Raw genomic sequence first — 55554 nt, 5'->3', positions numbered from 1 at the left:
GAACGGGGCTGCCGACGCCCAGCGGTACGGGGCGACGCTGCTCGAGGGGGAGCGTGTCCGGTTCCGCGCCCTCGAGGGCGGTGACCTCCCCGACCTGGCCCGATGGTGGCGCGACCCCGCGTGGGCGGTCCTGCAGCAGCTCGTCGTCCGGCCGCGTCCCGCTGCGTCGGTCGAGGAGCTGTTCCGCGGCTGGAGCGCGAACGAGCAGGGCGGTGGCGTCGGGTTCAGCGTGCTCGACCGCGCTTCGGACGTGCTCGTCGGGCACGTCACGCTGTTCGGAGCGTCGCTGCCCGCCCGTGCGGCGAGCCTGGCCGTGATGGTCGGCAGCGAGCACGTCGGCCGCGGGTACGGGACCGACGCCGTCCGGCTGCTCACGGCGTACGGGTTCCGGGAGATGGGTCTCAACCGCATCGAGATCCGGGTGCACGCGTTCAACGACCGGGCGCGAGCCGTGTACCGCCGCGTGGGGTACCGGGAAGAGGGTGTGCGGCGTGACGCCGTCTTCCACGACGGTCGGTTCCACGACGAGGTCGTCATGGCTGCGCTCGCCCGGGAGTGGCCGAACGGCTCCTAGTGCGCGTTGCCCCGGAGCCAGCCGTCGAGGTCGTCGCTCCGGAGCGCAGCGCTCAGGGTCTGCACCGCCCCCGTGTTCACGACGACGTACGACTGACCGTCGGATGCCGTCCCGCCACCAGCGGTCGGCATCGTGAACGTGTGCAGGTCCGACGGCCGGAGGTCGCGGAGGCTCCAGCCGAGACCCGCGAGGGTCGGGAAGTCCAGGCCGGGGTCGACCGACAGGTACCTGCTCGTCGCGGCGACGAAGTCCTGGATGCGCCCGGGGTCCGTCAGGGTGTCCCTGCTGAGGGCGCCCTCGACGACGCCGCGCATGAACGCCTGCTGGTTCCGGACGCGGGTGTGGTCGGCATCGGCGAACGCGTGCCGTTCGCGCACGAAGGCGAGCGCCGCGTCGCCGTCGACCCGGTTCGGGCCCGCGACGAAGTGGTGTCCGCCGGCGGTGAACGCCTCTGGTGCCCGGACGGTCACCCCGCCGAGCGCGTCCGTCATGCCGGCGAACCCCGCGAAGTCGATCTCGGCGACGTGGTCGATCCTGATGTCGAGCAGCTGCTCGACGGTCTGCACCGTGAGGGGGACGCCGCCCCACGAGGACGCCGCGTTGATCTTGGCGCTGCCGTGTCCGGGGACGTCGACCCAGGAGTCGCGCATGATCGACATCAGGTACACCGCCCGTCGGTCGGCGGGGACGTGCGCGAGCATGAGCGTGTCCGACCGCCCGGACCGCCCCGCGGGGTGCCTGGTGTCCGAACCGATGAGCAGGACGTCCTCGGCGTCCGCCGACGGTGCCGGGCGATGGCCGCTCGGGAAGGCGTCGGCGATGGTGTCGGTGCTCCGGTCGTAGCTGCGGGCGAGGCCGCCGATGAAGACGCTCGCGACGACGGCGACCACCGTCGCGATGCCGACGAGGGAGCCGACCGTCGCGACGACGGCGACGAGGATGGGTCGGCGGCGGCGAGGGGCAGAGCGGCGTCCGGTCATGCCGGCCAGGATAGGACACCTGATGTACCAGATGCCAGCAGTTCAGTGGTGGAGGATGCGGAGGAGTGCCGCACGGAGCGACGGGTCCTCCGGCAGGACCTCGCGCTCGATGTGCCGCGCGGTGTCCCAGGCCTCGCGGCCGTGGTCGGTGACCGTGACGAGCCGGCGGCGTCCGTCCTCCGGATGGGGCTGCCGTACGACGAGCCCGTCGCGCTCCATCCGCTCGAGGGTGCGGGACATCGTCTGCGGCTGGACCCGCGCAGCGCGCGCCAGGGCGTCGGCGCCGATCGGGCCGCTCCTGATGAGGATGTCCAGGGCGATCACGGCCGCGTGCGGCAGGCCGATCGCGCGGAGGCGTTCGTCCCACGTGCGCTCCACGGTCCGAGCGGCGGCGGCGAGCAGCCGGCCGAGCGGCCACTCGGCGGGGGCGTTCTCCATGGTCGGAGTCTACGGTCCGGGTCCTCGGCCTCCGCGCGTGATGGTCGTCGGGAGCCGGACGACGGGGAAGTGATGCGGGACGATCCGCCGACATGTGACACGCTGGAGGCATGCCAGTTCCGTCGACGCAGCCCGCAGCCGAGCGCAAGCTCCTCCGTGACACCGTGCAGGACAAGATCCGCGACGCGATCATGGACGGCACGCTGGAGCCCGGGGAACGGCTCAACGACGACGACCTGATCGCCTGGCTCGGTGTCTCCCGCACCCCGATCCGCGAAGCGCTCGCCGAACTCGCCCGGTCCGGCCTCATCGAGATGGCCCCGAACCGGTACACCCGGGTGGCCGCTCCGACCAGGGACGAGCTCTTGGACGCCTACCAGACCCTCGGCGTCATCTACGGCGGCGTCGTCCGGCTCGCGGTGCCCCGCTTCACGGACGCCGAGCGCAAGAAGGTCGTGAAGACCCTCGGCGACGTGATCTCCCGCATCGGTAAGGACCAGCAGGCGGAGGTCGCGCACGACGGTGCCGACGTCTACGCGATGTGGGCCGACGCGTGCGGGAACCCCTCGCTCGAGCAGCTCTGCCGGTCGACCACCGACGGGCTGGCGTTCAAGCTCCGGGTCGCCGAGCTCGCCGAGGTGCTCCCGAAGGACGCCATCCTCCCCGAGCTCGAGAAGCTCCGCGAGGCCGTCGTCGCGAAGGACCCGATCGCCGCCGAGCTCGCCATGGAGGCCGTGCACCTGCTGCCGTCGCGCGGCTGAGCCGGAGCCGGCGCGACCACCGGTCCGGGCGCGGTGCCCACCGGGCGCGACCCGTGCCTCCCGACCGGCCTCTCCCGACCGATCTGCAGGGTGGGCTCACGTCGGGCGCACGCGGTCCGGGTATCGTGCCCCCGTGAGTTCGCTTCCCGAAGAGACGACCGACCGCCGCAGCCGCGGCGCCGTGCCGCCCCGGCACGGGCGCCAGAAGCGCGGACTGGGCGTGGTGTTCCCGGCTGTGGCCGGCGTGCTCACCATGGCCCTCCTGCTCAGCGGGGGGTACGCGGCGTACGCGTACAACCGCCTCGCCTCGAGCGTCACGAAGGTCGACGCGATCACCGGCTCCACCGAGCAGCAGCAGGACGACGTCGACGGCAAGGCGATGAACATCCTGCTGGTCGGCGACGACCACCGTCCGGACAACGCGACGCCGGAGCAGCTCGCCGAGCTCAGCACGGAGTCGGACGGCGGGGCGACGAACACCGACACGATGATCGTGTTGCACATCTCCGCGGACGGCAAGGACGCGACGATGATCTCGTTCCCGCGTGACTCCTACGTCCCGATCCCCGGTGTCGGCAAGGGCAAGCTCAACAGTGCCTTCTACTACGGCACGCTCAACGGCGGCGGTGCCGCCGGCGGGGCGCAGCTGCTCATCAAGACGATCCAGGACCTCAGCGGCCTGTCGATCGACCACTACGTCCGCGTCTCGCTGCTCGGGTTCTACGAGATCGTGAAACAGCTCGGACCGGTGTCGGTCTGCCTCAAGGAGCCCGCGCAGGACACGTACTCCGGGGTCGACCTGCCCGCCGGGAAGTCCGACCTCGACGCGAAGCAGGCGCTGTCCTTCGTCCGGCAGCGACACGGGCTGCCGAACGGCGACCTCGACCGGCAGGTGCGCCAGCAGTACTTCCTGTCCCAGGAGGCGCGGAAGATCCTGTCGGCGGGGACGCTGCTCAACCCGGTGAAGACGACGAACATCATCGACGCGATCGGCGGCTCCGTCGAGACCGACCAGGGGCTCGACCTGCTCTCGCTCGCGACCCAGCTGCGGAACCTCCGACCGGGGAACATCAAGTCGGCGACGATCCCGATCCTCGGGACCCCGACCATCTACGTCCGCGGCTCGGCCCTGTCGATCGTCGAGGTGGACACCGCCGGCATGCCCGCGTTCGTCCAGGGGCTGGTCGGGCAGCCGGAGGCGTACACGACGGCGACCGCCGCGGACCCTGCGAGCGTCGCCGTGACCGTCCTCAACGGCAGTGGAGTGACCGGCGCCGCCGGTGCTGCGGGGACGGTGCTGGCGGGACGGGCGTTCCAGGTCGGCGCGCCCGGGTCGTCCTCGACGACCGCCACGACGATGGTGCAGTACCCGGCGGGCATGGAGGCGCAGGCGAAGGCCGTCGTCGACGCCGTCCCCGGTGCGGTGGCGGTGCAGACCGCGTCCGTGCAGGGTGTGACGCTCGTCCTGGGGACCGACGGGAAGACGGCGGTCCCGGCCGCGCAGCCCGGCGACGCCGCCTCCGGTGGGACGGACACCGGGTCCGCCGATGCCGGTTCCGCGGACGGCGGCGCTCCGGCGTCGGACGAGCCGAGCCCGTCGTCCACGGCCGTGCACGCCTACGGGTCGGACGAAGCCTGCATCTACTAGGTTCGAAGGCATGGGCAACGCCGCGCGTCCGATCACGCTGATGACCTACAACATCAAGAACCCGAAACCACAGCACGACTGGCCCTCCCGGCTCCCCGTCCTCCTCGACATCGTGCGACGCCACGACCCGGACGTCCTCTGCGTGCAGGAGGCGTTCGACCACCAGATGGACGACCTGCGCCAAGGGCTCCCGGAACACGCGGACGTCGGCCAGGGGCGCGAGGGCGGCACGGCCGGCGAACACGCGGCCGTCTTCTTCCGACGCGACCGTCTCCGGCCGATGGACGAGGGCTCGTTCTGGCTGTCGGACACCCCCGACGAGCCGGTGTCGAACACGTGGGGGAGCCTGTTCCCCCGCATCGCCAACCACGTGCGCTTCCTCGACGCCGAGGGCGAGGCCTTCACCCTGTTGACGACGCACCTCGACCACGAGCCGAACGCCCACGGTGACGAGGTCCGCGGCAAGAGCGCGGCGCTCATCGTCGAGCGGCTCGCGGGTGTCGACGGCCCGGTCGTCTTCGCGGGGGACTGCAACGAGCCAGCCGGCACCGGTGCGGCGTCGCGGGTGTTCGCGGACGCCGGGTACGCCGATGCGTGGACCGTCGCGGGCGACCCGTCCGACCTGACGGCGACCTACAACGACTGGGAGCCGCCCGTGGCGTCGGGGGAGCGCATCGACTGGGTGCTCACCAAGGGCGTCGCCGGCGTGGACCGCGTGCTGATCGACCACGACGGTCCGGAGACCTGGTTCGCGAGCGACCACTTCCCGGTGGTCGCTCAGATCCGGATCTGACCGACGGGCGCCGGACGCCGACGCGATCGGGACGGAGGCTCGGTGCCGGCCCGGCAGGGCGGTTCCGGACCGCGTCCGCGCGGCTCAGCAGCCGTTCGTCGCGTTCACCGGCATCGGCGACCCGATCACGGTGACCGTGGTGCCGTCGGTGAGGGCGGAGACGCCGTTCGTCCCCGAGCCTGGCTCGTCCGACGGCCACCCCTCGGCGAGCAGGACCTGCCACGCCGGCGCGTCCCCTGACCCCAGCGAGTCGCGGTCGCTCGGCTTGCTGTCGGCGATGCGTGCGGCCACGTCGTCACCGACCTGGACGTCGTCGGGACCGCTCAGCTCGACGATGCCGCCGGTGCGCGACCGGACCTCGTCCCGCAGGATGCGGACCTCGAGCGAGTTGCCGAGGTCCGACGGCTGGGCGAGGGCGGCGACCCGGATCGCGCCACCCCAGGTGTAGGTCGTGCCGGCCGGGAAGCAGCGCCCGCCCTCGCCCTCCGCCGTCGTCGTGCGCGAGGGGGTGCCGAACAGGCGGTCGAGCAGCTCGACGGTCGCGGCGCCGTACCGCATCGAGGCGACCGCCACGGTGCGCTCACCGCGGCGCAGCGTGATCGACTCCGAGTCGAGCTCGACGCCGTCCACGCGGCGGAGCTTGGCGTTCGTGATCTCGGGTGACGGCCCGGACGGGACGATCTCGGCCGCGTTCGCCCGGCCGTCGCCGGCGCGGTCGGTCACCAGGTCGGCGGTCGTCGTGCCGACCACGAGGGCGAGCACGGCGGTCCCGACGGTGAGCAGGGTCCGAGGAGTCACCGTTCGACGGTAGGGCCCGCGGCGTCGATGCACGACGGGTGTTACCGAATCGGAGCCGGGCCGAAACACGACCGTGACCTTCTCGACGTCGTCACAGCACTCCCGTCATGGACTGGACAGGTCCTGTACATGTACGATCGGATCCGTGCCCGTCTCATCGAAGCGACGCCTCGTCGCCGACGCCCTCCGCGACGCGATCGCGACGGGCCGCTACGTCCCCGGCGACCGGCTCCCCGGGGAGCACGACCTCGCCGAGCGCTACGCCGTCAGTCGTGGCACGGTGCGTGCCGCACTCGCCGACCTCGCCGACGACGAGTACATCGCGACCCGCGGCGGCATCGGCTCCGTCGTCACGTTCGACGGCGCGGCGCTCGACCCGCGCGCCGGGTGGGCGCGGTCGATCGCCGCGAGCGGCACCGACGTCCGGGCGACGACCCTCCGGATCGAGCGGGTGACGGACCCGGAGCTGGGGACCCTGGTCGACGCGGACCCCGCCCTCGTCGCGGTGGACCGGGTCCGCTCCGTCGTCGACGGCCCGCACGTCTCGTACGAACGCGCTCTCGTGCCCCGCATCGGCCGGCTCGACCGCGCCGTGCAGGACGGCCTCGTGGACGGGTCGCTCAGCGCGACGATCACCGCTGCTGGTCTGGTGCCGGCCCGGGCGGAGCAGTGGGTCGACGTCCGCCCGCTCGACGACGCCGAAGCCGCGGTGCTCGGCCGAGCAGCCGGGACGCCGTTCCTGCGCAGCCGCCGCGTCTCGCACACCGCCGACGGGCGCTTCGTCGAGGCCGTCGACAGTCTGCTCGACCCCGAACGCTTCCGGATCCACATGCGCTTCGGGCGCACGACAGAGCAGGGAACCCTCCGATGACGACCACGACGACCACCGCCGACCACGCCCTCGCCGCCCTGCACGGACTCGCGATCGGCGACGCCCTGGGCATGCCGACGCAGTCGATGTCCCTCCCCGAGATCCGCGAGGACCACGGGCGCATCACGGGCTTCGTCGACGCCGGACCCCGGCAGCGCATCGCCCACGGCATGTCGGCGGGGAGCGTCACCGACGACACCGAGCAGGCCGTGCTCGTCGCCCGGCTGCTCGTCGAGGGCGGCGGCCGCCTCGACCCGACCCGCTTCGCCGAGGCGCTCATCGCGTGGGAACGGCAGATGGCGGCGAAGGGCTCGCTCGACCTGCTCGGCCCGAGCACGAAGACCGCGGTGCAGCGGATCCTCGACGGCGTCCCCGCGGCCGAGGCCGGCTCGACCGGGACGACGAACGGCGCCGCGATGCGGATCACCCCGGTCGGCATCGCGACCGACGCCGCGGACCTCGACGCGCTCGTCGACGCGGTGCAGGACGCCTCGCGCGTGACCCACGACACCGGGATCGGCATCGGCGGTGCCGCGGCGATCGCGGCGGCCGTCAGCGCGGGCATCGACGGGGCGTCCAGGACCGAGGCGCTCGACGTCGCCGTCGCCGCCGCTCGGATCGGCGAGCAGCGCGGGCACTGGATCGCCGGCGCCTCCGTCGCGGCCAAGACCGCCTGGGCGCGCGACTGGCTGCCCACGGTCCCCGGAGCCGAGCGGGTCGCCGCGATCGACGGGGTGATCGGCACGAGCGTCGCCAGCCAGGAGTCCGTCGTCGCCGCACTCGCGCTCGTGGCACTCGACCTGGACCCGTGGGAGACGCTCTGCACGGCCGCGAGCATCGGCGGCGACACGGACACGATCGCCGCGATGGCGGGTGCCGTGCTCGGCGCCGTGCACGGTGCTGCGGCGTGGTCACCGGACGCGGTGGCGCAGGTCGAGCGCGTCAACGACATCCGGTTCGCGGAGGTCGTGACGCACCTGCTCGCACTCCGCACCCGCGAACGCTGACGCCGACCCGGACCACACCACGACCCGGACCACCCCACGACCCGGACCACACCACGACCCGGACCACCCCGGGACCCCCTGACCGACGAACACCCTTCCGACGACGTAAGAGGCACCATGGCAGACACCCCGACCTCGGGAACCCTCACCACCATCGAGCAGCGCGGCATCGAGCCCGTGCCCCGCGCCGAGCGCACCGGGAACGCCGGCGCCCTCTTCTGGGTCTGGTTCGCCGCGAACATCTCCATCCTCGGGCTGCCCCTCGGCGCGACCCTGGTGGCGTTCCAGCACCTGAACGTCTGGCAGGCGCTGGCGGTCGCGGTGATCGGCGCCGCGGGGTCCTTCGCGCTGGTCGGCGTCATCTCGATCGCCGGTCGCCGTGGTGGCGCTCCCGGTCTGACCCTCAGCCGTGCCGTCTTCGGCGTGCGCGGGAACGTCGGTCCGACGTTCGTGTCGCTGCTGTCGCGCCTCGGCTGGGAGACCGTGAACACCACGACCGCGGCGTTCGTCCTGCTGTCCCTCTTCACGATCCTGTTCGGGACGGACGGCAACGCCAAGCACACGCCGGTCCTGACGATCGTCGCGATCCTGGTGTTCGTCGTCGCGACCGTGCTCATCTCGGGCCTCGGCCACGCCTTCATCGTCGCCGTGCAGAAGTGGGCGACCTGGGTGTTCGGCGCGCTCAACGTGTTCGTCGCGGTGTTCCTGGTCGTCCGCGTCGACTGGGACGTCGTCGGGAGCGCCCCGGCCGGCCCGTTCGCCGCGATGGCGATCGGCATCGGCACGATCGCCGCCGGCACCGGCATCGGCTGGGCCACCGCCGGTGCCGACATCGCCCGCTACTCGAAGACCAGCGTCCGGGCGGCGAAGCTCGTCGGCGCGAGCGCAGCGGGCGCCGGCATCCCGCTCGTCGTCCTGGTCGGCCTCGGCGCGCTCGTGTCCGCCGGCGACCCGACGCTCGCGCAGGCCGGCGACCCGGTCGCGGCGATCCGCGACCTGCTCCCGGGCTGGATGGCCGTGCCGTACCTCATCGCGGCGTTCGGCGGGCTGCTGCTGTCGAACCACCTCTCCGTCTACTCGGCGAGCCTCACGACGCTGACCCTCGGCGTGCAGGTGCCCCGGGTCTGGGCGGTCACGGTGGACGTCGTGGTGACGTTCCTCGGCGCCGTGTACTTCATGCTCGTCGCCGACGGCTTCTACGCGCCCTTCATCACGTTCATCTCGGTGCTCGCGGTCCCGATCACCGCCTGGCTCGGGGTCTTCATCGCCGACATCGTGCGCCGCACCTGGTACGACCCCGAGGCGCTCCTCGACCTCCGCCCCGGCGGTCGGTACTGGTACTCCGGCGGTGTCGCCTGGCGCGCCGTGATCGCCTGGGCCGTCGCCATCGTGGTGGGCTTCCTGTTCACGAGCGTGCAGGTCGGGGACGCCGACCCGGTGTTCGTCGGCGCCTTCTCCGGCACGTGGATCGGCGCCAACGGGCTCGGCTGGATCGTCACGTTCGTCGTCGCCGCGGCGGTGTACGTCCTCACCGGCGGTCCGCGGGGCGTCCTGCACGCCCCGGTCGACGAGTCGGCGCCGCTCCCCGCGACGGAGCTCGCCTGATGCCGCGGCTCGTCTCGGTCGGCAACGTCGTCGTCGACGTCGTGATGCGCATCGGCGCCCTCCCGGAGCCGGGCGGCGACGTCATCGCGTCGTCGTCCGACATCACCGCCGGGGGCGGGCTGAACACGATGGTGGCGGCCCGGCGGGACGGCCTCGACGTCGTGTTCGCCGGCCAGTACGGCACCGGGCCGTTCGGTGACGTCGTCCGTCGTGCCCTGGCCGACGCGGACGTCGAGGTCCTGCAGCCCGGGGTCGACGACCAGGACAGCGGGTACTGCGTCGCCCTGGTCGACGCGTCCACCGAGCGCACCTTCGTCACGAGCGTCGGCGCCGAGGGGCGGCTCGGCACCCGGGAGCTCGAGCGGATCCACCTCCGCGACGACGACACGCTGTTCGTCTCCGGCTACGGACTCGCACACCCGGTGAACGGCCCGGCGATCGCGTCGTGGATCGCGACCGTGCCGCCGTCGGTGCGGGTCGTGCTCGACCCGTCGCCGCTGGTCGCGACGCTGGACCCGGCGGTCCTCGGCCCCGTCACGGCGCGCGCGGACGTCCTGTCCACGAACGCCCGGGAGGCGCGGCTCATGTCGCCGGGACCGACCGACCTCCGCAGCGTGGTCACCGCCATGGCCGCGGCAGCCCCAGGGACGGTCCTCGTCCGCGACGGCGGGGCCGGGTGCTGGGTGGCCGACCGGTCGCTGCCGGACGGGCCCGTCCTGGTGCCGGGCTTCCCGGTCGCCGCCGTCGACACCAACGGTGCGGGGGACGCGCACGGCGGGGTGCTCGTCGCGGCGCTCACCCGCGGGGAGCCGCTCCTCGACGCGGTGCGGCGCGCGAACGCCGCCGCGGCGATCGCGGTCTCGCGACCCGGACCGGCGACCGCGCCGACCCGTGCCGAGACGGATGCGTTGCTGGCCGCGCACCCGGCGTAGGCCGAGCGGCGGGGCGACGCCGAGCCTCCAGACCGGGACGCGCCCGCACGCGCACGTCGCGCCCCGCCGGACCGGGGCGCACCGTGCGCATGCGGGTGCGGCGCGCGAGCCGGCCGCCCTGCGCGTCGGGGGACAGCAGCCTCCACGGCGTCGGAGGGGTGCTGCGTACCGTCGAGGACATGACGGACCAGTACACGATGCAGGACCCGACCGCGATGTACGCGGACAAGAAGCCCGACGAGCAGTACCTGCCCGGCGCGGGCACCGACGAGGAGATGGCGCAGAACGTCCCGGCCGACCACGGCGAGGACACCTACCGCGGCTCCGGACGACTCGAGGGCCGCAAGGCGCTCGTCACCGGTGGTGACTCCGGGATCGGCGCAGCCGTCGCGATCGCCTACGCCCGCGAGGGCGCCGACGTCGCGATCGTCTACCTGCCCGAGGAGCAGGAGGACGCCGACAAGATCATCGCCCTCATCGAGGCGGCCGGACGCAAGGCCGTCGCGATCCCCGGCGACATCACGTCCCGCGAGTTCTGCGAGCAGCTCGTCGAGCAGGCCGTCCAGGAGCTCGGTGGCCTCGACATCCTGGTGAACAACGCCGGCAAGCAGCAGAACGTCGACGACATCACGAAGATCTCCGACGAGGAGTTCGACGAGACGTTCAAGACGAACGCCTACGCGACGTTCCGCATCACGAAGGCCGCCGTGCCGCACCTCAAGCCGGGCTCGACGATCATCAACACCACCTCGATCCAGGCGTACGCGCCGTCACCGCACCTGGTGCACTACGCGGCGACGAAGGCGACCGTGAACAACCTCGCGAAGGGCCTCGCGGCGCAGCTCGCGCCGAAGGGCATCCGCGTCAACGCCGTCGCACCCGGCCCGATCTGGACGCCGCTGCAGCCCGCGGGTGGCCAGCCGCCGGAGGCGCTGCCGTCCGCTGGCGAGCAGACCTACCTCGGCCGCTGGGGTCAGCCCGCCGAGCTCGCGCCGGCGTTCGTGTTCCTCGCCAGCGGCGAGTCGTCCTACGTGGTCGGCGAGACGCTGCACGTCGACGGCGGCATGCCGACGCCGTAGCGGCTCCCGGCGGGCGGGGGTCGTCCGCCGCAGCACCCCGGAACGGACACAGCACCGCGGAGATCCGCGGTGCTGTGTCCGTTCTGCGGTGCTGTGCCGCGTGCCGCGTGCCGCCGGCGCCGAGCCGCGCGCCGCCGGCGCCGCGGCGCCCGCGCTCAGCCCGCGACGCCGCAGGTGCGCGCCATGCGCTCGAGCAGCTCCCGCGCGGACAGCGCGGCGGCCAGCTCGACCTCGACGGAGTTGATGCCGAACGCCCGCTCGAGCCGGCGCCGGCGGGCCTGGTCGGCGACGGGCACCTCCGGGCGCTGGGGCAGGTGCGCGATGGCCTGCGCCGCCGCCTCGAACGCCCCGTGCGGCCGCCCGAGCTGCTCCCACATCGTGTGGACGTCGTGCGCGACCTGCTCCGGGTCGCCGCCGAACTCGAAGCCGGCGGACGCCATGGTGGCCAGTCCCTGGGCGGTGGGGTCGTTCGGGGTCATGGCGGCATCGTCACACACGCCGCCGGGAACGCGCCAGGAACACCCGTGTCCCCCTTCCTGCCGACCCCCGGACCGGGGATGTGTCGACGCCGTCGGATCCACTTGGATGGACTCGCGGACAGGACGTCCGCAGACGGAGGGCATGATGCTCGAGGACACCAGCGCGGACACGCACGCGGCAGCGGCAGCGGCGGCGACACTGCACCTGCGGATCACGATCGTGGGGGCGACGGTGGACCTGCTCCGCGACGTCCCCTTCCACGAGGCACGACCGGAGGCCGTCGCGGAACGCCTCGACATCTCCGTCCTCGAGCTCCGGCAGCACTTCCCGTCGTGGGACGGTCTCGTCCTCGCGGCACTCGACCGCTGGAACGGCGGCCGCATGGACGAGGTCACGCGCGAGGTCGGCGACGGCAGCACGATCGACCTCCTGCGGGCCATCGTCGCCTCGAACGCCGAGGACCCGGCCCTGGCGCGGCTGCTCGTCGCACTGCTGTCGGTCGCCGGCAACCCCGCACACCCGATGTCGACGTACCTCCGCTCGCGCTACCAGCTCTTCACGGCGCAGGTCCGGCGCGGTCTCGAGCACGACGTCGCAGTCGGGCGCGCCCCGCACACGATGGACCCCCGCCGCGGCGCCGAGCAACTCATCGCCCTGTACGAGGGGCTGCAGCTCCAGGCGCTCCTCCGCGACGACCTCGACCTGGTGCCGGCGTTCGACCGCGCGGTGGCCCGGCTCGAGCGCGGCTGGATGGAACGCTACGAGCCGCAGGCCCAGCGCCGACTGTCCACGTGGACGGACGGCGGCTGGGACCTGTAGCCGGAGAACGCGACACTGGAGGCTCGTCGAGCGCCCGTCGCGTAGTCGTGGTGGTCCACCGAACGAGGAGACACCATGGCCACCCCGAACCCGATCCAGATCCAGAAGTACCTGAGCGGCATCGACTACCCGGCCTCGAAGGACGACATCGTGTCGACCGCCGAGCAGCAGGGTGCCGACGGCGACGTCCTCGATGCGCTCAAGGGCATCCCGGACGGCGAGTACGACGCCCCCACCGCCGTGTCGAAGGCCGTCTCGGACGAGGACTGAGGTCCGCGCGGTCCCCTCGGGCGCTCAGGACGTCCGAGGGAGCCGCGGCACCGTCCCGTTCTCCGGGTCGTAGCCGCTGTCCCGGATGACCCGCAGCGCCGTCGTGTCGTTGTGCACCGAGTGGACGACGACCCGCCGCGACCGACGCAGGGCCCGCCGGGCACCCGGCGTGGCGAAGAGCCCGCCGAGCACGAGCCCGGCGCCGATCCCCAGCGCGACCGACACCGCGGCGACGAAGTCGAGGGCAGCGCTGGAGGTCCCCGACATGAAGTTCAGCAGCGCGTTCGACACCGCGACACCGGGCAGGAGCGCCCCGCAGAACGCCGGCACCGAGATCGCCGACGCCGCCGTCCGCATCCGGACCGCCGCGTACGTGGAGAGGACGCCGAGCAACACCGCCGCCAGGAACGTCGCTCCGAGCAGCGGGAGCCCGAGCTGCCGGAGGCCCCAGAGGGACGCCCCGGCAGTGACGGAGAACACCACCGCGACCGGGATCACGCGGGCGCTGGCCTGCTGCACGAAGCAGTTCGCCGCGGCCGACACGACGGTCAGCGACAGCGACGCCCACAGCGGCAGGGTCTGGGTGACGATGCCCGACGGGTCGACCTCGAGGTGCAGCCACCGCGTCAGCGCGATCCCCGCCGGGACCCCGACCACGATCGCGGCGATCACCAGGCCGATGTAGAACGCGCGGGCGACGGCCATCGCCCGGAACCCGGAGATCGCGTCCTGCGCCCAGGTGACGAGGGACACGTGGGGCAGCAGCAGCACGACGAGGGCCGCGACCATCGTCGCGGCACCCGCCGGCTGGAGCACACCGGCGCCGATGGCGAGCGTGCCGATCACGGAGGCGACCGCGCCCTGCGCGCCGGAGACGAAGAACTGCGGGTAGCCCCGACCGGTGAGCCAGCGGCCGGACAGGATGATCCCGAGCATGAGGACGAAGGCGCCGATGCCGGCGCGCCAGCCTCCGCCGGCCTGCATCGCGATCGAGGTGCCGAGCACCGACAGCCCCACGTCGGCGACCCACGTCGGCCACCGCGACGGCATCCGCAGGACCGCGACCAGGGCGCTGACCGCCGACGTCATGTCACGCTCGTCGTGGATGACGTCGTCGACGATCTGGTTCGCCCACGCCAGCCGGTTCAGGTCCGAGCCGTCGGAGCGCACCGTCCGCATCTTCACGAGCGTCGGGCCGTCCGCCGGGGCGTACTGGATCGTCACCGAACTGCCCGTGAAGTCGAGCTCGAGCGGTGCGAGGTTCCACTTCGTGGCAACGGCGACCAGGGCGACCTCGACGCTGCGGGTGTCGGCGCCGGAGGCGAGCATGACCTCGGCCACGTCGAGGCAGAAGTCGACGATCTGCACCGCGGTGTACTGCGCGGCCGCCTGACGGTCCGGCTCGACGTGCTCGTAGATGGAGCCACGGAGTCGGGCACGGATGTCCCGCAGGTCGTGCTGGGCGACGCTGCGGGCCCGGGGACGGTGCGGAGGACGAGGGGGACGACCCGTCCGGGAACCAGGGTGGAGCGGGTCGGCCATCCCGCCATCGTGCCAGGCGTCGGCGCGCGAGTCCGGGTGCCGGCTGGACGCGGGCCTCAGTCGGGTCGGCGGACGCTGAGCCGACCGGCGGCGAAGGCCGTCGCGAGTGCGCCGACGACCGCGACGGCGACTCCGGTCAGCAGGCGCCAGTTCGTGGGCGGGTCGGCGATGACCGGACGGTCCGACAGCGGTGCGTACGCGAACCACCCCACCGACACCGGCGGTGCCGTGACCGCGACGACGACGCCGACCACGAGCGTCACGGCGCCGAGCACCAGCACCAGATGCGTCCAGGAGGGGAACAGGCGGGTCACGTCACGAGGGTACCCGGCCCGACGACGGACGGGAGGCGCGGTGCCCGCCGGCACCGCGCCTCCCGTCCGTCACGTCGGTGACGACTACTGCTCGAACGTCGCCTTCAGGGAGATGTCGACACCGGTGAGCGCCTTGCTGACGGGGCAGGTCGCCTTGGCGTCCTCGGCGGCCTTGAGGAAGGTCGCCTCGTCGATGCCGGAGACCTCGCCGTTGACGGTGAGGACGATGCCGGTGAGCTTGAACCCGCCCGCGCTGTCCGGGCCGAGCGAGACGTCGGCCTTGACGTCGAGCGCCTCGACGGTGCCGCCGGCCTCGCCGAGCACGGCGGAGAACTGCATCGCGTAGCACGCGGAGTGCGCCGCGGCGATCAGTTCCTCGGGGCTGGTCGTGCCGCCCGCGTCGTCCGCGGCGCGCTTCGGGAACGAGACGTCGTAGGTGCCGACCTTGGAGCTGGAGAGTTCGACCTGGCCGGAGCCGTCGTTCAGGCCGCCGTTCCAGGCGGTGCGTGCGGTGCGCGTGGGCATGGCCGCTCCTTTCGTGTGGGGGTTCGGCACCGAGTGGCGCCGTCGCAGCCGAGTCAATCGGAGAACGCTCGTTCTCGCAAGCCGTTCACGGTGAAGACGCAGGATGCCGTTCCCGCCCGAGTTAGGCGACAGGTGTAGTCTGGATCACCGGATCGACCCGATCCGACCGCGCCGCCGCACCCCTCCCCGACGCCCGTCGAGTCGAGTCGACCGACCACGAGTCATCGAGAAGGAGAGGTCGCCATGCGCGCCGTCGTGTTCGAGCAGTTCCAGACGTTCCCGTCCCTGCGAGAGGTCGAGAAGCCCACGCCGGGTCCGGGGGAGGTGCTGCTCAAGGTCGCCGGTGCCGGTGCGTGCCACTCGGACGTCGCCGTCTACCGCGAGTTCCAGGAGGGCCAGCCGGGAGCGCAGGCACCCGCCTTCGTCCTCGGGCACGAGAACTCCGGCTGGGTCGAGGCCGTCGGCGACGGCGTCACCGGGTTCACGCCGGGCGACGCCCACCTGGTGTACGGCCCGGTCGGCTGCGGGCACTGCGCGTCCTGCTCCAAGGGGCAGGACACGTACTGCGAGAACGCCGCCACGAACCCGTACGCCGGGATCGGCCTCGGTCGCGACGGCGGCATGGCCGAGTACCTCACGGTGCCGGCGCGCAACCTCGTGCCGCTCGGCGACGCCGACCCGATCGCCGCCGCTCCCCTCAGCGACGCGGCCCTGACGCCGTACCACGCGATCAAGAACGCGCTGCCGAACCTGGCGGGCGGCGGACGGTTCGCGCTCGTCGTCGGTCTCGGCGGCCTCGGGCAGATCGCCGTGCAGATCCTCACCGCGCTCACCGGGGCGACCGTCATCGCGACGGACATGAAGGAGGACGCGATGGCCCGCGCGGCCGCGCGAGGCGCCGTCACGGTCCCCGGTGGTCCCGACCAGGTCGAGCGGATCCGCGCGATCACGGGTGGGAAGGGCGTCGACGCCGCGTTCGACTTCGTCGGGGCCACGCCGACGATCCGGACGGCGCAGGCGTCGATGGCGATCGGCGGGCGGTTCACCGTCGTCGGGATCGCCGGTGGGACCACGGAGTGGAACTTCTTCGCGACGCCGTATGAGTCGACGATCACGAACACGTACTGGGGCACGATCGAGGACCTGCACGAGGTCGTCGCGATGTACCGCGCCGGGCAGATCGTGCCGGACGTCGAGCGCTACGCGATGGACGACGCGCTCGAGGCGTACCGGAAGCTCGAGGCCGGGGAGCTCTCCGGGCGTGCGGTGGTCGTCCCGATGATGTAGCCCGGGGCGACGGCAGGCCGACGCGTCGCCCCGGTCAGGCCGACGGTCCGACCTCGCGCAGCGCGGCGGCCTGCTCCGACGACGAGCGGGCGGCGTAGCCGATGCGGCTTTCCCGGACGTGCCAGCCCATGCGCTCCGCCGCCGCCTCGACGTCCCCGGCGTCGATCGCGGCGAGGATGCGGCGGTGGTCCGGCCAGAGTCGCTTGCCGCGCGAGAACGTGTCGAGCGCGTAGAGCCACTCGATCTTCCGGGAGAGCTGCCGCAGCAGGGTCGCGAGGGTGGCGCTGCCCGAGAGCTCGGCGATGCACAGGTGGAACCGCTCGTTGAGCTCCACGAGCAGGTCGAGCTCGTCCCGCTCGACCGCGGCGTCACCCGCGTCGAGGACCTCGCCGAGCTCGCGGCGGAGACGCCACCAGTCCTCGGGCGGGGCGTCCGCGGCGAACAGGGTCCGCGCGCGGGTGGCCGCGCGCCGGGCCGTGGCGATCTCGAGGGCCTCCCGCACGGCGAACAGGTCGTCGGCCTCGTCGAAGGGGATGTCCGCGATGCGGGACCCGGCGTTCGGACGGGACACCACGAAGCCCTCGCCCTCGAGGCCGCGGAGGGCCTCACGAACCGGCACCCGGGAGACGCCGTGGCGCTCCGCGAGGAACGCCTCCGTGACCCGGGTGCCCGGTTGGAGCGCACCGGACACGATGTCGCGGCGGATGGCGTCGATGACGCTGGCGTTCAGCACGGTGCCCAGCGTCTCATGCTGCTGCCTCGGCGAGCCGCCTCCCGGCGTGGGTGGCGCAGTGCGTCGAGCAGGTCGGTCACGCCGACGCCTCGGCCAGCCGCCTCCCGGGGATCGCCTCGAGCAGGTCTCGCGTGTACTGCTCCTGCGGGTCGTCGAACACCGCCGCCACCGTGCCCCGCTCGACGACCGCACCCCGGCGCATCACCACGACGTCGTCCGCGATCCGACGGACCACCCCGAGGTCGTGGGTGATGAACAGGTAGCTCAGGCCGAGCCGGTCCTGCAGGTCGTCGAGCAGGGTCAGGATCTGCTCCTGCACGAGGACGTCGAGCGCGGAGACCGCCTCGTCCAGGATGATGAGCTCCGGTTCCAGGGCCAGCGCGCGGGCGATCGCGACACGCTGCCGCTGCCCGCCGGACAGCTCGTTCGGCCGGAGCTGCGCGACCGACCGGGGGAGGGCGACCTGGTCGAGGAGCGTGGCCACCCGCTCCGTCCGCGATGCCCGGTCCCCGATGCCGAACACCCGGAGCGGCTCGTCGATGATCCGTTCGACGGTGGACGTCGGGTCGAGCGACCCGTACGGGTCCTGGAACACGGGCTGCACCCGGCGACGGACCTCGCGGCGTTCGGCCCCGCGTGCCGTCCCGATCGACTTCCCGTCCACGAGCGCACTGCCGGAGGTCGTCGTCTCGAGCCCGAGCACGATCCGGGCGACCGTGGTCTTGCCGGACCCGGACTCGCCGACGACCGCGGTCGTGGTGCCGCGACGGACCGCGAACGACACCCCGTCTGCGGCGCGCAGGGTGCCGGCACCGCGGCCGCGGAGGCGGTACTCCTTCACCAGGTCGGTGACGACGAGGATCGGCTCGCCCGCCGCGACCGGCTCCGGAGCGACCCCGGACAGCGCGGGCGCCGCCGCGATGAGGCGCTTCGTGTACTCGTGCTGCGGGTCGCGGAGGATCGCCTCCGGTGCGCCCTGCTCGACGACCTCGCCGTCGAGCATCACGACGATGCGGTCGGTCCGGTCCGCGGCGACGCCGAGGTCGTGCGTCACGAACAGCAGGGTCGTGCCGTGCTGGTCCACCAGGGTCTGCAGGTGGTCGAGGATCTGCCGCTGCACCGTCACGTCGAGCGCGCTGGTCGGCTCGTCCGCGATGAGGAGCTCCGGCTGCCGCGCGAGTGCCACGGCGATGAGGATGCGCTGCCGCATGCCGCCGGAGAACTCGTGCGGGTACTGATCGGCTCGCCGCGCGGCCTCCGGGATCCCTGCTTCGGTCATGAGCTCCACGACCCGACGACGCACCGCCGCGCGACCACGCAGACCGCCGGCCCGCAGGGCATCGGCGATCTGCGCCCCGACCCGCATCGACGGGTTGAGGTTCGTCGACGGGTCCTGCGGCACGAGTCCGATCCGGCCGCCGCGGACCCGGCGCATCCGCCGCTCGTCGGCGTGCGTGAGGTCGTCGTCGCCGAGCCGGACGGCTCCGCCGGTGATGTGTCCGGCTCCCGGCAGGAGCCGCAGGAGCGCCGCGATGAGCGTCGACTTCCCCGACCCGGACTGCCCGACGATCGCCACGCGCTCGCCCCGACGGACCTCGAGGTCGATGCCGTGCAGCACCTCGCGGTCGCCGAACGCGACCCGCAGGTCGCGCACCGACAGCAGGGGGCCGGTTCCGACCGCTGCCGGGAGGCTCGGCTCGCCTCCGGTGGTCATGGTCATGTCCTCAGCGTCCTGCGGCATAGCCCTGTGCTCCTCTCGGGTTGGCGGCGGCGCCCAGGACGCCGGTGTCGGGGTCGCGGGTCACGCAGGAGATCCGGCCGAGCGACCAGTCGCCGGCGCGGGTCACGACGTGTCCGCGTGCTTCGAGTCCGGCGATGACGTCGTCGCCGAGGCGGTCCTCGACGACCAGGCCGCCGGGTGTCCAGGTGCGCGGCCAGAACGACCCGGGGAACGAGGTCGTGTGGAGCGCGGGGGCGTCGATCGCCTGCTGCGGGGTGTACCCGCCGACGATCGTGCGGAGCAGCCAGAGCAGCTGCCACTGGTCCTGCTGGTCGCCGCCGGGGGAGCCGAGGGCCACGACCGGCTCGCCGTCACGGAGGACGAGCGTCGGCGTGAGCGTCGTGCGGGGTCGGGCGCCGGGTCGGAGCGTCGACGCGGTGCCCTCCTCGAGCCAGGTCATCTGCATCCGGGTGCCGAGGCAGAACCCGAGCTCCGGGATGGTCGGCGACGACTGCAGCCAGCCGCCGGACGGGGTCGCGCTGACGATGTTGCCCCAGCGGTCGACCACGTCGATGTGGCACGTGTCGCCGCGCGTCTCGCCGGTCTCCATGACGATCGGCTCGCCGCGGTCCTCGTGCACCCGGTCGTCCTCCGCGGGCACGGCGACGCCCTCACCGCGGGCGCCGGGCACCGTGGGCTCACCGACGCCCGCGATCGCCTCGCCGCCCGGGGTGTAGGTCTCGCGGAGCGGGGGGAGCACCCCGCCGGGGACGGACACGGCTCCGGGGCGCAGCTCGTGCGACGCCCGGTCGCCGATCAGGGTGCGACGGGCGTCCGAGTACGCGTCCGAGAGCAGTTCGGCCATCGGGACCGCTCGGTCGCCGTAGTACGTCTCGCGGTCGGCGAGTGCGAGCTTCTGCGCCTCGGCGATCGTGTGCGCGCCGATCACGGTCGAGGGGTCGAGCAGCGCGTCGTCGAGCGGTTCCAGCAGCCGCAGGGTCTGCAGCAGTGCCGGTCCCTGTCCCCACGGGCCGGTCTTCGCGATCGTGTGGCCCCGGAACTCGGCCGTCGTCGCCGGTTCGGTCGTCGCCCGGAACGCCGCGAGGTCCTCCGCCCGGATGACCCCGGCGTGGTCGGTGCCCGAGGCGTGGCGGTGGGGTTCGCGGACGAAGGCGTCGATCGCCCGGGCGACGAAGCCCTCTGACCACTCGGTCCTGGCCGCCTCGATGCGCGCGACGCGTGCGTCGGTCTCGGCTGCCGCGTCGACACCGGACCCGGCCTGCACGAGCCGCTCCAGCACGGCGGCCCACGTTGCGTTGCGGACGAGGGTCCCGGGGACCGGCACTGAGCCTCCCGGCAGCCACCGGTCGGCGGAGGACGGCCAGTGGTCGCGGAAGAGGTCCTGGACGGTCGCGATCGTGGCGACCACGCGCGGAGCGACGGGGTGGCCGTCGCGCGCGTAGCCGACGGCGGGGGCGAGCACGTCGGCGAGCTCCCACGTGCCGTGCTCCGCCAGGAGCAGCAGCCAGGCGTCGACGGCACCGGGGACGGCGGCGGCCAGCGCGCCGGCGCCGGGGACCAGGTCGAGGCCCTCGGCCCGGAAGTGTTCCGGCGTCGCACCGGCCGGAGCCGGGCCCTGGCCCATCAGGACGGTGGGGGTCCTGTCCGCGGCGGTGGCGAAGACGGCCGTCACGTCACCGCCGGGGCCGTTCAGGTGCGGCTCGACGACGTGCAGGACGAACGCGCCCGCGACCGCGGCGTCGAAGGCGTTGCCGCCGCGCTCCAGGACCGACTGCGCCGTCGCGGTCGCGATCCAGTGCGTCGAGGCGGCCATGCCGAAGGTGCCCTGCAGGTCCGGCCGGGTGGTCTCGGCGGGCGGCCTGGTGAAGGCGGGGTTGGTGCTCATGGGTCACTTCCGGGTCGATGCGGTGGGGTCGAGGGCGTCGCGCAGGGCGTCCCCGAAGAGGTTGAAGCCGAGGCAGATGACGGCGATCGCGATGCCGGGGACGACCGCCGCCCACGGTGCCTGGCCGAGGTACTGCTGGGCGTCGGAGAGCATGATGCCGAGACTCGGCGTCGGCGGCTGGATGCCGAGCCCGAGGAACGACAGCAGCGCCTCGCCGATGACCGCGACGGGCATGATCACGGTGGCCTGCACGATGATCGCCGAGACGCAGTTCGGCAGGACGTGCTGGGCGATGATGCGGGCGCCGCCGGCGTCCAGCGTCTTCGCGCTGGTCACGAAGTCGGCGCTCGTGATGCGGAGCGTCTCACCGCGGACGATGCGGATCATCGCCGGGACGTGCGAGATCCCGATCGCGATGACCGCGTTCGACAGGCTCGGTCCGCTGATGGCGGCGAGCCCGACCGCGATGATGAGGAACGGGAACGCCAGTGCCACGTCGGTCAGGCGCGAGATGATCGCGTCCAGCCAGCGCCAGTACCCGGCGAGGAGGCCGAGGGGCGTGCCGACCACGACGGCGACGAGCACCGAGAGCGCCCCGACGACGAGCGAGACCTGCACGCCGTAGAGCGTGCGGGACAGGATGTCCCGTCCGAGGTCGTCGGTGCCGAGGCCGAAGCCGACCGTGAACGGCACCTGGAACGGCAGGTCGAAGTGCGTCTGCGTGGGGTCGTGCGGTGCGACGAGCGGTGCGGTGAGCGCGGCGAGCACGACGACCGCGAGCATCACACCGCCGGTCAGGCCCAGCCGGTTCGCCCGGATCTGCTTCCAGACGCGGCCGCGGCTCGAGCCGAGGTCGAACGTGGGTGTCAGGGTGGTCATGCGGTGCCTCCCACGCGGATCTTCGGGTTGATGACCGAGTACAGGACGTCCACGGCCAGGTTGATCACGACGTAGCCGACCGTGATGACGAGCACGACGGCCTGGATCACCGGGTAGTCGCGGGTGAACACCGAGTCGAGCGTGAGCTTGCCGAACCCGGGCAGGGCGAAGATGCGCTCCGTCACGACGGCGCCCGAGATGAGGCCGCCGAGCTGGAGCCCGACGATCGTGACGACGACGATCATCGAGTTCCGGAGGCCGTAGCGGAACAGCACGCGCCCACGGCTGAGCCCCTTGGCCCGTGCGGTGCGGACGAAGTCGGTCTTCATCGTCTCGATCATCGACGCGCGGGTCTGCCGCATGATGACGGCGGCCAACGACGTGCCGAGGATGAGCGCCGGCAGGGTGAGGTGGTAGAGCGCGCTGAGCGGGTTCGCCGTCATCGGGACGTAGCCGGACGCCGGGAACCAGCCGAGGCCGGCGGCGAGCCACACGATCGCGAGGATCCCGAGCCAGAAGTTCGGGACGCTGAGGCCGACGAGTGCGGCGGCGTTCGCCATCCACTCCGGCCACTGCCCGCGGTACCGCTCGGCCAGGGTGCCGAGGGCGACCCCCACGAGCACGGCCACGACGATCGCGTAGAGGGCGAGCCAGAGCGTGACCGGCAGCGTCGCGCCGATGAGCTCCGTCACCGGTGTGCCCGTCCGGGTCGAGCGACCGAGGTCGCCCTGCAGGGCGTTCACGACGAAGCGCCAGTACTGCACGACGATCGAGTCGTCGAGGCCGAGCTGGGCGCGGACGGCGGCGAGCCGGGCCGGACTCGCCTCCTCGCCGGCGAGGGCGAGGGCCGGGTCGCCCGGCAGCTGCCGGACACCGACGAACACGACGACCGACGCGAGCACCAGCGTGATCGCCGACTGCCAGATGCGGGTGGTGACGTAGCGGATCACTTGCTCGTCCCTTCCACGAACGCGGCCTGGCTGAGCCGGACCACCCCGTCCGCGTACGTCGAGACGCCCGCGATGTCGTTCCGGACACCCGTGATGCTGCGGGTCCGGTAGAGGTAGATGATCGGGTCGTCGCGCTGCACGATGGTGGTCATCTCGCCGTACAGCGCGGCACGCTCCTGCTCGTCCGTGGCCTGCGCCGCCCGGGTGATCAGGTCGTCGACCTCGGGGTTGCCGTACCCGGCGTAGTTGTTGCCGCCGCCGGTCGCCAGGAAGCCGCCGATGTTGCCGTGCGGGTCGACGCGGCCGGACCAGCCGAGCTGCAGCGCCTGGAAGTCGCCCCGGGTCTGGTCGTCGAGCAGGGTCGTGTACTCGACAGGGGTGATCGTGATCGCGAAGCCGCCCGCACGCGCCTGCGCCTGCAGGGCCTGGGCGAACCGGACCGTGTCGGGGGTGTTCGTCACCTCCATCTCGATCGGGAACGGCTGCTGGACGCCGGCCTTCGCCAGGATCTGCTTCGCCCGGTCCGGGTCGTACGCCGGGCAGGCCTTGCTCGCGGCCGTCGCGAACACGCTCGTGTCCGGGATCGGCGAGCAGGCGACGTCCGCCCAGCCGTGGAACACGCTCTGCACGAGTTCGGCGCGGTTGATCGACATCGACAGGGCGCGACGCACGTCGGCGCGCTTCGCCAGCGGGGTGTCGATCTGGTCCGGGTCCGTGCCGACACCGTCCTGGTTGCCGATGTTGACCGTGATGCCCTGGTAGCCGAGCGACCCGGTCCGCAGCACCGTCAGGTCCTTCCGCTTCCGGAGGTCGTCGACGTCCTGCGTCGAGATGCTGTCCGCCACCTGCACGTCGCCCGACCGCAGGTTCGCGGCCCGGATGCTGGCGTCGGTGATGATCCGGTAGGTGATCGTGTCGAAGTGCGCCGACCGCGGGTCGTAGTACTCCGGGTCGCGCTCGACCTGGATCGAGGTCTGCGGGACCCGCTTCACGAACTTGTACGGCCCGACGCACACGGGGGCGTCACCGAACGCGTCACCCTCCTCCGCGAGGGCCTTCGGCGACATGACCATGCCCGCGCGGTCTGCGAGCGCCGCCGTGATCGGGGCGAACGGGGTGCTGTAGTGGAGGCGCACCGTCTGGTCGTCGACCGCCTCGACGTCGGTCACCGGGCCGAGCTCGCTCTTCCGGCTGGAGTCCGCCTTCGTCAGGTTCCGCTCGAGCGTCGTCACGACGGCCGCGGCGTCGAACGGGGTGCCGTCCGCGAAGTGCACGCCGGTCTTCACCGGGAACGTGACGGTCCTGCCGCCGTCGGTCACGGTCGGCAGCGACGTCGCCAGCATCGGGACGACCGTGCCCTGGTCGTCGATGTCGTAGAGCTTCTGGCACATCGTCTCCATGACGTACCGGGTGTACAGCGACGAGGACGTCGTCGGGTCGAGCCGGTCCGGTTCGGCGGAGAGCGCCATCACGAGGTCGCCGCCCTCCCGCACCTGCTTGTTCCCGATCGGCGCGGTGGTGACGGTGCCGGCGGTGGTGCCGCCGGCCTTCGAGCGTTGGACGGGGACGCAGGCGGTGAGGGCGAGCGTCGCGGCGATGACGACCGCGGGCAGCGCGAGGAGCGTGGTGCGGCGTCGGGGGCTGATCGAGGACATGCGGTTCCTGATGCTGGGGAGTGCGTGGCGTTCCTTGTGGGATCGCGCTCAGGAGCGGGGTTGATTGCATACAATCACGGCTTCGCTCCGTCGCTTGTATACGTTGCGTTTCGATCGTGTAAAACCGTGCCGGACTCGGAGCGCGCGCTCTCGGCGATCGGTGCCGGTTATCGTGGTCGCGATGACCTCCCGCTCCGCTCGCCTGCTCGTGCTCGTCGCGATCGGCGTCGTCGCCGGGGTGCTCTCCGGACTGTTCGGCGTCGGTGGCGGTGTGATCGTGGTGCCCGCACTCATGGCGTTCCTGCAGATGGACCAGCGCAGCGCCTCGGCGAGTTCCCTGGTGGCCATCGCCCCCGCGGCCGTCGTCGGTGCGGTGACCTACGCCGTGCAGGGGCAGGTGCACTGGCTCGCCGCGCTGACACTCGCCGTGGGCAGCGTCGTCGGCGCCCCGATCGGCGCTCGCCTCCTGCGCGCCGTGCCGCTCCGGGTCCTGCCGTGGGTGTTCGTCGGCTTCATCGTCGTCGTGTTGGTGTCGCTGTTCACGAACACGCCGACGCGGGACGGCGACGTCCACTTCGGTGTCGTCGAGGCGATCGTGCTGCTCGGGATCGGGCTCCTGTCGGGGGTGCTGTCCGGGCTCGTCGGTGTCGGTGGCGGCGTCGTCATCGTGCCCGGGATGGAGCTGGCGCTCGGCGCCGGTGACCTGCTCGCGAAGGGCACCTCGTTGCTGACGATGGTGCCGACGTCGGTGTCCGGGACCGTCGCCAACCTCCGCCGTGGTGCCGTCGACCTGCGCGTCGGGCTGACGGTGGGGATCACCGCGGCGATCTGCTCGCCCGGTGGTGCCGCGCTCGCCCGGATCGTGGACCCCCGGGTCGGGACCTGGTTGTTCGCGGCGTTCCTGGTGGTCGTCGCCGCGATCGTGCTGCGGCGCGGGCTCCGGAGGGCCCGGGTCGCGGAGACGTCGGGCGGACCGCACGTGGACGCGAGCGGTGACCCGGCCGTGTCGTCGGGTGATCCGGCCGTGTCGTCGTCCGCGGGGGAGACCGCGTGAGTGCGACCGCGGAGACGGTGCTCGTCGCGTTCGCCAGGACGGCCGGGGACGTCGCGGCTGCGCGCCGTGTCGCCCGACGGTTCGCCGACCTCGACGAGGGCGAACGCTCCGCGCTGCTCTGGAGCGAGGAACCCGGCGCCCGGCTCGTGGCGGTGCTCCTGCTGGTGCAGTCGATGCGGGCCCACGCCGACCCCGAGCTGACGGACGAGTACCTGTCCGCGGCGAAGGCCGAGCGGTTCGACGACGTGGTGCTGGCCGACCTCGCGGCCGAGGAACTCGTCGGCGCACCGCTCGTCGGTGGGTCGACCGGCGCGCTGTTCGCGCTCGCCAAGTCGGACGTGGCGATGGTCCGGCGGATCGCCGTGGTGGCCACGCTCGCGTTCGCGAAGGCCGGGGACGCCGAGGTCCCGCTCGCGATCGCCGGCCGGCTCGTCCGGGAGCGCGGGGAGACCGTGCAGTCGGCGCTCGGGTGGGTGCTCCGCGAGACCGGCAAGCGGGCCTCCGAGGACGACCTCGTGGCGTTCCTGGAACGGCAGGGGCGGTTCCTCGGTCGCGGCGCGCTCGAGACGGCGACCGAGCACCTGCCTCCAGGCGAGCGCGACCGGCTCCGCCAGCTCGGCTGAGCGGAGGCCGGCGCTACCGGCGGAAGACGTCGTCGAGTGTGAAGGTCGCCAGCTGGCGCTCCTGCAGCAGGGCGTGCAGCCGGGGCAGCGCTCCGATCGTCCCCGGGAAGTTCGCGTGTCCGATCACGATGTGCGCCGGCTGGAACCACTGCTCGGCGAACCCGACGATCTGGTCCGAGGTGATGTCGCCGGAGTCCGCGAGCGATCCGTACCAGAGGAGCGGGGTCGAGTACCCGGCCCGGGCTGCGGCAGCGTCGACCCGGGCGTCGTGGTACCCGAACGGCGGCCGGAAGTACGGCTTCGCGTCCACGCCGTAGGTGTCGCGGATGAAGTCGTGGTTCCGGGTCAGCTGGTCGACGATGCCCTGGTCGGACAGCTTCGTGAGCGCCGGGTGGTCCCACGTGTGGTTCCCGAGCTGCACCTGTCCGGAGGTCACGAGTGGGCGCAGCAGGTCGGCGTGTTCGGTCCAGGCCGGGCGAGAGCCGTTGACGAAGAACGTCAGCCGTGTCCCGGTCTCCGCGGCGAACCGTGCGTACGCCTCGACGACCTCACTCGAGGCGCCGTCGTCGACGGTCCACGCGATCCCCGGCGTCCCGGCAGGCAGCCCGGTGATCGTCCCCGCGGGCAGCGGCCGGCGTTCGAGCACGACCGGCGGGGTGGACGGTGTCGGACTGGGCGTCGGGGTCGGCGTGGGTGCGACGGCGGCGGCGGACGGGGCCGTCGTGGGCTGGCGCGATGCTCCAGGACGCGGTGCGGCTTCCCCTGAGCAGGCGGCCAGCGCTCCGGCGACGACCGTGCCGCCGATGCCGGACAGCAGTGCTCGGCGGGAGGGGCGCGGGACTCGGTGACTCATCGTCCACCAGGGTCCCGGAGGCGAGTTCCCCACACATCCTCCGGCCGGACGATCGTCCGGTGGCCGGTCGGCCACTCCCCGGCGCGCGATGCCCGGGCGCGCGGTGCCGTTGGTCGAGGTGCCGTTGCGCGCGGTGCTGTCGGCGAGGTGCCGTGGGCGAGGTGCCGTCGGTCGAGGTTCCACGACTCGCCGCTCAGGTCCGCCCGGGTTCCGGGAACGACCGGGTCCGAGGGGCGAGATGCCGGAATTGCGGAACCTCGTCCGCCGCGCTGGGAGGGCACCACGGGGTGGGCGCGTAGACCGGAGGGACCACCGACGACAGGAGCACTCATGCGCGCACTGACCTGGCAGGGCACCCAGAAGGTGTCGGTCGAGACCGTCCCCGACCCCACCATCATCGACCCCACCGACGCGATCGTGCGGATCACCTCCACCGCGATCTGCGGGTCCGACCTGCACCTCTACGGCGTCCTCGGCCCGTTCATCGACAAGGGCGACGTCCTCGGGCACGAGCCCATGGGCGTCGTCGAGGCCGTCGGCAGCGGCGTCACGAACCTCAAGGTCGGCGACCGCGTCGTCGTCCCCTTCAACATCTCCTGCGGCCACTGCTTCATGTGCCGGAACGGCCTGCAGTCGCAGTGCGAGACCACCCAGGTGACCGAGTACGGCTCGGGCGCCGCGCTCTTCGGCTACACGAAGCTGTACGGCCAGGTCCCCGGCGGCCAGGCGGAGTACCTCCGCGTGCCGCACGCCGACTACGGCCCCATCGTGATCCCGGACGACGGCACCCCCGACGACCGCTGGCTGTTCCTCAGCGACATCCTGCCGACGGCGTGGCAGGCCGTGCAGTACGCCGACGTGCCGGAGGGCGGAACGCTCGCGGTGCTCGGCCTCGGCCCCGTCGGGCAGTTCGCAGCGCGGATCGGCAAGCACCTCGGCTACCGCGTGCTCGCCGTCGACCCCGAGGGCGTCCGCCGTGACCTCGGCGCGAAGTACGACATCGAGACGTTCGACCTGTCGGACGACCTGGTCTCCGAGCTCGTCGACCGCACCGACGGCCGCGGCTCGGACGCCGTCGTCGACGCGGTCGGCATGGAGGCGCACGGCAACCCGGTCGCCGCGTTCGCGCAGCGCGCCGCCGGTCTGCTGCCCGACGCCCTCGCGCGGAAGGCGATCGAGACGGCGGGCATCGACCGGCTGGCGGCGGTGCACACCGCGATCGACCTCGTCCGCCGTGGCGGCACGGTCTCGCTCAGCGGCGTCTACGGCGGCATGGCCGACCCGATGCCGATGATGACCCTGTTCGACAAGCAGATCACCATCCGCGAGGGCCAGTGCAACGTGAAGCGCTGGATCGACGACATCATGCCGCTCGTGTCGGACCCGACCGACCCGCTCGGCACGCTCGACCTGACGAGCCACCGCGTGTCCCTCGAGGACGCGCCCCACATGTACGAGGTCTTCCAGAAGAAGGAGGACGACTGCGTGAAGGTCGTGCTCGACCCGGCGATGGCCGCGTCGGCAGCAGCGTGACCCGCGTCGTGGTCGTCGGCGCGACGGGGAACGTCGGCACCGCCGTCGTCCGCCGTCTCGCCGCCGAACCCGACGTGCAGATCGTCGGCGTCGCCCGACGTCTGCCGGACCCCCACACCGCGCCGTACGGCGACGCGGTGTGGCACTCGGTCGACGTCGGCGCGCCGGACGCGGTCGAGCGCCTCGCCTCGGTGTTCCGCGGTGCCGACGCGGTGATCCACCTGGCGTGGGCGCTCCAGCCGACGCACGACATCCCCGCGCAGCACCGCACGGACGTCGTCGGCACCGCGAACGTGCTGGCCGCCGTCGCCCGGGAGTCGGTGCCCCAGGTGGTCGTCGCCTCGTCGGTCGGCGCCTACCGCGGCGTGGACACCGCGGGCAAGCGGATGCGTGTCGACGAGTCCTGGCCGACCGACGGCATCCCGACGGCCACCTACGCGATCCACAAGGCCGAGAACGAACGCGCGATGGACGCCTTCGAACGGGAACACCCGGACGTCGTCGTCACACGGCTGCGCCCCGGTCTGGTCTTCCAGCGGGCTGCCGCCGCCGAGATCCACGGCCTGTTCCTCGGCCCGCTCGTGCCGATGCGCATCGTCCGCTGGGTCCGGTGGGCGGTGCTGCCGCTGCCGTACCCGTTCGTGTTCCAGGCGGTGCACGCCGACGACGTCGCCGACGCCTACTGGCGCGTGGTCGACCGGCGGGCTCGCGGTGCGTTCAACATCGCCGCGGCGCCCGTGCTGACGCCGCCGCGCATCGCCGCGGTCCTCGGGATGCGCGGTGCGGTGCGCATCCCGCTCCGCCTGCTCCGTGGTCTGGTCACCCTGACCTGGCGGCTGCGGATCCAGCCCACCGACGCCGGGTGGATCGACATCGCCGCCTCGGTGCCGATCATGCGCACGGACCGCGCACGCACGGAACTCGGGTGGGAGGCTCGGCACACCTCCGAAGACGCGTTGCGTGCGCTGGTGGCCGGCTTCGCGGACGGCACGAACGTCCCGGGGTCCGGTCCGCTCCGCGGGTAGCCTGGCCGCATGCTGCCCACGGACCTGCTCGGGACGTGGACGCTCGACCGCCTCGTGCAGGACCGACGGGCGGGCACGAGCGGCACCGTGACGGGGACGACGACGCTCGCGCTGACCGGGCCGGACGTCGTGACCTGGACCGAGGTCGGCACGCTGGTGTTCGATGGCCGGACGACGCCGGTGTCGCGGACGCTCCTCGTGCGGCGGAGCGACACCGGGTGGGCCGTGCACTTCGCCGACGGCCGACCCTTCCACGACTGGGTGTGGGGATCGCCCGTGCTGCACGACTGCGCCCCGGACACCTACACGGGTGTGCTCGGCGGCGATGCGACACGGTGGACCGTGCGGTGGGACACGCTCGGTCCGGCGAAGGACCACCGGCTGGACAGCGTGTTGACCCCCGCACGGTGACGGTCGGGTCGACCGATCCGTGGATCCGCGGCAGAGTGGGCGCATGGCCCGCTCCTCCGGCAAGTCCTCCGGCACCGACGCTCCCCGCATCACCTTGACCGAACCGGTCGACCTGGTCGACTGGACGCCCGGCCCCGGCGACGTGCTCACCGGCGACCGGATCGACGGCAGACGGATCGCGACGTTCGACGTCACCGGCGAGCGGCTGCCCGACCTGGAGGTCGAGGAGTGCGTCATCGACGACCTCCGCGTCGACGGGGCCGACCTCCGCGGGCTCCGGGTCCACGACACCGTCATCGGGTCCCTCGACGCCCCGGTCCTCCGGGCGTCGAGCAGTTCGTGGCGCGAGGTCCGGGTCGTCGGGGGACGGGTCGGTTCGGCGGAGCTCTTCGACGCCGGCCTCAACGGCGTCGAGTTCGTCGGGATGAAGTTCGGGTTCGTGAACCTCCGGGGCGCCACGGTCACCGACGTGGTGTTCCGCGACTGCATCGTCGACGAACTCGACATCGCCGACGCCCGACTGCTGCGGGTCGCGTTCCCCGGCACCCGCATCCGCGCCGTCGAGGGCTCGAACACCCGCGTCGACCACGTCGACCTCCGCGGCGCCGACCTCGACCGGGCCGAGCGGCTCGAGGGGCTCCGCGGAGCGACCGTGGCGGCCGACCAGCTGTTCGTCCTCGCGCCGCTGCTGGCCGTCCAGGCCGGTTACCGGGTCGACTGAGTCGGCCGGAGCCGAGCCGCGGGGGACCGGGCTGCCGCTCCGGACGTGACTCGGGCCTCCAGGTCGGGACGCGCCGAGCCGGGCCGGTCCGGCGGACGTGAGCCGAACCTCCAGGCCGGCCGACGCGACGCTCGTCAGAAGACGTGCGCGATCACGTCGTCGAGGAGCCCCGACGTCGGGACGTTCGCCTGGGAGATCTCGATCCCGATGTCGCCGCGCGTGAAGGAGGTCGTGCCGACCTCGACGCCGTACTGCGGGTCGGTGGTGATCCGCTGGCACCGGCGGCCCTCGGCGAGCGGCTCGCACCGGAAGCCGTCCAGCCCGTCGAGCACGGAGGACGCCCGCGACGGATCGACGACGGTGACGTCGATCACCACGTTCGTGACGTCCGCACGCGGGTCTCGCCAGGCGCAGTACAGACGCGTGCCGTCGGGCTGCCGGACCGGGTCGAACACGGACTTCGGGAGCGTGATCGGGTCGCCCACGACCGCCGGGTCGTTCAGCGGTGTGCGGAGGAACGAGTCCTGCCACCGGCTCGTCGTGAGGAGCGCGTCACAGGACGACGGCACCGTGCCGGTGTCGTCGTCCACCCCGGGAACGGGCGTGGTCGTCGACGTCGGGCGGGGCGTGGCAGGTCCCGACGGCGTCGCACCGGGCCGTGGTGTCGTGCTCGTGCCCGAGGTCGACGTCGCCGTCGGGCTCGGCGGCGTCGTGTCGGTCCCGCTGCAGCCGCTCAGCAGGAGCGCTCCGGCGGTCAGCACCGCTCCGAGCCCTGCCGCGGTGTGTCGGCGGTGTGTCATGTGGTCGTCCCCCTCTGCGCCCGACCGTACCGACGTGCCTCGGCGGGCGCGGTTGCGGTCCGGTCACGATCGGGCAGGGTGTCCGCCTCCGAGCCGACCGCGCTCCGACGGTGTTGCCTGGGTGCATGGCTCCCGACCCCACCACCGCAGTCCTCTTCGACATCGACGGCACCCTCGTCGACTCGAACTACGCCCACGTCGACGCCTGGTGGCGGGCCTTCCGGGCGGCGGGCGAGTCGGTCGACGCCTGGCGGATCCACCGCACCATCGGGATGGACTCCTCGCGACTGCTCGAGGCGCTGCTCCCCGACGCCTCCGACGAGGTCCGGTCGACCGCGAAGCAGTACCAGACGGCGTACTACGCGGAGCAGACGCCGCTGCTGCGCCTGCTGCCCGGCGCCCGGGACCTGCTCCGCGCCGTCGCGGAGCGCGGACACGCTGTCGTGCTCGCGACGAGTGCTCCGGAGTCCGAACTCACCCGGCTGCGCGAGGTCCTCGACGCCGAGGAGTGGATCACGGCGGTCACCAGCGCCGAGGACGTCGACGAGGCCAAGCCCGCGCCCGGGATCGTCCAGGTCGCGCTCGACCGGGTCGGCGTGGACGCGGACCACGCCGTGATGGTCGGCGACGCGATGTGGGACGTCGAGGCCTCCGGCAAGGTCGGCGTGCCGTGCATCGCCGTGATGACCGGCGGCATCGGCGGCGACGAGCTCCGTGGTGCCGGCGCGGCGCTCGTGGTCGACGACGCGGCCGCGGTCCTGGCCGGGCTCGACGACGGGCCGATCGGCGCACTGCAGCGGGCCTGAGTGGACCGCCGTCCGGCGGCGGCCCGCGTGCGTGTCAGGATGGTGGATCGTGATCACGATCGAACGCGTCGCCTGGGACGACCCCCGAGCAGTCGAGCTCCGCGCCCGCATGGACGAGGAGATGCACGAGCGGTACGGCGCCGCTCCCCGCGACGAGGACCCCGCCGTGACCGCCGAGCGGGACCGGGCACTCGCCGTGGACCCGTCGACGGTGATCACCTCCCTGCTCGCGGTCGACGAGGACGGAGCGGCCGTCGGGCACATCGCCGTCCGTCGTCTCGGGGACGAGGTCGAGCTGAAGCGGCTGATCGTGCTGTCCTCCGCTCGTGGCAAGGGTGCGGCGACGGCCCTGCTCGACGAGTGCGAGCGTGTCGGGCGGGAGCTCGGCGCGGCGCGCCTGGTCCTGCAGACCGGCGACCGACAGCCCGACGCGGTGGCGCTCTACCGGAAGACCGGTTGGCGTGCGATCCCGGTGTACGAGCCCTACGCCGCGACGATGCCGTGGTCGTTCTGCTTCGACAAGCCGCTCGAGCCGGGAGCTCGCTGAGAGTCGGCCTCCACGGAATTGCACTCTGACGCGGTGAGTGCAATTCTGGCTCGGTGAGCACAGCCGAGCGGACCCGCACGCTGCGTCGACGCATGGTCGCCGAGGCACGTCGGTCGACGGCGGAATCGGGCCTGCACGGCTTCACGATCGAGCAGCTCTGCGAGACCGTCGGTGTCTCCCGGCGGACGTTCTTCAACCACTTCGCCTCGAAGGAAGACGCCGTCCTCGGCATCGAGCTCCACGCCGACGTCGACCTGCTGACGGCCTACGCCCGGGGCGAGGTCGTCCCCGCGACGCTCGACCCGTTGAGCTCGGTCGTCGCCCTGGCGATCGAGCAGGTGCACGCCGTCGGGATCGACCGGTCGGAGAACGCCCTGGTCCGCCGGGTCTTCGAGCGCGAGCCCGCGCTCGTCGCCCGGTTCCTGTCCGCGACCGACGTCCAGCTGGCGCAGGTCGCCGACGCCGTGCGCGAGCGTTTCGGGTGGACCGTGACGGATGACCCACGGGCCCGCCTGGTCACCGAGTCGGCGGCGGCGCTGCTCAAGGTCACCGCCGACCGCTGGTTCGACGCCGACCCGGACGACCCGACGTTCGACGACCAGCTCACCACGAACCTCCGCCTGCTGCGGGCGGCCATCTCCACCGGACAGGACGACACCCCATGAGCACCTCAGCGCCGCGCGCCGCCAAGCGCGCTCGCCCCGGCAGCGACGGACCACTGCTGCTCACCCAGCGTCGGATCTGGATCATCTTCGCCGCGCTGATCGCCGGCATGCTGCTGTCGAGCCTCGACCAGACGATCGTCTCCACAGCGATGCCGACCATCGTCGGCGACCTCGGTGGCGTCGCGCACCAGGCGTGGATCACCACCGGCTACCTGCTGGCGTCGACCATCGTGATGCCGATCTACGGCAAGTTCGGCGACGTCCTCGGCCGCCGGAACCTGTTCCTCGTCGCGATCGCACTGTTCACCCTCGCCTCGCTCGGCTGTGCGCTGTCGACCGGCTTCTGGCAGTTCGTGGTCTTCCGCGCCCTGCAGGGCCTCGGGGGCGGCGGCCTCATGATCCTCTCCCAGGCGATCATCGCGGACATCGTCCCGGCATCGGAGCGCGGCAAGTACCTCGGCCCGCTCGGGGCGATCTTCGGGCTCTCGGCGGTCGGCGGCCCGCTCCTCGGCGGCTTCTTCGTCGACCACATGACCTGGCACTGGGCCTTCTGGATCAACATCCCCGTCGGCATCGCGGCGTTCGCCGTCGCCTGGTTCGCGCTGACCCTGCCGAGCAAGAAGGCGTCGAAGCGCGTCGACGTCCTCGGCGTCGCGCTGCTGTCCGCGACCACCGCGTGCCTGGTGTTCTTCACCGAGTTCGGCGGGAACCGGCAGCACGGGTGGGGTGCCCCGGAGACGTGGGCCTGGGGTGCCGGCTTCGTCGTGGCCGCCGCGCTCTTCGTCCTGACCGAGGCGCGGGCGGCGGACCCGATCATCCCGCTGTCGTTCTTCCGGAACCGCACCTTCGTCACCGCGACGGCGATCGGCTTCGTGCTCGGGCTCGGCATGTTCGCCGCGATCGGCTTCGTCCCGACGTTCCTGCAGATGGCCTCCGGCACCTCGGCCGCCGTCTCCGGGCTGCTCATGCTGCCGATGATGGTCGGCCTGATGGGCACGTCGATCTTCTCGGGGACGCGGATCACCAAGACGGGCCGCTACCGGATGTACCCGATCCTCGGCACGATCGTCGTCGGCCTGGCCATGCTCGGCATGACGACCCTGGCGGCGGCGACCCCGATCTGGCTCATCTGCGTGTACCTGTTCGTCTTCGGCGCGGGGCTCGGCCTCATCATGCAGGTCGTGGTGCTCGTCGCGCAGAACGCCGTCGCGCCGGAGCACGTCGGCACGGCGACGTCGACGAACAACTACTTCCGTGAGGTCGGTGCCTCCCTCGGCGTCGCCGTCTTCGGTGCGCTGTTCACCTCCCGCCTGACCGACGCACTGACCGACGTCTTCACGAGCGCGGGTGGCAGTGCCTCCCAGGCCGCGAGTGCGAGCGCGAGCATCGACCCGACCCAGCTCGCCCGGCTCCCCGAGTCGGTGCAGGACGGCATCGTCAACGCCTACGCCGACTCGCTGTCACCGGTGTTCTGGTACCTGCTGCCGTTCATCGCGGTCGCCCTGGTGCTCGCCCTGTTCATCCCGCAGATGCGGCTCGCGGACGTCGCCGGCATGGTCGCGCGCGGCGAGGCCGTCGGCGGTGCGGAGGCGGACGAGCTCGAGCGGGCGCAGCGCGAGGCCGGGAACGGCGGGGCGGCGGACGCGGTGGGGTCGCCGACCGGGTCGGTGCCGGCGGTGCGGCGCGACGAGTAGGGGCTCGCCGCAGCCCGGACGGGAGGCACGGTGCCAGGTGGCGCTGTGCCTCCCGGTTTGTGTGCGCGTGGGGTGTCTTGTGCGTGCTGCGCGGGTGCGTGGGTGCGCGGGTGGTCGGGGGCCGGTGCCGTGCGTCGACTCGGAACGACATCGTGGTCGTCGTACGACGACCACGATGTCGCTCGTGCGCGTGTGCAACTGTCGGCGTGCGCACGGAGCGACACGGTCGCTGTCGTGTGACATCGACGTCGTCGTTCCGAGTCGACACCGCGAGGGGCTGCGCGCGGGGATCGACGCCGGGCGGATGTCGCTCGACGTCTCGTGCGAGGGCGTCTCGTGTCTCGTGTCTCGTGTCTGGTCGGAGGTCCCCTGCGTCGACTCGGAACGACATCGTGGTCGTCGTACGACGTCGACGATGTCGCTCGTGCGCGTGTGCAACTGTCGGCGTGCGCATTGAGCGACACGGTCGCTGTCGTGTGACATCGACGTCGTCGTTCCGAGTCGACACCGCGAGGGGCTGCCCAGCCCCGCCCCGCCCCGCCCTCTCAGGCGCCGGTGCTCGCCCGCGGCACCAGCCGGGTGGGCAGCGACGGGGCGGGGGCCTCGGTGCCGTCGAGGGTCGCGAGCAACCGGAGCGCGGCGGCCCGCCCGAGCTCGGCACCGGGGAGCGCGACGCTCGTCAGGGCCGGCGCGGTGACCGACGAGGACGGCAGGTCGTCGAAGCCCGCGACCGCCAGGGCCTCCGGCACCGGGATCCCGCGCTCCGCGGCAGCCCGGAGGACGCCGTACGCCAGGGTGTCCGCCGCGGCGACGACCGCCGTGACGCCGGATGCGAGCCACGCGTCCAGGACGGCCGACACCGTGGTCGCCGCGGCCTCGATGGACAGGTCGGCGCTGGCGCCGCGTTCCGAGACGGCGATGCCCGCAGCCGTGCAGGCCTCCTCGAACAGGGTGCGACGCACGGCGAACGTCGCCGCGCGCGAGGTGCCGTCGAGGTACGCGACCCGACGGTGTCCGGCGGTGCGGAGGTGTCCGACGAGGGCGTCGACCCCGGGGGAGAGGTCGTAGTTCACGGCACCGAGGCCACCGGGAGCGTCGAGCAGCACCACCGGCACGGACGCGCGCATGGACGCGCCGGCCGCCGGAGCGTCCACGAGGATGCCGGCGGGCCGGAGTCGTTCGAACCGGCGGACGTCGGCGTCGACCGGCTGCTCGCCGCGCTCCGTGACCGAGAGCACGAGCTGGAAACGGTCGCCGATGGTGTCCCGGACGCCGCGGATCACCTCGGCGAAGAACGGGTTCGACAGGTCCGGCGCGATGAGCACGACGAGGTCACCACTCCCGCGGGCCAGTGTGCTCGCGGCGTGGTCGACGACGTACCCGAGCTCCTCGACGGCGTCACGGACCCGGGTCGCGATCGGCACGGAGACGCGTCCGCGGTCCTTCCCGTTCACGACCAGGGACACCGTCGCGATGCTCGTCCCGGCGCGCTCGGCGACCATCGCGGCGGTGACGCGACGGTTCTCACCGGAAGAGGTTGGCACGGGTCGATGCTACCGATCGAGCCTCGCTCGACTTGACGTCAAGCGCTTGATGCTGTGTGATGTCAAACGCTTGACGCGGCGTGCATGGCGCGTCAGGCCACCGACCTCGCCGGACGATCCCCCATGTCGCCCGGCATCCCCGACGAAGTGGAGCCCTGACGTGCCGAACCCCACCGCGCAGAAGATCATCCTCGACTGCGACCCCGGTCACGACGACGCAGTCGCCATGCTGCTCGCGCACGGCAACCCGGACATCGACCTGCTCGCGGTGACGACCGTCGTGGGCAACCAGACCCTCCCGAAGGTCACCCGCAACGCCCTCGCGGTCGCGCGCATCGCCGGCATCACCGGCGTGCCCTTCGCCGCCGGCGCCGAGCGGCCGCTCCTCCGCGAGGTCGAGGTCGCTCCGGAGATCCACGGGGAGAGCGGCCTCGATGGTCCGATGCTCCCCGAGCCGGCGTTCGGACTGGACGAGCGGCACGCGGTCGACCTGATCATCGACACGGTGATGGCGCACGAACCCGGCACCGTGACGATCGTGCCGACCGCCGGGCTGACCAACATCGCCCTGGCCGCCCGCAAGGAACCGCCCATCATCGAGCGCGTCAAGCAGGTCGTGCTGATGGGCGGTGGCGTGCACGTCGGCAACTGGAGTCCCGTCGCCGAGTTCAACATCGTGATCGACCCCGAGGCCGCGGACATCGTATTCCGAGCCGGGTGGGACGTCGTGATGGTCGGCCTCGACCTCACACACCAGGCGCTCGCCACCCCCGAGGTCGCGGAGCGCATCGCCGCCGTGGGCACCGGACCCGCCGCGTTCGTCGGCGAGCTCCTGGACTTCTTCGGGCAGACGTACCGGGACGTGCAGGGCTTCGACGCCCCGCCGGTGCACGACCCCTGCGCCGTCGCGTACGTCATCGACCCCACGATCGTCCGCGCCGTCAAGGTCCCGATCCGCATCGAGACCCAGGGGGCGCTGACGCTCGGCATGACCGTCGCTGACTTCCGCGCGCCGGCTCCGGAGGACTGCCGCACGAGTGCCGCGATGGAGCTCGACCACGGACGGTTCTGGGATCTCGTGGTCGACGCCCTCGAGCGCATCGGCGAGACCCCCGACACCGGCTGGACCCCGCGGTCCACGGGCACCGCCGCCGCGGCACACGACACCACCACCCCCACCACCACGGAGCACTGAGACCATGAACACCGCATCGACGACGAAGTCGATCGGCGCCCTCACCGCCGCCCTCCTCGCCGCGTGCATCGCGTTCCAGCTGAACGCGAGCATGCTCAGCCCCGCCCTGGTCACGATGGCGCGGGACCTGCACACCGACGACGCCACCATCGGGCTCTCGCAGACGCTGTACTTCACGCTCGCCGCGCTGTTCTCGCTCTTCCTGCCCCGTCTGTCCGACATCGTCGGCCGCAAGCGTGTGCTCCTCGGCATGCTCGCCGTGATGCTCATCGGCAGTGTCGTCGCCGCCCTGGCGGTGAACGTGCCGATGCTGTTCGCCGGGCGCATCATCCAGGGCGTCACCGGCCCGGTCGTCCCGATCTGCCTGCTCGTCCTCCGCAATGAGATCAGCGACCCGAAGCGCTACGGTGCCGCCCTCGGGCTGCTCACCGCGGTCAACGGCGGCATCGCGGGGATCGACTCGCTCGCGGGCGGCTGGATCGCCACGAACTTCGGGTTCCGCGGGATCTTCTGGGTCATCGCCGTCGTCACCGTGGTCGCGCTCGCGCTGGTCGCGGTGTGGGGCGTGGAGTCCCACCCGTCCGAGGGCACCCGGATGGACTGGGTCGGCGTCGTGCCCCTCGTCGTGAGCGTCGGCGCGCTGCTCACCGCCTTCAACGAGGCCGGCAAGCTCGGCGCCGCGAACCCGGCGATCGTCATCGGCGGGATCGTCGTCGCCCTCGCTGCCTTCGCCGTGTTCTGGGCCGTCGAGTCCCGGGTGCGCGAGCCCCTCGTGGAGACCCGGTTCCTCAAGCGCCGCGCGACGTGGGCGCTCCTCGCGACGACGTTCCTGACGATGACCGGCGTGTTCGCGGTCGTCAACGGCCTGGTCACGAGCCTCGCGCAGAACCGCGACGCCGGGTTCGGGATGGAGGCCGACCTCGCCTCCCTGGTGTTCCTCACGCCGTACGCGCTGGTCGGCTGGATCGTCGGGCCGTTCGCCGGTCGGCTCGCGCCGACCCTCGGCTACCGCGCGATCCTGCGTGTCGGGCTCGTCGGCAGCATCGTCGCGACGCTCCTCATGGCGTTCGTCGGCGTGCACTCGCTGCCGGTGCTCGTCATCGCCACGGTCCTCATCGGCATCACCTACGCCGGCATCGCGAACATCATCCTCAACGGACTCGGCATCGTCCTGTCGCCGGAGTCGAACCCCGGCTTCCTGCCCGGCCTGAACGCGGGGGCCTTCAACCTCGGCGCCGGCGTCAGCTTCGCCGTGCTGCCGGCGCTGCAGATCGCCCTCGGGGTGGGCGGGTCGGCCGGGACCGCGGGGTACTCCGGTGGGATGCTGCTCGGAGCCGTGATCACGATCGGCGCCCTCGCCGTGTCGTTCCTCATCCCGCGCCCGTCGGACGCGGAGACGACATCCGCCCTGCCCCAGAAGGAGACCGTCCGGTGAACACCATCGTCGTCGTCGGGTCGCTCAACGCCGACCTCGTGGTCCGCACCGAGCGCTTCCCGAAGCCCGGTGAGACCCTGCACGGATCCGACCTCGCGATCCTCCCCGGTGGCAAGTCCGCCAACCAGGCGGTCGCAGCCGGGAGGCTCGGGGGCGCCGTGCGCATGATCGGTGCGGTCGGCGACGACGGGAACGGGGCACTGCTCCGCGACTCCGTCGCGGCGGCGGGCGTCGACACGACGCACGTCGCCGTCCGCGAGGGCGTCGCCACCGGCACGGCCGTCATCACGGTCGACGGCCACGGGGAGAACACGATCGTGATCTCCGGCGGCGCGAACGCCACGCTCACGCCGGACGACGTCCCCGCCGATGCCGTCACCGACGCGGCGGTGCTCGGCCTCTGCCTCGAGGTGTCGATGGACGTCGTGCTCGCCGCCGCCCGCGCAGCACACGACGCCGGCGTCACCGTGCTCACGAACCTGTCCCCGTTCGGTGACGTCCCGCGGGAGCTCCTCGACCTGACGGACGTCCTGCTGGTCAACGAGCACGAGGCGGCCGAGCTCGGCGACCACGGCGTCGCCCGGTCGATCGTCACGCGCGGTGGGGACGGCTGCGTCGTGCACGACGGGGTCGCCGACCCCGTGACGATCCCCGCGGTCCCCGTGGACGCCGTCGACACCACGGGGTGCGGGGACGCCTTCATGGGCGCGGTCGCGCTCCGCCTCGCCGCCGGCGACGACCTCGCTGCCGCCGCGCGCTTCGCGGTCGGCGTCGGCGCGTTCGCTGCGACGGGAGCCGGGGCGCAGGCCTCCTACCCGACCACGGACCAGCTGGAGGCGTTCCTGCGGGCGTGAGTCGGGCCTCCTGTCCGGGCCGACGCTTTCGCGCAACGCCGCGGTGGATGCCTCCGGTCGAGCCGACTGATGTATTGCCGGTCACGTGCTCGTTGCGCTACCGTGCTGTCGCCGGAGGCGCCGATGTCTCCGTCGGATGATCGGCGAGGGGGAGAAGATGTCGAGGTCCCGTGCAACTCTGCCGTTCGCTGTCGCTGCGAGCCTGACCCTCGTCGGACTCGGTGCCGTCCTCGCCAGCGGCGCTTCGTGGCTCGGGAGAGCTGCGCTCGGAGCAGCGGTCTTCATCGCGATCGTCTCCACAGGAGCAGCCATCAGGCGACGCCAGAAGCACCATCGATGAGGAGAACGACGCGAGCGCCCGGCAGAGGTACCCGGTGCTCGCGTCGTTCACGAGGTTGACGGTGGATCAGCGACTCCTCGGCGGCGCGAGCAGCCAGGGCCGGAGCATCGTCGTCACGAAGGGCAGCACCCAGAACGTCATGATCGGCGTGAGGACCAGCGTCGTCACGAGGACTCGTGGCACCGCGGCGAGCTCCGCGAACGACGGCACGAGGAGCCCGACCAGGAGCGTGAACACCAGGTTCACCGGGAAGAAGCCGAGCCAGATGCTGACCGCCTGCTTCCACCGCGGAGGGGCGCTCGACACGGGAGCATCAGCCGGGGCGTCGAACCAGCCCTCGATGCCGGTGCGCCGCTCGACGCGGGACTCCACGACGAGGTCACGGCCGAGCTCGAGCCACCGCAGCCGGTCGTCGGAGTTCTCCCACGTGGCCAGCGAGTCGTGGTCGGCGAAGCGGTAGAGCATGTGCCACTCGCGGGACTGCGCCCGAGAGCGGACCCAGCCGGAGCCGAGGAACCCCGGGTAGCGGTTGGCGAGGTTCACGCCGGACTGGACCCAGCGGGTGACCTCGGGGATGCGGTCGGGTTCGACCAGGCGGGTGATGGACACGGTGACGGGCGGCCCTGCGGTCTCGGGTGACGATCGCAGGCTCCCTGGCTCTTGTGGAGTCATGGCATCAGTGTCGCCGACCCGTGTTTCACGCTCGTGTCACGGGACGGACGTGGTGGGTACCTTCGGGCCATGGGCAAGGCGCACGGTGACCAGGGCTCGATCGAGCGTGGGCGGCACGAGACCCCGGCGGAGCGCTGGGACCGGAACTGGGCCGACATCCAGCAGGAACTGCGGATCGTCCAGACCGGCACCCAGATCCTCGCGGGCTTCCTCCTGACGCTGCCGTTCCAGCAGCGGTTCAGCAGCCTCGAACGGGTGCAGCAGACGGTCTACCTGGTGCTGGTCGTCCTCGCCGCCGTCGTGACGATCGTCGCCCTGTCGGCGGTCTCGACGCACCGACTCGTCTTCCGGCACCGGCAGAAGCACGACCTGGTCCGGGCCGGCAACGTCGTCCTCCTCATCGTGCTCACCGCGAGCGCACTGCTGTTCGCCGGGACCGTGGCGTTCGTCTTCGACGTCGTGCTGGGCGCCCCCGGCGGTGTCGTCGGCGGTGCTGCGGTGTTCATCGGGACCGGGGTGCTCTGGACGGCGTTGCCCGTCGCGCTCCGACGGTCCTCCGAGGACGAGGACGAGGACGAGGACGAGGACGAGGACGAGGACGAGGACGAGCGGGACGACTGATCGCGGCAGGACCGGGCTAGCGTGCCCCGTGTGCCCTCGACGGGATCTGCGTCGCGAGCTTGCCGCCGGAGACGTCGTGCAGCGCACCGGTGATGTAGCCGGCCTGGTCGCTGGCCAGGAAGAGCAGCAGGTTCGCCACGTCGTCCGCCGTCTCCCAGCGTCGCAGGGACAGCGTGTCGAGGAGCCGGTCCTGCTCCTCCTGGGGCCGGGTGGCGAATCCGTTCATCGCGGTCGGGACCATGCCGGGGGCGTACGCGTTCACGGTGATGCCCCACGGACCGAGTTCGGATGCGAGCACACGCGTGAAGGACACGACGGCAGCCTTCGACGCGGCGTAGGCGGCGCTGCCGACGCTCGGGACGATCGCCGCGAAGGACGCCGCGTTGATGATCCGACCCCGGCCGGCGCGCTGCATGACCGGTGCCACTGCCTGGCTCATCAGGAAGACGCCGCCGAGGTTGACGTCCATGCACCGCTGCCAGTCCGCCCAGCGCAGTTCAGCGACGGTGCCGTCGACGTTGATGCCCGCGTTGTTGACGAGGACGTCGATGGTGCCGTGTCGCGCGACCACCGCCGCCACGGCGTCGCGGACGGACTCCGGGTCGGCGACGTTGCAGGGCTCGGTGTCGACGGTGCGACCGTCGACGGCGGGCGGACCGTCCGGGAAGGCGAGGTCGAGTGCGACGACCCGGGCGCCGTCGGCGGCGAACCGCTCTGCGATCGTGCGGCCGATCCCGCGGCCGGCTCCCGTGACGACGACCACGCGGTCGGTGATGTCGAGTTGCATCGTTGCTCCCCTCGGTGGGTCTCGATGAGCATACTGTTGGGCGATGACGACCGAACGGGTGCTCTGGGTCACCGGCGGCGGCAGCGGCATGGGCGCCGCGAGTGCCGAGGCCGCTGCACGGACGGGATGGACCGTCGTCCTCAGCGGACGTCGCGTCGAGCAGCTCGAGGCGGTCGCGGGGAGGATCCGCGCCGCGGGCGGCGCAGCGCACGTGCTCCCGCTCGACGTGACCGACGCGTCCGCGGTCGAGGCCGCCCAGGAGGCGCTGCTCACCGAGCACGGACGGCTCGACGGTCTGGTCCTCGCCGCGGGGCTGAACGCGCCGGCACGTCGGTGGGACGACCAGACGACGGACTCCTTCCGGCGCATCCTCGACACGAACCTCACGGCGGTCGTCACCGTGGTCGATGCCGCGCTGCCGGCGCTCCGGTCGTCGGGGAGCGGGGTCGTCGTCGTGGTCTCCTCGTACGCGGGGTGGTCGTTCCAGCCGGGAGCCGGGGTCGCCTACTCCGCCAGCAAGACCGCGCTCGGGTCGTTGACGAGGACCCTCAACCAGCAGGAGGCGCCGCACGGCCTCCGTTCCACGCACCTCTGCCCCGGCGACGTGGCGACGGACTTCCTCGACCAGCGACCGCAGGTGCCCGACGCCGCCGCCCGCGCGGTCATGCTGACGCCGGAGGACATCGGCCGGACGGTCGCGTTCGTCCTCGACGCCCCGGCACACGTGCGGATCGACGAGCTCGTCGTCTCCCCGGTCTCCCAGCGCTGACCGCGGGTCGACGTCCCGGGGGTCAGTCCTGCTCGTGGACCGAGACGCGGTCCTGCCGCGCCAGGTCCACGAGTTCGTCCCGGATGCGCTCGCGGAGCCCAGGGGGTTCGGTGCCGAGCGCGGTCTCCGGCGCACGGTCGTCCCGCCAGTCCACTCAGCTGGCCTTCTTCTTCGCCGCGGGCTTCTTCGCCGTCGAGGACTTCGCGGTCGTCGTCTTCTTCGCAGTGGTCGTCTTCTTCGCGGGGGTCCGCTTGGCCGGGGCCTTCTCCGCCGGAGCCTCGTCGGCGTCCGCCTGCTTCGCGGACGACCGCGACGACCCGGACGACCGCGACGACCCGGACGACCCGGACGACCCGGACGACCCGGAGGATCGTGACGACCCGGAGGATCGCGACCCCGTGCCTCCCGTCCGCTTCTTGTCCACGGACGCACGGAGCGCCGCCATCAGGTCGATGACGTCACCGCCTTCGTCGTCGGCGTCGTCGCGCTCGCCGAAGGTCGCCTCGGTGTCCACGTCGTCCCCGGACTCGAGCTTCGCGTCGATGAGCTGCTGCAGCTCGACCTGGTACTCGTCGGTGTAGCGGTCCGGGTCGAAGTCCGTCGACATGCTCGCCACGAGCGACGACGACATCTTCAGCTCGTTGGCGCTGACCTTGACCGAGGTGTCGAGCGCGGCGAAGTCGGCGGAGCGCACCTCGTCGCCCCAGAGCAGTCCCTGCAGGAGCAGGACGTCGTCGTGCACACGGAGCACGCCCAGCCGGGTCTTCTGCCGCAGCGTGAACTGCACGATCGCCAGGCGGTCGGTCTCCTCGAGGGTCCTCCGGAGCAGGACGTACGCCTTCGGCGAGCGGGAGTCCGGCTCGAGGTAGTACGTCTTCTCGAACATCATCGGGTCGACCTGGTCGACGGGCACGAACTCGAGCACCTCGATCTCGTGCGACTGCTCCTGGGGCAGCTTCTTGAAGTCGTCGGCGGACAGCACGACCGTCTTCTCGCCGTCGTCGTAGGCGCGCTCGATGTCGCCGTACTCGACCTCGTGCCCGAGCTCGCAGACGCGCTTGTAGCGGATGCGCGCCTTGTCCTCGTCGTGCACCTGGTGGAGGGACACGTCGTGGGTCTCGGTGGCGGCGTAGACCTTGATGGGCACGTTGACGAGCCCGAACGCGATGGAGCCCTTCCAGATCGACCTCATGCGCTCATGATGCCCGCCCCGAGGCTGGAGCGCCCGGAGTTCGGAGGGAGCACGATGGGGCGCATGAGCCAGCTGGACAAGGACGACCCGCGGACGAAGTACGCCCGACCGCCGTTCCCCGCGCAGACGCAGCAGGGATCGGGCCAGGCGAGCGAGCTGGACCCGCCGGCGGACCACGGCGAGACGAGCTACGTCGGCACGGGACGGATGCCGGGGTACCGGGTGCTCGTGACCGGGGCGGACTCCGGCATCGGCCGTGCCGCCGCGATCGCCATGGCCAAGGAGGGTGCCGACGTGGCGGTGACGGCCCTGCCGGAGGAGATCGACGACCTCACCGAGGTCCGTGACCTCATCGCCGACCTCGGTCGGAACGCCGTCATGCTCCCCGGCGACCTGACGGACGAGGCGTTCTGCGGCGAGCTGGTCCGCGAGGCCGTCCGCGAACTCGGCGGGCTCGACGCGCTCGTGCTGGTCGCCGGACACCAGAAGGTGCACGAGGACGTCACCGAGCAGTCGACCGAGGACTTCGACCGGACCATGAAGGTGAACCTCTACGCCATGTTCTGGACGGTCCGGGCCGCGGTGCCGCACATGGCGCCGGGGAGCGCGATCGTCACGACGAGCTCGGTGTCGGCGTACCAGCCGCAGGACCGGATGATCGACTACGCGGCGACGAAGGCGGCGATCATCACCTACACCAACGGGCTCGCCCGGCAGCTCGCCGCGAAGGGCATCCGCGCGAACACGGTCGTGCCTGGTCCGGTGTGGACGCCCCTCCAGCCGATCAGCTACCCGGGCGACGAGATCGCACACTACGGCGAGAGCGACCCGCTCGGTCGGCCGGCGCAGCCCGTCGAGCTCGGCGGCGCCTACGTCTACCTGGCCGGCCCCGAGTCCTCGTACACGTCCGGCACCACGCTGACGGTGGCGGGAGCGACGGGAGTGGCCCTGTGAGTCCAGCCCGCAGGACGACGGTCCTCGTGGGCGACCGGCGGCTCGCCCTGACGAACCTCGACAAGGTCATGTACCCGGAGACCGGCACGACGAAGGGGCGGGTCATCGAGTACTACACCCGCGTCGCGCCGTGGATGATCCCGCACCTGAAGGACCGGCCGGTCACCAGGAAGCGCTGGGCGAACGGCGTCGACGACAAGGTCTTCTTCGAGAAGAACCTGCCGGACTCCGCGCCCGACTGGGTCCGGCACCACACGATCGAGCACACCGAACACGACAACGAGTACCCGATCGTGGACGACCTGCCGACGCTCGTGTGGATGGCACAGCAGGCGGCGCTCGAGCTGCACGTGCCGCAGTGGCGCTTCGGCCCGCGCGGCGGCCAGCAGAACCCCGACCGGCTGGTGCTCGACCTCGACCCCGGCGACGGCGTCGGGCTCGCCGAGTGCGTCGAGGTCGCGGTCGCCGCGCGGGAGGTCCTGCAGGGCATGGGACTCGAGCCGTACCCGGTCACCTCGGGGTCGAAGGGCATCCACCTCTACGCCGCCCTCGACGGCCGGTCCACGACGAAACACGTGTCCGACGTCGCGCACGAACTCGCGAAGGCGCTCGAGCAGGACATGCCCGACCTGGTGCTGTCGTCGATGAGCCGCGCGGAGCGGACCGGCAAGGTCTTCGTCGACTGGTCGCAGAACAACGGCAACAAGACGACGATCGCCCCGTACTCGCTCCGCGGACGGCAGCAGCCGACCGTGGCTGCGCCGCGGTCGTGGCGCGAGCTCACGGAGCCGGGGCTCGCCCAGCTGACGCTGGACGAGGTGCTCGAACGGGTGCAGGACCACGGTGACCTGCTGCACCCGGTCGCGGCCGCCGCGCTGTCGGTCGGGAGGCCCGACTCCGGTCACTGGGACAGCGACCGGACCCAGCACGCGAACGACGCCGAGCAGCCGGCTCGCGACCGGCTGGCCGCCTACCGCGCGAAGCGGGACGCGTCGAAGACCCCGGAGCCCGTCCCGGAGGACGCACCCCGCGTGCGGGAGGACGGCACGCCGACGTTCGTCATCCAGGAGCACCACGCCACCAGGGACCACTACGACTTCCGGCTCGAGCACGACGGCGTGCTGGTGAGCTGGGCGCTGCCGAAGGGGGAGCCGACCGACCCGGGGAAGAACCACCTCGCGGTGATGACGGAGGACCACCCGCTCGAGTACGGCGGCTTCGAGGGCACCATCCCGGCGGACGAGTACGGCGGCGGGACCGTCACGATCTGGGACGACGGCACGTACGAGCTCGAGAAGTGGCGTGAGGGCGAGGAGGTCATCGTCACCCTGCACGGTCGCACGAACGGCACGCGGCGCCTCGCGATCCTGCACACCCGGGGCCGCGGGCGCGGCCGCGAGGGCGACGAGAAGAACTGGCTCATCCACCGGACGAAGGACCAGCCGGAGGCCACGGACGAGGCGACCGGCGCGACGGGCGCGAGCCGAGCCTCCCGACCGGCGAGCAGGAGCGGCACCGGGGGCGGGCGGATCGACGGAGCCGCCACGGCGGACACCGACCCGGTCGAGCGTCGGACGATGCAGGCGACGCTCGCGAAGGGCGAGCCGCACCTCGACCCGGAGCAGTGGGCCTTCGAGGTGAAGTGGGACGGCGTGCGCGCGCTGGCGACGGTCCGCGACGGTGCGGTCACACTGCGGAGCCGGAACGGCAACGACCTGACGGCGCAGTACCCGGAGCTCCAGGAACTCGCACAGCGGGCCGGTGTCGACGGGGTGTTCGACGGCGAGGTCGTCGCGCTCGACGAGCGTGGGCGTCCCTCGTTCCAGCTGCTGCAGAACCGGATGGGGCTGACGAAGCCGCGCGAGGTGGAGGCCGCGCGGAGCCAGACACCGGTGCGGCTGCTGCTGTTCGACGTCCTCGAGGCGGACGGACACGAACTGACCCGACTCGGGTACGACCACCGGCGGCAGGCGCTCGAGACCGTCGTCGAGCCCGGCGGCGCTGTCGACGTCCCCGCTGCGTCCACGGGCGACCTCGCCCGGGCCGTGGCGGACTCGGCGGCGGCCGGGCTGGAGGGGGTCGTGGCGAAGAAACGGTCGTCGCGCTACGCCGAGGGGCGGCGCTCCGAGTCCTGGCTCAAGCTGAAGCACCACGCCACCCAGGAGGTCGTCGTCGGCGGGTGGAAGCCGGGCAACGGCCGACGGGCCGGCGGGATCGGCTCGCTGCTGCTCGGCATCCCGGGCCCGGACGGCCTGGAGTACATCGGCAAGGTCGGGACCGGGTTCCGAGACCGTGACCTCGACGAGATCCAGACGGTCCTCGGTCGGATCGAGCGGAAGACCAGCCCGTTCGTCGACGTCCCGGCGCCGGACGCCCGGGACGCGCACTGGGTGACGCCGGAGCGCGTGGGCGAGGTCGAGTTCGCGGAGTGGACCGGCGACGGGCGGCTCCGACAGCCGTCGTGGCGCGGGTGGCGGCCGGACAAGGCGCCGGACGACGTGGTGCACGAGGGCTGAGCGCGCGCGTGGCCGAGGATGCGTGCGCATGGGGTCCGCTGGAGGCGAACTTCCGTCCCCCGATCCGCCTCCGCACGGGGGACGAAAGCACCGCGGCCGACCTGCTGTGCGCAGCGGACTGTTACCGTCGCCGAGACGAAAGGGGTGGCGATGAGCGCGAGCAACTACCTGCCACCGTTCTCCGCACGGGAGCGCGTGGAGATGTCGGGGGACGACGCACGGTCGGCAGACGCCGAACCCGACGGGGCGCCGGCGGACGCCGAGGTGACGTACGCGGACTTCCTGGGCGACCAGGTCGACGACTGAGGCCGGCCGAGCAGACACCGGCCGGGCAGACACCGGCAGGGCGGCGACCGGCTGAGCGGACATCGGCAGGGCGGCGACCGGCTGAGCGGACATCGGCAGGGCGGCCCGTGCGCCGGATCAGGGAACACACGGGCCGCCGCCGAAGCGCCGTGACCGGTCGTTCAGGGCGGACCGGCCACGGCGCGCTCGTCACCCGAACGTCAGGGACACTCCGGAGCGGATCGTCCCGAACGGACGGGGGGCACCCCCTCATGACGAACCGAGACCCGGATTCGTCACGCACCGATCCGACCACCACGACGAGGAAGGCCGACTCCTGACCGAGGACACCCAGCTCGCGTCGCTGTCCGACGGGTCGCTCGTGGAGCGCTCGGCCGACGGCGACGCCGCCGCGTTCGGGGTGCTCATCCGCCGGTACGGTCCGCTGATGCGTGCCTACGCCGCGCGGATCCTCGGGCACGGGGACGGCGAGGCGGACGACGCGGTGCAGGAGGCGTCACTGCTCGCCTGGCAGCGGATCGACCGGGTCGAGGATCCGGACCGGGTCCGGACGTGGTTGTTCCGCATCGCGGCCAACAAGGCGCTGGACCGCCTCCGTCGCCGGCATCCGCACCTCGACCTCGAGGCCGTCCCCGAGCCGTCCACCGAGCGCCCCGTCGACGAGGTCGTCGCCGTGCGGATGCAGGTCGACGCGCTGGCGGCGGTCGTGCAGAACCTCCCGGACGCGCAGCGGGCAGTGTGGGTGATGCGCGAGATCGGCGGGGCGTCGTACGCCGAGATCGCCGAGCAGACCGGGCTCTCGGCGGCGAGCGTGCGGGGGCTGCTCGCACGTGCCCGGCGCGCCGTGCTCGAGCGGATGGAGGAGTGGCGATGAGCGACGACCTCGACGACCGCTACGGCGCCTTCACCCTCGACGAGCTCTCCGACTACCTCGACACCGGCCGGGAGCCGGTCCGGGACGACATCGAGGCCGACCCGGCAGCGAGTGCCGCGCTGGAACGGCTCGAACGGCTCCGCAGGGCGTCGGCCGACCTGCTCGACACCGACGTCCGCGCCGCCGGCGCCGCCGACGACGGGTGGATCACGAGCGTCCTCGCCTCGATCAGGACCACCGCCCACGCCGGGCGCGACATCCCGGTCCCCGACGACGACCCGGCCTCGACCCTCTCGGTCACCGAGGGGGCCGTCCGAGGACTCATCCGGTCGCTCGGTGACCGGGTCCCCGGCGTCGTGGTGCGTCGGACGCGGTTCACCGGCGACGTCACGACCGCGGGGACGCCGGTCGACGTCGAGGTCGCGGTCGTCGTCGACCACGCCGCGCCCATCCACGACCGAGCCGAGGCGCTGCGGGTGCTCGTCGCCGCCGCACTCGCCGAGCACACGCCCCTCGTGGTGCGGTCGCTCACGGTCCGGGTGGCGGACCTGATGACCCCGGGGGAGGCTCCGTGACGAACGACACCCGTGCCCTGTCCCGGTCCCTGACCGAGACCGTCCTCGCCGTCGCGGGAGTGCGGTCGGTGATCCCGCCCGGGCCGAGCCTCGCCGTCCTGGTCCGCGACGTCCGCTCAGCGCTCGACCTGCCGCGCGACGGGGGAGCGGTGCTGGTCGATGACCGGCAGGACGGCATGCGGTTCCGGGTCGTCGTCACCGTCGACGCCGGGGTGTCCGCGATCGCCACGCTCCGGGCGGTCCGGGACGCGGTGCGGACGTGTGCCGTCGAGCTCACGGGAGCGGTGCCGACCGACGTGACGGTCCGGGTCGTCGAGATCGCCTGACGACCGGATCGTCTGCCGACCGGATCGCCGGCCGAGCGGATCGCCTGACGACCCGTGTGGTGTCGGCGTCGGGTCAGGCTGCCGGTGCGGGGTCGTCGCCCGCTGCGGGTCCGTCCGCCGCGGGGATGCCCTCGTCCACGAGGTCCTCTTCCTCCGGCTCGACGACGTCCGCCGCCGCTGCCTTCGCCTCGTCGATGGACTGCTGCGACTCGCGGAGGAGGTCGTCGTCGCCGTTCGGTGCCTGATCGCTCATGACGGAGAACCTACGCGGGCGTCCCTGTACCGGTCTCCCGGCGAGGCCGCGGCGGCGCATCGAAGTCGACCGCCGAGGTCGGAGCCGGCGTCGTCGGCATGGCCGGGGCCGCTGGGGCACCGAACGCGTCCGCGGCGTCGAGGACCGCCCTGGTCGCCGTGGCCGCGGTGCGGAGGGCCTCCGCGATCGGCAGGGCTCGGTGCGCCGGTGTCCGGACCTCGACGCCCCACGGCTCGTCGTAGCCGAGTTCGCGTGCGACACGGATGAACCCCGGGAGGTCCCAGGCGCCCGCGCCGGGCAGGTACCGGCCGTCCCGCGCTTCGTCAGCGAGCGTCATCCCGCTCGGGGTCGTCATGAGGCCGTCGCTGAGCTCGACGGCGGCGAGGGTCGACGGGACCACACCCTGACGGATCGACGCGAGCGTGGAACCACCGCGGAGGGCGTGCATCGCGTCGAGCAGGAGTCCGCCGTTCTCGTGCCCGGCCGCGGCGACGAAGCGGGAGGCGCGTTCGACCGTCGGGAGGTTCGACCACGGTTCGGGTTCGAGCAGGAGCTGCGCCCCGACGCTCTCCGCCTGGGTGGCGAGCACTGACCAGTCCTCGAGCATCGCTGCGGGGGAGACACCGGGCAGCGAGACGTCGGCACGGACGACCACCTGCCAGGCGCGGAGGGCAGCCGCTGCCTCGAGGAGCACGCCGCGGTCGGCGTCCTCGCCGGTCGTGCGGCTCGTGCACGTCCACCAGTTGCCGAGCGTGCCGAGCTGGATCCACACGATGCCGGCGTCGTCGAGCATGCGGCGGAGTGCGCTGAAGCCGATGGTGGCGCGGACCTCGTGCAGGTCGTCCAGGGCCAGGGAGATCCCGGCGAACCCGGCGTCGCCGACGGCTCGGACGCGCTCCGCGATGGGTTCGTCGCCGTCCCACGTCCAGGACGTCGCGAGCAGGTCGTGTTCCAACACGTCGCCACCTTCCGTCGCGGTCGCACGGTGCTGCGTCGGCGTCCCGCTGTCCCTGATCTGGCCACGACGCTGGTTCCCCCACCGGCGTCGTCCCTCAGTGGTACTCGCCGTGGCTCGGAAGGTTCACAGACGGCGCTGCCCAGGTCGTCGGTGCTCGGCGTCACACGATCCGGGTGGAGACCGTCCCGACGCCGTCGATCGTGCCGAGGAGGTCGGTGCCCCGCTCGACCCGGCCGACGCCGTCCGGCGTGCCGGTCATCACGAGGTCACCGGGTGCGAGGGCGACGAAGCGGGAGAGCTCGGCGACCACCTCGGCGACGGACCAGATCTGGTCGGCGAGATCGCCGCGCTGCCGTGTCCCGCCGTCGACCTCGAGCGTGATCGCCCCGCGGGTCGGGTCGACCGTGGACGCCGGTACGAGCGTGCCGATCGGAGCCGATGCGTCGAACCCCTTCGCGAGGTCCCACGGTCGTCCGAGCTGCTTCGCCGCTGCCTGGAGGTCGCGCCGGGTCAGGTCGAGCCCGACCGCGTAGCCCCAGACGTGCTCGAGTGCGTGCTCCACCGGGATGTCCGAACCGCCGACGCCGATCGCCGCGACGAGTTCGACCTCGTGCTCGAGCCGGTCGGTCGCCGGCGGGTACGGGGTGTCGGCGCCGTCGACGACGACCGCATCGGCCGGCTTCGTGAAGAAGAACGGCGGCTCGCGGTCCGGGTCGTGGCCCATCTCACGGGCGTGCGCGGCGTAGTTCCGACCGACGCAGAACACACGACGGACCGGGAAGCGCGCGCCGCTCGTCGTCGGGACGGTCGGGGTGGGCGGGGCCGGGATCACGAGGTCGGACACCTGCCCAGCGTGCCACGGGCCGGCCCGGTGCACTCAGTCGGCGAACGAGGCTTCGTACCGCAACCTGCGCGCTCGTGCGCGTTCCTGACGCTCGCGCCATTCGGCCCGGAGCTCCTGGAGTTCGACGTCGCGGCCCTTGGCCAGCATGATCGGGCGGTAGTACTCGCTCTCGAGCAACGCGGGGATGCAGAGCTCGGCTCGGTCCAGGCGCTCCTTGAACGCTCGGTCACTCAGTTTCGAGATCACGGTTCTCCTCCTGTGTCACGGTGTCTGGGAAACGATCACGGACGGCGTCGTACATGTACCTGTCGTCATCCGTGGTCCATCGACGCCCCTGGAGGGCGGTCGCCATGATCGATGCCGCTGCCTGGGCGGACTCGTCGTCGGAGACCGCCCGCTCGGCGACCCATGACCAACGCTTCCACCACTGGTCGCGATGCGCCAAGAACTCTGTGTTTCGACGCAGCGCCCGACCTTCGCGCACGGTGACCACGAGCGATGCGAGTGCGCCGCCGGCACTCGCCGCCGCGACGACCGCGCTGGTCCACGCGATCCAGGTGCTGTCCATGCAGACCAGCCTGGAGCGCTGGAGCCAGCCGCGGGACGTGGCGACCCGATCTGTGGACGGCGATCGGGGCCTCCCGGACGGTGGAGGACCGCGTCCTACTGCCCGGGTGCCGCGCTCTCCGTCTCACCCGTGCCGGGGTCGGTCCCGGCGCCGCCGGACGCGGGCTCGTCCTGCGGCCAGCCCGCGAAGTGCCAGTCAGCGAGGGACGGGTGGTCCTCGCCCTTCGTGTAGGCGTACGTGCGGGCAGCGTCCCGGGCCGCGGACAGCTTCCCGAGCAGCTCGTCGAAGCGGTCCGAGCCGTCAGCCACCCGGGTGAGGGCGTCGTGCGCCAGGGCGAACCGGTCCATCTCGTTGCGCATCAGCATGTCGAACGGGGACGTGGTGGTGCCCCGCTCGAGGAAGCCGTGCACGTGCAGGTCGTCGTGGCCGTTCCGTCGGTAGGTGAGCTGGTGCACGAGCGACGGGTAGCCGTGGAAGGCGAAGACGGCCGGCGTACCGGGGCGGAAGAGCTCGTCGTACCGCTCGTCCGACATGGCGTGGGCGTGCTTCCGGGCGTCCCCGAGCGAGAGCAGGTCGACGACGTTCACGACCCGCACGCCGACGTCCGGCGCGTGCTGTCGGATGATGTCGGCCGCTGCGACGGTCTCCACGGTCGGGACGTCGCCGGCGGAGACGAGGACGACGTCCGTCCGGCCGACCGACTCCTCGGTGCCGGCCCAGTCCCACACGCCGGAGCCCGCCTCGGCGTGCGCGACCGCGTCGTCGAGGGACAGGAACACCGGCTCGGGGTGCTTGCCGGCGACGATGACCTCGATCCGGTCCGTCGTCTCCATCGCGTGTGCCGCCACGGCGAGGAGGATGTTCGCGTCCGCCGGGAGCTTGATGCGCACGAAGTCCTGCTGCTTCGACGCCACGACGTCGAGGAACCCGGGGTCCTGGTGCGAGAACCCGTTGTGGTCCTGCCGCCAGACGTGCGAGGACAGCAGGATGGTGAGGTTCGCGACGGGTGCACGCCAGTCGATCCCCGCGGAGGACTCCAGCCACTTGGTGTACTGCCCGACCATCGAGTCGATGATGTGGGCGAACGCCTCGTACGTGTTGAGGATGCCGTGGCGACCGGACAGCACGTAGCCCTCGAGCATCCCCTCGAGCAGGTGCTCGGACAGGATCTCGACGACCCGCCCGGTCGGGGCGATGTGCTCGTCGTCCGGGCCGTTGCCCGCCCGCCAGACGCGGTTCGTCACGTCGAACACGGCGTCGAGCTTGTTCGACACGGTCTCGTCCGGGCCGAACAGGCGGAAGGAGGAGGGGTTGTCGGCGGTGAGGGCCGCGAGCCAGGGGCCGAGGGTGCCGGTCGAGGAGGCCTCCGACCCGGCCTCCACCCCGAACGACGACAGCGGACGGCGCTCGAGTGCGGTGCGGATCCGACCGCCGTTGGCGTGCGGCGTCGCGCTCATCCGCAGGTCTCCGGCGGGCCGGATGCCCTCGAGGAGCCCGATGCCCGAACCGTCCTCGTCGAACAGCTCGTCGGGCCGGTAGGACTCCATCCACTCCTGGAGCTGCGCGCGGTGGGAGTCGTCGGTGCGGACCGAGGGCAGCGGGACCTGGTGGGCCCGGAAGGTGCCCTCGACCTTCTGGCCGTCGACCTCCTTCGGCCCGGTCCAGCCCTTGGGCGTGCGCAGGATGATCATCGGCCAGCGGGGTCGGATGTCCGCGGCGCCGGCCATCTCGCCCGCGGCGGCACGGGCGGCCTGTGCGCGGGCGGCGGCCTGGATGTCGTCGATCGTCGCGAGCGCGCGTCGGAGGGCGCCGTCGAACAGGGCGTGCACCGCGAAGGGGTCGTCGCCCACGCGTGCGGAGTCGACGACGATCGGCTCGTACCCGAGCCCGCGGAAGTACGCCGTCAGGTCCTCGGCGGGGATGCGGGCGAGGACCGTCGGGTTCGCGATCTTCCAGCCGTTGAGGTTGAGGATCGGCAGCACCGCACCGTCGGCCACCGGGTCGAGGAAGGTGTGCGCCTGCCACGAGCCGGAGAGCGGACCGGTCTCGGCCTCACCGTCGCCGACGACACAGGTCACGATGAGGTCGGGGTTGTCGAGGGCCGCACCGTAGGCGTGCGCGAGGGAGTAGCCGAGCTCGCCGCCCTCGTTGATCGACCCGGGGGTCTCCGGTGCCGCGTGCGAGGGGATGCCGCCGGGGAACGAGAACTGCCGGAAGAACTGCTGCAGGGTCGTGCCCGGGTAGAGCTCCTGCCACGTGCCGTCCAGCCAGGCGTTCGCGTTCATCGCGGGGCCGCCGTGCCCGGGGCCGCAGATGTAGAGCATCTGCCGGTCGGAGGCGGCGATGAGCGCGTTGCAGTGCGCGTACACGAGGTTGAGCGCGGGGGAGGTGCCCCAGTGTCCGAGCAGCCGCGGCTTCACGTCGTCCGGTTCGATCGGACGGGACAGCAGCGGGTTCTCCATCAGGTAGATCTGCCCGACGGTGAGGTAGTTCGCTGCACGCCACCACGCGTCGATCGCGCGGATGCGGTCGGTGGTCTGGAGCTGCTCGGTCGCCATGCACCCGAATCTACGGAGGAGTCCGAGCGAAGGGATCAGGAATCCGTCCAATCCGTTCTGGTGAGGGTGTCGAATCACTTGCACAGTCCGGGAAACACCCGGGGCGCTCACCAGC

Annotated in this window: 59 protein-coding genes (1 of these 59 only partly in view); 33 read left to right on the top strand and 26 right to left on the bottom strand. The window is 72.4% G+C overall.

The window, feature by feature from the left end:
- Positions 1-574, top strand: the 3' portion of a protein-coding gene (locus tag FS641_RS13705) for a GNAT family N-acetyltransferase (protein WP_260855855.1). 5 nt of this gene lie to the left of the window's left edge; only the last 574 of its 579 coding nucleotides appear in the window; its start codon lies off the left edge, out of view; the stop codon is at positions 572-574.
- On the opposite strand, the gene FS641_RS13700 is transcribed toward FS641_RS13705, so the two are convergent.
- Both FS641_RS13700 and FS641_RS13695 read right to left on the bottom strand, forming a co-directional pair.
- On the bottom strand, positions 571-1554 hold the full coding sequence (locus FS641_RS13700; protein WP_144764750.1) for an LCP family protein: 984 nt from the start codon (positions 1552-1554) through the stop codon (positions 571-573). The two genes, FS641_RS13705 and FS641_RS13700, sit on opposite strands and share 4 nt — an antisense overlap.
- A gap of 42 nt (positions 1555-1596) precedes the next feature.
- Positions 1597-1992 carry a MarR family winged helix-turn-helix transcriptional regulator gene (locus FS641_RS13695; RefSeq protein ID WP_144764747.1) on the bottom strand — a complete coding sequence of 132 codons (396 nt, stop codon included), beginning with the start codon at positions 1990-1992 and terminating at the stop codon, positions 1597-1599.
- Positions 1993-2102: 110 nt separating this feature from the next.
- Here FS641_RS13695 and FS641_RS13690 point away from each other — a divergent pair, with 110 nt between their 5' ends.
- The 3 genes from FS641_RS13690 (at position 2103) to FS641_RS13680 (ending at position 5194) form a co-directional block, all read left to right on the top strand.
- Positions 2103-2753, top strand: coding sequence for a GntR family transcriptional regulator (locus tag FS641_RS13690; protein WP_144764746.1), 651 nt, complete (start codon positions 2103-2105; stop codon positions 2751-2753).
- Positions 2754-2886: 133 nt separating this feature from the next.
- On the top strand, positions 2887-4401 hold the full coding sequence (locus tag FS641_RS13685; RefSeq protein ID WP_144764744.1) for an LCP family protein: 1515 nt from the start codon (positions 2887-2889) through the stop codon (positions 4399-4401).
- Positions 4402-4411: 10 nt separating this feature from the next.
- Positions 4412-5194, top strand: coding sequence for an endonuclease/exonuclease/phosphatase family protein (locus FS641_RS13680; RefSeq protein WP_186317766.1), 783 nt, complete (start codon positions 4412-4414; stop codon positions 5192-5194).
- 84 nt (positions 5195-5278) lie between these two features.
- On the opposite strand, the gene FS641_RS13675 is transcribed toward FS641_RS13680, so the two are convergent.
- Entirely contained in the window at positions 5279-5992 is a 714-nt protein-coding gene (locus tag FS641_RS13675; protein WP_144764740.1) for a hypothetical protein, read from the bottom strand.
- 145 nt (positions 5993-6137) lie between these two features.
- Here FS641_RS13675 and FS641_RS13670 point away from each other — a divergent pair, with 145 nt between their 5' ends.
- The 5 genes from FS641_RS13670 (at position 6138) to FS641_RS13650 (ending at position 11486) form a co-directional block, all read left to right on the top strand.
- Positions 6138-6863 carry a GntR family transcriptional regulator gene (locus FS641_RS13670; protein WP_186317765.1) on the top strand — a complete coding sequence of 242 codons (726 nt, stop codon included), beginning with the start codon at positions 6138-6140 and terminating at the stop codon, positions 6861-6863.
- A complete protein-coding gene (locus FS641_RS13665) occupies positions 6860-7870 on the top strand; it encodes an ADP-ribosylglycohydrolase family protein (protein ID WP_144764736.1) in 1011 nt (336 codons plus the stop codon). The genes FS641_RS13670 and FS641_RS13665 overlap by 4 nt, the downstream gene beginning before the upstream one ends.
- A 117-nt stretch (positions 7871-7987) precedes the next feature.
- Entirely contained in the window at positions 7988-9475 is a 1488-nt protein-coding gene (locus FS641_RS13660; protein WP_144764734.1) for a cytosine permease, read from the top strand.
- Positions 9475-10407, top strand: coding sequence for a PfkB family carbohydrate kinase (locus tag FS641_RS13655; protein ID WP_144764732.1), 933 nt, complete (start codon positions 9475-9477; stop codon positions 10405-10407). The genes FS641_RS13660 and FS641_RS13655 overlap by 1 nt, the downstream gene beginning before the upstream one ends.
- A 179-nt stretch (positions 10408-10586) precedes the next feature.
- Positions 10587-11486, top strand: a complete 900-nt coding sequence (locus FS641_RS13650) for an SDR family oxidoreductase (protein WP_144764730.1) — start codon at positions 10587-10589, stop codon at positions 11484-11486.
- Positions 11487-11641: 155 nt separating this feature from the next.
- On the opposite strand, the gene FS641_RS13645 is transcribed toward FS641_RS13650, so the two are convergent.
- Positions 11642-11965 carry a hypothetical protein gene (locus FS641_RS13645; protein WP_144764728.1) on the bottom strand — a complete coding sequence of 108 codons (324 nt, stop codon included), beginning with the start codon at positions 11963-11965 and terminating at the stop codon, positions 11642-11644.
- A 106-nt stretch (positions 11966-12071) separates the two neighbouring features.
- Here FS641_RS13645 and FS641_RS13640 point away from each other — a divergent pair, with 106 nt between their 5' ends.
- Positions 12072-12785 carry a TetR/AcrR family transcriptional regulator gene (locus FS641_RS13640; RefSeq protein WP_144764726.1) on the top strand — a complete coding sequence of 238 codons (714 nt, stop codon included), beginning with the start codon at positions 12072-12074 and terminating at the stop codon, positions 12783-12785.
- A gap of 75 nt (positions 12786-12860) precedes the next feature.
- Entirely contained in the window at positions 12861-13055 is a 195-nt protein-coding gene (locus FS641_RS13635; protein WP_144764724.1) for a DUF2795 domain-containing protein, read from the top strand.
- Positions 13056-13079: 24 nt separating this feature from the next.
- Here the strand turns inward: FS641_RS13635 and FS641_RS13630 are convergent, their stop codons facing one another.
- The 3 genes from FS641_RS13630 to FS641_RS13620 all read right to left on the bottom strand — a co-directional run bounded on the left by FS641_RS13630 (position 13080) and on the right by FS641_RS13620 (position 15436).
- On the bottom strand, positions 13080-14597 hold the full coding sequence (locus FS641_RS13630) for a threonine/serine exporter ThrE family protein (RefSeq protein WP_144764722.1): 1518 nt from the start codon (positions 14595-14597) through the stop codon (positions 13080-13082).
- Between the two features lie 56 nt (positions 14598-14653).
- Positions 14654-14911: a hypothetical protein gene (locus FS641_RS13625; RefSeq protein WP_144764720.1), complete on the bottom strand. Its 258-nt coding sequence runs from the start codon at positions 14909-14911 to the stop codon at positions 14654-14656.
- Positions 14912-14995: 84 nt separating this feature from the next.
- Positions 14996-15436 carry an OsmC family peroxiredoxin gene (locus FS641_RS13620; protein WP_144764718.1) on the bottom strand — a complete coding sequence of 147 codons (441 nt, stop codon included), beginning with the start codon at positions 15434-15436 and terminating at the stop codon, positions 14996-14998.
- 243 nt (positions 15437-15679) lie between these two features.
- Here FS641_RS13620 and FS641_RS13615 point away from each other — a divergent pair, with 243 nt between their 5' ends.
- A complete protein-coding gene (locus tag FS641_RS13615) occupies positions 15680-16723 on the top strand; it encodes an NAD(P)-dependent alcohol dehydrogenase (RefSeq protein WP_144764716.1) in 1044 nt (347 codons plus the stop codon).
- A 34-nt stretch (positions 16724-16757) separates the two neighbouring features.
- Here FS641_RS13615 and FS641_RS13610 read toward each other — a convergent pair whose 3' ends face one another.
- The 6 genes from FS641_RS13610 to FS641_RS13585 all read right to left on the bottom strand — a co-directional run bounded on the left by FS641_RS13610 (position 16758) and on the right by FS641_RS13585 (position 24566).
- Entirely contained in the window at positions 16758-17456 is a 699-nt protein-coding gene (locus FS641_RS13610) for a GntR family transcriptional regulator (protein ID WP_144764714.1), read from the bottom strand.
- 76 nt (positions 17457-17532) lie between these two features.
- On the bottom strand, positions 17533-19176 hold the full coding sequence (locus FS641_RS13605) for an ABC transporter ATP-binding protein (RefSeq protein WP_144764712.1): 1644 nt from the start codon (positions 19174-19176) through the stop codon (positions 17533-17535).
- A gap of 4 nt (positions 19177-19180) precedes the next feature.
- A complete protein-coding gene (locus FS641_RS13600) occupies positions 19181-21082 on the bottom strand; it encodes a gamma-glutamyltransferase family protein (protein WP_144764710.1) in 1902 nt (633 codons plus the stop codon).
- Between the two features lie 3 nt (positions 21083-21085).
- A complete protein-coding gene (locus FS641_RS13595) occupies positions 21086-21961 on the bottom strand; it encodes an ABC transporter permease (protein ID WP_144764708.1) in 876 nt (291 codons plus the stop codon).
- Complete coding sequence (locus tag FS641_RS13590) at positions 21958-22911, bottom strand: ABC transporter permease (RefSeq protein WP_144764706.1); 954 nt, start codon at positions 22909-22911, stop codon at positions 21958-21960. Before FS641_RS13590 ends, FS641_RS13595 begins: the two co-directional genes overlap by 4 nt.
- Positions 22908-24566 (bottom strand): ABC transporter substrate-binding protein, encoded by a 1659-nt coding sequence (locus FS641_RS13585; protein ID WP_144764704.1) that lies wholly within the window; start codon positions 24564-24566, stop codon positions 22908-22910. Before FS641_RS13585 ends, FS641_RS13590 begins: the two co-directional genes overlap by 4 nt.
- A gap of 181 nt (positions 24567-24747) precedes the next feature.
- Between FS641_RS13585 and FS641_RS13580 the strand changes: the two genes are divergently transcribed.
- Positions 24748-25620 (top strand): sulfite exporter TauE/SafE family protein, encoded by an 873-nt coding sequence (locus tag FS641_RS13580; RefSeq protein ID WP_144764702.1) that lies wholly within the window; start codon positions 24748-24750, stop codon positions 25618-25620.
- Positions 25617-26243 (top strand): DNA alkylation repair protein, encoded by a 627-nt coding sequence (locus tag FS641_RS13575; RefSeq protein ID WP_144764700.1) that lies wholly within the window; start codon positions 25617-25619, stop codon positions 26241-26243. The genes FS641_RS13580 and FS641_RS13575 overlap by 4 nt, the downstream gene beginning before the upstream one ends.
- A 13-nt stretch (positions 26244-26256) precedes the next feature.
- Here the strand turns inward: FS641_RS13575 and FS641_RS13570 are convergent, their stop codons facing one another.
- Positions 26257-27096 carry a polysaccharide deacetylase family protein gene (locus FS641_RS13570; RefSeq protein ID WP_144764698.1) on the bottom strand — a complete coding sequence of 280 codons (840 nt, stop codon included), beginning with the start codon at positions 27094-27096 and terminating at the stop codon, positions 26257-26259.
- A gap of 330 nt (positions 27097-27426) precedes the next feature.
- Between FS641_RS13570 and FS641_RS13565 the strand changes: the two genes are divergently transcribed.
- From FS641_RS13565 to FS641_RS13550, 4 genes are read left to right on the top strand one after another with little or no spacing between them, the layout of a single operon-like run.
- Positions 27427-28629 carry a zinc-dependent alcohol dehydrogenase gene (locus FS641_RS13565; RefSeq protein WP_144764696.1) on the top strand — a complete coding sequence of 401 codons (1203 nt, stop codon included), beginning with the start codon at positions 27427-27429 and terminating at the stop codon, positions 28627-28629.
- Positions 28626-29654, top strand: coding sequence for an NAD-dependent epimerase/dehydratase family protein (locus tag FS641_RS13560; RefSeq protein ID WP_144764694.1), 1029 nt, complete (start codon positions 28626-28628; stop codon positions 29652-29654). Before FS641_RS13565 ends, FS641_RS13560 begins: the two co-directional genes overlap by 4 nt.
- Before the next feature lie 9 nt (positions 29655-29663).
- Entirely contained in the window at positions 29664-30065 is a 402-nt protein-coding gene (locus FS641_RS13555) for a DUF6314 family protein (RefSeq protein ID WP_144764692.1), read from the top strand.
- Between the two features lie 43 nt (positions 30066-30108).
- A complete protein-coding gene (locus tag FS641_RS13550) occupies positions 30109-30786 on the top strand; it encodes a pentapeptide repeat-containing protein (RefSeq protein ID WP_144764691.1) in 678 nt (225 codons plus the stop codon).
- Positions 30787-30920: 134 nt separating this feature from the next.
- Here the strand turns inward: FS641_RS13550 and FS641_RS13545 are convergent, their stop codons facing one another.
- Entirely contained in the window at positions 30921-31586 is a 666-nt protein-coding gene (locus tag FS641_RS13545; RefSeq protein WP_144764689.1) for a hypothetical protein, read from the bottom strand.
- A gap of 125 nt (positions 31587-31711) precedes the next feature.
- On the opposite strand from FS641_RS13545, the gene FS641_RS13540 reads away from it, so the two are divergent.
- From FS641_RS13540 to FS641_RS13525, 4 genes are read left to right on the top strand one after another with little or no spacing between them, the layout of a single operon-like run.
- Complete coding sequence (locus FS641_RS13540; protein WP_144764687.1) at positions 31712-32392, top strand: HAD family hydrolase; 681 nt, start codon at positions 31712-31714, stop codon at positions 32390-32392.
- 49 nt (positions 32393-32441) lie between these two features.
- A complete protein-coding gene (locus tag FS641_RS13535; protein ID WP_260855832.1) occupies positions 32442-32939 on the top strand; it encodes a GNAT family N-acetyltransferase in 498 nt (165 codons plus the stop codon).
- A gap of 53 nt (positions 32940-32992) precedes the next feature.
- Complete coding sequence (locus tag FS641_RS13530) at positions 32993-33604, top strand: TetR/AcrR family transcriptional regulator (protein WP_186317764.1); 612 nt, start codon at positions 32993-32995, stop codon at positions 33602-33604.
- A complete protein-coding gene (locus FS641_RS13525) occupies positions 33601-35298 on the top strand; it encodes an MDR family MFS transporter (protein WP_144764685.1) in 1698 nt (565 codons plus the stop codon). Before FS641_RS13530 ends, FS641_RS13525 begins: the two co-directional genes overlap by 4 nt.
- A 545-nt stretch (positions 35299-35843) precedes the next feature.
- On the opposite strand, the gene FS641_RS13520 is transcribed toward FS641_RS13525, so the two are convergent.
- Positions 35844-36842, bottom strand: a complete 999-nt coding sequence (locus FS641_RS13520) for a LacI family DNA-binding transcriptional regulator (protein ID WP_260855831.1) — start codon at positions 36840-36842, stop codon at positions 35844-35846.
- Positions 36843-37002: 160 nt separating this feature from the next.
- Between FS641_RS13520 and FS641_RS13515 the strand changes: the two genes are divergently transcribed.
- From FS641_RS13515 to FS641_RS13505, 3 genes are read left to right on the top strand one after another with little or no spacing between them, the layout of a single operon-like run.
- Positions 37003-38037 (top strand): nucleoside hydrolase, encoded by a 1035-nt coding sequence (locus tag FS641_RS13515; protein ID WP_144764683.1) that lies wholly within the window; start codon positions 37003-37005, stop codon positions 38035-38037.
- A 4-nt stretch (positions 38038-38041) separates the two neighbouring features.
- Positions 38042-39472 carry an MFS transporter gene (locus FS641_RS13510; RefSeq protein WP_144764681.1) on the top strand — a complete coding sequence of 477 codons (1431 nt, stop codon included), beginning with the start codon at positions 38042-38044 and terminating at the stop codon, positions 39470-39472.
- On the top strand, positions 39469-40326 hold the full coding sequence (locus tag FS641_RS13505) for a ribokinase (RefSeq protein WP_144764679.1): 858 nt from the start codon (positions 39469-39471) through the stop codon (positions 40324-40326). The genes FS641_RS13510 and FS641_RS13505 overlap by 4 nt, the downstream gene beginning before the upstream one ends.
- Positions 40327-40732: 406 nt before the next feature.
- Here FS641_RS13505 and FS641_RS13500 read toward each other — a convergent pair whose 3' ends face one another.
- Positions 40733-41338, bottom strand: a complete 606-nt coding sequence (locus FS641_RS13500; protein ID WP_144764677.1) for an antibiotic biosynthesis monooxygenase — start codon at positions 41336-41338, stop codon at positions 40733-40735.
- Positions 41339-41407: 69 nt separating this feature from the next.
- Here FS641_RS13500 and FS641_RS18155 point away from each other — a divergent pair, with 69 nt between their 5' ends.
- The gene (locus FS641_RS18155; RefSeq protein ID WP_186317763.1) at positions 41408-41959 is read left to right on the top strand and encodes a DUF6328 family protein; all 552 of its coding nucleotides are present in this window, start codon (positions 41408-41410) and stop codon (positions 41957-41959) included.
- Positions 41960-41975: 16 nt separating this feature from the next.
- Here FS641_RS18155 and FS641_RS13490 read toward each other — a convergent pair whose 3' ends face one another.
- Positions 41976-42746 (bottom strand): SDR family NAD(P)-dependent oxidoreductase, encoded by a 771-nt coding sequence (locus FS641_RS13490; RefSeq protein ID WP_144764675.1) that lies wholly within the window; start codon positions 42744-42746, stop codon positions 41976-41978.
- Between the two features lie 43 nt (positions 42747-42789).
- On the opposite strand from FS641_RS13490, the gene FS641_RS13485 reads away from it, so the two are divergent.
- Positions 42790-43515, top strand: coding sequence for an SDR family oxidoreductase (locus FS641_RS13485; protein ID WP_144764673.1), 726 nt, complete (start codon positions 42790-42792; stop codon positions 43513-43515).
- Between the two features lie 22 nt (positions 43516-43537).
- Here FS641_RS13485 and FS641_RS18460 read toward each other — a convergent pair whose 3' ends face one another.
- A complete protein-coding gene (locus tag FS641_RS18460; protein WP_260855830.1) occupies positions 43538-43669 on the bottom strand; it encodes a hypothetical protein in 132 nt (43 codons plus the stop codon).
- Positions 43670-44707 (bottom strand): Ku protein, encoded by a 1038-nt coding sequence (locus tag FS641_RS13480; RefSeq protein ID WP_144764670.1) that lies wholly within the window; start codon positions 44705-44707, stop codon positions 43670-43672.
- A gap of 63 nt (positions 44708-44770) precedes the next feature.
- On the opposite strand from FS641_RS13480, the gene FS641_RS13475 reads away from it, so the two are divergent.
- The 6 genes from FS641_RS13475 (at position 44771) to FS641_RS13455 (ending at position 50258) form a co-directional block, all read left to right on the top strand.
- Positions 44771-45661, top strand: coding sequence for an SDR family oxidoreductase (locus FS641_RS13475; RefSeq protein ID WP_144764668.1), 891 nt, complete (start codon positions 44771-44773; stop codon positions 45659-45661).
- Positions 45658-48177: an ATP-dependent DNA ligase gene (locus FS641_RS13470; protein ID WP_144764666.1), complete on the top strand. Its 2520-nt coding sequence runs from the start codon at positions 45658-45660 to the stop codon at positions 48175-48177. The genes FS641_RS13475 and FS641_RS13470 overlap by 4 nt, the downstream gene beginning before the upstream one ends.
- A gap of 150 nt (positions 48178-48327) precedes the next feature.
- The gene (locus FS641_RS18150) at positions 48328-48483 is read left to right on the top strand and encodes a hypothetical protein (RefSeq protein ID WP_186317762.1); all 156 of its coding nucleotides are present in this window, start codon (positions 48328-48330) and stop codon (positions 48481-48483) included.
- A 361-nt stretch (positions 48484-48844) separates the two neighbouring features.
- A complete protein-coding gene (locus FS641_RS13465) occupies positions 48845-49357 on the top strand; it encodes an RNA polymerase sigma factor (protein WP_260855829.1) in 513 nt (170 codons plus the stop codon).
- Positions 49354-49932, top strand: coding sequence for a hypothetical protein (locus tag FS641_RS13460; protein ID WP_144764664.1), 579 nt, complete (start codon positions 49354-49356; stop codon positions 49930-49932). Before FS641_RS13465 ends, FS641_RS13460 begins: the two co-directional genes overlap by 4 nt.
- Positions 49929-50258, top strand: coding sequence for a hypothetical protein (locus tag FS641_RS13455; RefSeq protein ID WP_144764662.1), 330 nt, complete (start codon positions 49929-49931; stop codon positions 50256-50258). The genes FS641_RS13460 and FS641_RS13455 overlap by 4 nt, the downstream gene beginning before the upstream one ends.
- A gap of 73 nt (positions 50259-50331) precedes the next feature.
- Here the strand turns inward: FS641_RS13455 and FS641_RS13450 are convergent, their stop codons facing one another.
- The 6 genes from FS641_RS13450 to FS641_RS13425 all read right to left on the bottom strand — a co-directional run bounded on the left by FS641_RS13450 (position 50332) and on the right by FS641_RS13425 (position 55439).
- A complete protein-coding gene (locus tag FS641_RS13450) occupies positions 50332-50511 on the bottom strand; it encodes a hypothetical protein (protein ID WP_144764660.1) in 180 nt (59 codons plus the stop codon).
- Between the two features lie 10 nt (positions 50512-50521).
- The gene (locus FS641_RS13445; RefSeq protein ID WP_144764658.1) at positions 50522-51469 is read right to left on the bottom strand and encodes a sugar phosphate isomerase/epimerase; all 948 of its coding nucleotides are present in this window, start codon (positions 51467-51469) and stop codon (positions 50522-50524) included.
- Between the two features lie 160 nt (positions 51470-51629).
- Positions 51630-52313, bottom strand: a complete 684-nt coding sequence (locus tag FS641_RS13440; protein ID WP_144764656.1) for a fumarylacetoacetate hydrolase family protein — start codon at positions 52311-52313, stop codon at positions 51630-51632.
- Between the two features lie 33 nt (positions 52314-52346).
- Entirely contained in the window at positions 52347-52559 is a 213-nt protein-coding gene (locus FS641_RS13435) for a hypothetical protein (protein WP_144764654.1), read from the bottom strand.
- Positions 52540-52881 (bottom strand): hypothetical protein, encoded by a 342-nt coding sequence (locus FS641_RS13430; RefSeq protein ID WP_144764652.1) that lies wholly within the window; start codon positions 52879-52881, stop codon positions 52540-52542. Before FS641_RS13430 ends, FS641_RS13435 begins: the two co-directional genes overlap by 20 nt.
- Positions 52882-52976: 95 nt before the next feature.
- Positions 52977-55439: a phosphoketolase gene (locus tag FS641_RS13425; protein WP_144764650.1), complete on the bottom strand. Its 2463-nt coding sequence runs from the start codon at positions 55437-55439 to the stop codon at positions 52977-52979.
- Positions 55440-55554 lie beyond the last annotated feature (115 nt).

It is taken from the genome of Curtobacterium sp. 9128, from assembly GCF_007673775.1.
GTDB lineage: Bacteria > Actinomycetota > Actinomycetes > Actinomycetales > Microbacteriaceae > Curtobacterium.
This window is presented reverse-complemented; position numbering and strand designations above follow the sequence as displayed.

Coding starts and splice junctions, on each gene's coding strand:
- FS641_RS13700 (WP_144764750.1), bottom strand. CDS start 1,554: ATGACCGGACGCCGCTCTGCCCCTCGCCGCCGCCGACCCATCCTCGTC.
- FS641_RS13695 (WP_144764747.1), bottom strand. CDS start 1,992: ATGGAGAACGCCCCCGCCGAGTGGCCGCTCGGCCGGCTGCTCGCCGCC.
- FS641_RS13690 (WP_144764746.1), top strand. CDS start 2,103: ATGCCAGTTCCGTCGACGCAGCCCGCAGCCGAGCGCAAGCTCCTCCGT.
- FS641_RS13680 (WP_186317766.1), top strand. CDS start 4,412: ATGGGCAACGCCGCGCGTCCGATCACGCTGATGACCTACAACATCAAG.
- FS641_RS13665 (WP_144764736.1), top strand. CDS start 6,860: ATGACGACCACGACGACCACCGCCGACCACGCCCTCGCCGCCCTGCAC.
- FS641_RS13660 (WP_144764734.1), top strand. CDS start 7,988: ATGGCAGACACCCCGACCTCGGGAACCCTCACCACCATCGAGCAGCGC.
- FS641_RS13655 (WP_144764732.1), top strand. CDS start 9,475: ATGCCGCGGCTCGTCTCGGTCGGCAACGTCGTCGTCGACGTCGTGATG.
- FS641_RS13650 (WP_144764730.1), top strand. CDS start 10,587: ATGACGGACCAGTACACGATGCAGGACCCGACCGCGATGTACGCGGAC.
- FS641_RS13645 (WP_144764728.1), bottom strand. CDS start 11,965: ATGACCCCGAACGACCCCACCGCCCAGGGACTGGCCACCATGGCGTCC.
- FS641_RS13640 (WP_144764726.1), top strand. CDS start 12,072: ATGGACTCGCGGACAGGACGTCCGCAGACGGAGGGCATGATGCTCGAG.
- FS641_RS13635 (WP_144764724.1), top strand. CDS start 12,861: ATGGCCACCCCGAACCCGATCCAGATCCAGAAGTACCTGAGCGGCATC.
- FS641_RS13630 (WP_144764722.1), bottom strand. CDS start 14,597: ATGGCCGACCCGCTCCACCCTGGTTCCCGGACGGGTCGTCCCCCTCGT.
- FS641_RS13620 (WP_144764718.1), bottom strand. CDS start 15,436: ATGCCCACGCGCACCGCACGCACCGCCTGGAACGGCGGCCTGAACGAC.
- FS641_RS13615 (WP_144764716.1), top strand. CDS start 15,680: ATGCGCGCCGTCGTGTTCGAGCAGTTCCAGACGTTCCCGTCCCTGCGA.
- FS641_RS13605 (WP_144764712.1), bottom strand. CDS start 19,176: ATGACCATGACCACCGGAGGCGAGCCGAGCCTCCCGGCAGCGGTCGGA.
- FS641_RS13600 (WP_144764710.1), bottom strand. CDS start 21,082: ATGAGCACCAACCCCGCCTTCACCAGGCCGCCCGCCGAGACCACCCGG.
- FS641_RS13595 (WP_144764708.1), bottom strand. CDS start 21,961: ATGACCACCCTGACACCCACGTTCGACCTCGGCTCGAGCCGCGGCCGC.
- FS641_RS13585 (WP_144764704.1), bottom strand. CDS start 24,566: ATGTCCTCGATCAGCCCCCGACGCCGCACCACGCTCCTCGCGCTGCCC.
- FS641_RS13580 (WP_144764702.1), top strand. CDS start 24,748: ATGACCTCCCGCTCCGCTCGCCTGCTCGTGCTCGTCGCGATCGGCGTC.
- FS641_RS13570 (WP_144764698.1), bottom strand. CDS start 27,096: ATGAGTCACCGAGTCCCGCGCCCCTCCCGCCGAGCACTGCTGTCCGGC.
- FS641_RS13565 (WP_144764696.1), top strand. CDS start 27,427: ATGCGCGCACTGACCTGGCAGGGCACCCAGAAGGTGTCGGTCGAGACC.
- FS641_RS13555 (WP_144764692.1), top strand. CDS start 29,664: ATGCTGCCCACGGACCTGCTCGGGACGTGGACGCTCGACCGCCTCGTG.
- FS641_RS13550 (WP_144764691.1), top strand. CDS start 30,109: ATGGCCCGCTCCTCCGGCAAGTCCTCCGGCACCGACGCTCCCCGCATC.
- FS641_RS13545 (WP_144764689.1), bottom strand. CDS start 31,586: ATGACACACCGCCGACACACCGCGGCAGGGCTCGGAGCGGTGCTGACC.
- FS641_RS13540 (WP_144764687.1), top strand. CDS start 31,712: ATGGCTCCCGACCCCACCACCGCAGTCCTCTTCGACATCGACGGCACC.
- FS641_RS13525 (WP_144764685.1), top strand. CDS start 33,601: ATGAGCACCTCAGCGCCGCGCGCCGCCAAGCGCGCTCGCCCCGGCAGC.
- FS641_RS13510 (WP_144764681.1), top strand. CDS start 38,042: ATGAACACCGCATCGACGACGAAGTCGATCGGCGCCCTCACCGCCGCC.
- FS641_RS13500 (WP_144764677.1), bottom strand. CDS start 41,338: ATGACTCCACAAGAGCCAGGGAGCCTGCGATCGTCACCCGAGACCGCA.
- FS641_RS18155 (WP_186317763.1), top strand. CDS start 41,408: ATGGGCAAGGCGCACGGTGACCAGGGCTCGATCGAGCGTGGGCGGCAC.
- FS641_RS13490 (WP_144764675.1), bottom strand. CDS start 42,746: ATGCAACTCGACATCACCGACCGCGTGGTCGTCGTCACGGGAGCCGGC.
- FS641_RS13485 (WP_144764673.1), top strand. CDS start 42,790: ATGACGACCGAACGGGTGCTCTGGGTCACCGGCGGCGGCAGCGGCATG.
- FS641_RS13480 (WP_144764670.1), bottom strand. CDS start 44,707: ATGAGGTCGATCTGGAAGGGCTCCATCGCGTTCGGGCTCGTCAACGTG.
- FS641_RS13475 (WP_144764668.1), top strand. CDS start 44,771: ATGAGCCAGCTGGACAAGGACGACCCGCGGACGAAGTACGCCCGACCG.
- FS641_RS18150 (WP_186317762.1), top strand. CDS start 48,328: ATGAGCGCGAGCAACTACCTGCCACCGTTCTCCGCACGGGAGCGCGTG.
- FS641_RS13460 (WP_144764664.1), top strand. CDS start 49,354: ATGAGCGACGACCTCGACGACCGCTACGGCGCCTTCACCCTCGACGAG.
- FS641_RS13450 (WP_144764660.1), bottom strand. CDS start 50,511: ATGAGCGATCAGGCACCGAACGGCGACGACGACCTCCTCCGCGAGTCG.
- FS641_RS13430 (WP_144764652.1), bottom strand. CDS start 52,881: ATGGACAGCACCTGGATCGCGTGGACCAGCGCGGTCGTCGCGGCGGCG.
- FS641_RS13425 (WP_144764650.1), bottom strand. CDS start 55,439: ATGGCGACCGAGCAGCTCCAGACCACCGACCGCATCCGCGCGATCGAC.